Source organism: Micromonospora marincola (assembly GCF_056150385.1).
Genome location: NZ_JAXCFT010000007.1, coordinates 1 through 55,040 on the forward strand (window position 1 = coordinate 1; position 55,040 = coordinate 55,040).

The following is a 55,040-nucleotide window of genomic DNA, read 5'->3' on the forward strand; positions in this document are numbered from 1 at the left end:
GCGATCTCCTCGCGTTCGGCGAAGGACAGATAGCGGCCCGAAGGCTCGTCCAGGCTGATCGGCGGCATGCCGCCAGCGTGACGAAACCACCGCGCCCCAACCGGCCACGACACGCCAACGGCAAGCGCGGCCTCGACCGTCGTGATCCCCGTCGCGATCAGCCGCCAGAACTGCCGCTGCACAGCGCGCGAAGGCTCAGGCCGACCCGGCGACCGCATCGGCGCCCGCAGCGCCCGGTCCGCGGCCCACTGCCTCCGCGCCCCTTCCGGCACCTGCTCCAGCTTCGTGTTCCTGCCCATGCACACCTCCGCGATCAAGGTGTTGCGACGACCGGTTGAAACCGCCCTGGCATCCGCGGTCGGAGTGGAAGATCAACCCGGACGCCGGCCGTCGTCGCACGATCGCGTCGCTCAACGCGGCGTCGACCAGGTCGGTTTTCAGGTGGTCGGCGACGGCCCAGCCCACGACCCGGCGAGACGCCAGGTCGATGACGGTGGCCAGATACAGCCAGCCCTGCCAGGTGTTGATGTAGGTGATGTCGCCGCACCAGCGGGTGTCGACCCGGGTCGGGTCGGTGGTGAAGTCCCGGCGGATCAGGTCCGCGCGGTCGGCTGCCGCCGGGTCGGCGATGGTGGTCGTCTGCCACCGCCGTGGGCTCTTGCCGGCCACCCCGGCGCCGCGCATCAGCCGGGCGACGCGTTTGCGGCCGTGCCGCAGTCCGGCGTCGGCCAACTCGGCGTGCACCCGCGGGGCTCCGTAGGTGCCCTTCGACATTGCGTGTACCTCGATGATCTTGGCCGTCAGGGCCTCATCGGCCAGGTCTCGCCGGGAGGGCCGGGCGGCGGCGTGCTGGTAGTAGGCGGACCGGGAGACCTTCATCAGCTCGCACGCACGTGTGACGTTGTGCTTGCCGGTCTTCTCCGCCTCGATGAACGGATACACGTTCACCGGGTCTCCTTCGCGAAGAAAGCCGTCGCCCGCTTCAAGATGTCGACGTCCTCCCGCAACCGGCGGTTCTCCCGCCGCAGCTGCGCCAGTTCGGCTTTCTCGTCGCTGGTCAGTCCGTCCGAGCGGGTGCCGGTGTCGAGTTCGGCCTGCTTGACCCACTCCCGCACCGCCGTCTCGGTCAAGTCGAAATCGTCGCTGACCTGCCTGATCGTGCGGTCCCCCCGCTGACACAACTCGACGATCTCGGCCTTGAACTGCGCCGTGAACGACCGACGAGGCCGGGGCCGCTTCTTACCCATGCTCTCCATGATGCTGGACATCCTCCCGGAGCCCACCAGGCTCCTGATCTCGGATGTCCGTCAAACCGGGTCAGGCCCATGCAGCGAGGGTGAGGGCCAGCGACAGCTCGGGGTCAGACATCGTGCCTCCACATCAAGGGGCGATGACCGGCTGCGGCCCGTGCTGGCTTATGCCGCTGGTTAGAGCGACACCGAGACACGGCTACGCGTGCAGCAAGATCGCGATGCGCGCGAGCGGATCGAGTCCCGATGTACATGTCCGCACGGTGCGCACTGGACGCCGGCCGGCTCAGGATCGGAGCCGCCCCACTCACCTCGCTGCATGACCGGGCAGGGCCGCCTTCGAAGACGGCACGGCCCACGGGATCGAACGGCCGATCGTCGGCCGGAGCGAACCACTTCATCCGGCGCATCTCCAAGCCACCCTTCTCTCAGCTGCTCCGCACCTAAACGCCTACGGCTTATCGATGTTGCTGGCATCAGCCACGCGCTCCGGCAGCCCGCAGTCCAAGAAGAACCGCCTCGCCAGCATGGCGGCCAACACCGAGGGCGACCGACCGACGCCGGAGTGAATTGCCCTTTCAGGTAAGCCGAACGACCAGATCAAATCGATGCCCGGCGTGTTGTCTCGTGTTGTCTCTTCGCCGGAAGCGGACAGTTTTCGCAGATGAGAGCGCATCTTGTCGGCTGATTGGAACTAAAGTGACGGCGATGACCGGGGAGGCAGGATGACGCGGACGGCATCGCCACGGAGCCAACTCTTGGTGCACCCGCTGAGCTACGTTCGAGAACAGCGGAACTGGACGCAGCAGGACCTTGTCAACGTCATCGCGCGTCGCCTGAACACCGCCGCCCGGCGGGAAAAGGCGTGGCGCTGGGAGCGATGGGGCGTAGTGCCGGATGAAGATTCACAGCTCGCGCTGGCCGATGAGCTTGGCGTCGATCGACAGACAGTCAAGGCGGTCGGCTGGCCTCACTGGCTCCCGACCGGCCCAGCGATCAGCACCTCGACACCGTGGACGATGGACGGCGCAGTGGATCTACTCGACAGCACTGCGGGGCCAGCGATGCTAGATCGACGAGGTTTCCTGATCATGCAGGCTGGGCTGGCTGTTGCAATAGCTGAGCGGTGGCTTGCGACCGAGCCTCTCAAGATCACGGCAGCGCTTCAGGGAGGCCGCATCGACGCGGACCTCCTCGACTGCTTTGAGCAGCGGTTACCTGCGCTGCGCCGCATGGATGCAACCCTCGGCGGCGGAAGTGTTCGCTCACTGGTCGACGCTGAGCTCCGCCTGGTGACGGATCTTCTGCGGCATGGCAGCTACTCCGACGCGGCTGGAAGCCGCCTGTTCGCCATCGCCGCAGAGTTGGGTCGGATCGCTGGCTGGGGCAAGCTTCGACGCCGGCTTCCATGGCGCGGCCGAACGTTACTGGATCGCGGCCCTCCACGCCGCCCACTCCGCATCCGACCGAGCGGCCGGTGCCAACATCTTGAAGTGCATGAGCCTGCAGCGAGTGGATACAGAGCGGCCTGGTGAAGCGCTTCGGCTCGCTGATGCCGCGCGGGCCGGAGCAAAGAACGCACCGGCGCGGGTACGAGCGATGCTCACCACACGGCTGGCCCGTACCCACGCGGTGGTCGGCGAGTCGGTTGCCTGCGAGCGACGGCTCGTCGAAGCCGACACAGAGATGTCGCGTGCCGACGAGGAACCGAGCCCAGCATGGGCCAGCTACTTCGATCACGCGGAGTACTGTGCCCAGGTCGCGGCGTGCTACCTACTCCTGCAGCGCCACCAGGCAAGCGACCACTGGCTTCAACAGACACTCGCCCTCCAACCCGCCGAGCGCAGCCGAGACCGCGCTACTTACCTCATCTGGCGAGCCGACTCCGTTCTGAACCTCGGAGATGTCGACCATGCCTGCACCCTTGTGGCCCAGGCCGCCCCTGACGTAGCCGCAACCCGATCGGTGCGAAATCACCGACGCCTGCTGGACATCCACGGTCGCTTGATGGCGCATCGACACCCGGCGGTGCAAGCGCTCGACGAGCGCGTGCGTAGTCTGTTCGCATGAGCGAAGCGAAGCGGGTCGCTGTCGTTACCGGCTCGAACCGTGGGCTCGGGAAGGCCATCGCCCGGGGCATAGCTCAGACCGGCACCCACGTGGTCGTCACCGCCCGAACCGACGAAGCTGCCGCGCAAGCTGCTGACGAGCTCGGCACGGAAGGCCTGTCCGTATCCGCCCACCAACTGGACATCGCAGATCCTGCCAGCGTCGCTCGCGCCATGGCCGATGTGGGCTACCAGCACGGCCGGCTAGACATCCTCGTCAACAACGCCGGCATCGCCATCGACCGTGGCCAAGCAGCGGCCAGCGCCGACCTCGAGAAGGTGCGCGCCACCCTTGACACCAACATCATGGGGACCTGGCGATGCTGCACCGCAGCGATCCCCGAGATGAAAAGGAGCGGGTACGGCAGGATTGTCAACGTCACCAGCCACATGGGCACCTTCGGCGAGATGGGAACGGGCAGCGTCTCGTACCGGGTTTCCAAGGCTGGAGTTAACGCTCTGACCTGCATTCTTGCCGCTGAGCTCAAGGACGACGGCATCCTGGTGAACGCGGCGTCACCGGGCAAGGTTGACACCCGTCTGGCGTACGGGAAGGCAAATTCCACGCCGGATGAAGCCGCGGATACTTTCGTATGGCTTGCCACGCTGCCCTCAGACGGCCCCACCGGGAGACTATTCTTCCAGCGGCGGCCCCTCGACTGGTAGTTACGGCAGCGCCGCCTGTCGCCGTCTCACGCGAGGAGCTGCGGATTGGTGGAATCCGGGCACGGCCATGTCGGCCGTGCCCGGATGATGCGCGGGGTAGCGCCGAGACGGCCGGTCGACGGCCGGCGTTTCAGAGGATGAGCTGACGCGACGCGGCCGGCGGCATCGGTGCGGCGCCGAGCCTCAAGTGTTGGTGCTAGCTTCGCACGGAGTGCGCGACCTGGTCAGCCCGCAGTTCGGCGGCCAGGTCGGGAGAAATTCCTGCGTAGGGTTCAACGGCCAGGAGCACCTCGGCCGGGTCGAGAATCGTCTCGATCAGCCCCATCCGAACGGCGGCGGAAGAGCCGCGCCGCCCTTGGCAAGTCGCGGTCCCGACGCGGACGCGCCGGGAAGCGATGGTTGGACAACTGCCCAATTCGGCCAAGAGGTAGGTGGTCAGGCTTTCGGGTAGCGGGCGCGTTCCTCGGCCAGGTCGACAACCTTGTCGCGGCGAGCTGTGGGAAGGTCGGCGAGGACGTCGATGTACTGCTGTTCTTGTTCGTTGATTGGATCGGCAAATGCCGCCTTGTAGGCCAGCCGGGCCGCCTCGTGTTCGGCCTCGATTCCCGCGCAGCGGTCGTAGGTGAAGACAATCTCGCGGAGCTGCTGGGCTGCGACGAGGGGGTCTCGGGACAGCGTCAGGTCGTAGACTCGGAAGTTGGCTGGAAGGTCCGCCGCTTCGATCGCGGCGATTAGGCACAGGTTGGCCTGGATGTGGTGGGCGAATGCCTCAGTTCGGCCGGGCGTTTCACCGCGAGCGCGGACGGCGGCACGGCCCGCCTGCCAATCCATTCGGGCCTGTTCGGCACGCTTCGCGAGGACGAGCAGCATGCTACGTACGGAGTCCATTGTGGTTGCTCCTGTTCTGCGGCTCCCCCGGCGTCGGTGTCGAGGAAACGGCGGGTTGGTCGCGGCATGTCGCCGCGGGACTGCGGGGGTCGGCCTCGACGGCCCGTCACGGCCGCTCCGGGCCGGGGTCGTCGTTGTTTGGTAGCCGGCTTGGTGATGCGGGGACTGGCCGCGTTCCCGGTCGGTCTTCGTCTTCGGCCATTGCCTCCTCAAACACGGAGGGAGGCATTCCGGCTTGTAGTGCCTGCAGGAGCAGGCTGGCGAGCTGGTAGGAAGGGTCGACCTGCAGGGCCCGCTCTGCTGCCATGAGGGCCAGTGGCCCGTTGCCGCAGCGCCAAGCGACGAGCGCAAGCAGGGTCGCGGGTGCCGGCACGAGCAGTTGGTCGGCGCGGCGGGTCACGTCAACCCAGAGGGTGACGTGCTGCTCGTGTGGCTGGGTGAGATCGATGGCGAGGTCCCGCACTGCTGTGCGCGTGAGGAGCAGGGTGAGCCAGGCAATATCGCTGTCGGTGAGACGCTTGCCGCTGGCGTGCTGTCGCAGTGCATCGTGGAGTGCCTGGGCACCGGCCTCGTACACCGCGGTGCTGCCGGCGGTGGCCAATGCCTTGAGGCGGGTAGCGGCCTCGCTGGTGGTGCGGCGCATGCCTTCCTGAGCTGCGCCGGTGGCGGGTGCAATTCTGGCGGCCAGGGCTGCCCGGTTCGGCAACGCGACCTGCCCGGCGGCGGTTGCCTCCACGGCGATGAGGGAGGTGGTCGGGTCGAACGGGGTGCCCTGCGGTGGGCAGCAGACGGTGTTGTCACAGGTGAGGTTGAAGATCCGGGAGCCGGTGACGCGCAGCAGTTCCCGGACGGGGATACCGCTGGCCGTGAACGCTTGGTCGTACGTGCGCAGCGTCGGGTCGACCTGTCCGGGCTCGCCGTAGCCAATGATCATAAGGTCGGTGATGGGTTGCTGCCGCCGCACGATCGGCACCAGGTACTTGGCGCGGTCGATGACCTCACGTGCCGGGGCGCCGGGAGCGGGTAGATCTTCCCGAGTGGCGAACGTGATCCGGCTACCGCTACGTGCAAGCACGACGATGCTGCCGTGGCCGGGATGGAAACCGATCAGGTACGGCACGGCGGTCACGAGGTCGCCCTGGGACCGGACGGTGAGCTTGTTCTCTGAAAACGACATGTTGCTCTCCACAGCTTTGATGGATTGAGCAGCGGAAGTCGGGCGATGACGGAGTTCTACTCGCCCGCTGCTGGCGGTGGTCGACGCAGCGGATTGCGTACGTCGGTGGGGGCCACCTGGCCGGGTGGCCCCCACCCGGAACCGAGAGACCGGGCGGGTTGCCCCGCTGGTCGGCGCCCCGGAGGTTCAGTCGGTGTCGGGGTTGAGGTACACGTCGATGCCCACGCCCTCGACGCTGGTAGTCACCGTCACCAGGTCATGGTCAACCCCGGCAAGCGCCTGTAGCAGCTCCGCGCGGGCGAGGGCTTCGGCCGCCGTGGCCGCATCGCTTACGGTGGCGTGCCCGGGTAGCCACATCTCGTACTCGTGCCGCGATGGGACTCGCCAGCGGTCCCGGTTCGGAGTGGCGTACTCGGTGTTGGCCCAGCCGTAGGCGGTCCACCGCCGCGACTCGTCCGGACTGCTGGTCGTAAGCGCCCGCATTGTTGCCCATGCCTTGTCGCCCGCTTCCGAGGCGGTGGCCGCGGCGGCCAGCAGCATCACGTTGGCGGCCACCTTGACCTGATGTGCCCGAGGCAGCTGGGTCGACCAAGACGGGCCGTTGCTCGTGGGTGGCGGTGGACGCGAGCCCACCGCCACGCACGCTCGCTTAGCCGTTGTCGGTGTCCGGCTCCTTGCCGGTGCCTCGGCTGCCGAGTACGCGGACGGTGGTGCTCAGCTTGATCGGCAGGTTCTCATCGCCCTTGAGGAATGGCTGGATGTCGACTGGTCGGCGGAGGCTTCGGCCTGGGCCGTACGCCTGCTGTCGTTCGTGGCCTGAAACCCAGAATCGGTGGTCCGGCTTGGCCCGGTTGCGAGGACTCTCAGGCGGTTTCCGTTCCGGTGAAATTGAAGTTCCGCGCGGCTTGATCCGCACGATCCTGACCTCGGGGGCAGGTCGCCCGTTGCGCTGGTAGGCCCTGGTGGTGCCCTTGGGCAACTTCGCCGGTATGGCCTCGGCCATCTGCTGGTTGATCAGCAGCCAGGTCGTGATGAGGGGACCGAGCGGGTGGCGACCGTCGAGCGTGATGCCGCGGGCGACGTACTCGGTGTGGACCGGTACGAGCCAGCCGATCTCGTGTCGCAGACTGGGCATCAGGTCGTCGTCCAGCACGCTGCCGACGCTGCGGTATCCGACGACCTGCCACCCGTCCGCGTGGGGTGTCCAGGAGGCGGCGGCGAGTTGCCGGGAACGGCCGACCGGTTCAGGCCAGGTGATCAGCCCGGACGGTGAGGACGCGACTTCGTCGGTGACCGTCGCCGAGGGCTGGCTGGCGGTGACCTCGTTGACCAGATCGCTGAACTCCTGGTTGATCCAGTACAGGGGTGCGAGGTCGAGGTGGTTAGCCAGAGTCCGGCGCTGCCCGAGACCGTTGATGAGCTTGGGCAGGATCGCGGGGCCGCGAAGGAGCCTGGTGAACCGGTCGCGGATCTTCGGCAGCATCTCGGCGGTGATCCGCGCCGGTGGCCAGTCGGTGGTCGTGAGCAGGGTTCTGCTGCGGTCGCGGCCGATGATGATGCCGCGGTGCAGCGTGCGCAGGATTGTGTACTCGTCGCTGTGCGGCAGCCAGTGCATGAGAGCGGCGCAGTGAGCGGTGAGGCCATCGGAGTCGTCGGCCTCAATGAACTGGGCGCACCGGTAGCAGACGTGCCACTGGTCGTTGTAGGTCTCGACCGCGCCCGCTGCGAGGGCCGCGATCTGGATGAGGCCGGTGCGGTAGTTCCAGACCGGAGGTGCGCCGGTGCAGGTGTGGCAACGGTTGAAGACCTGCGGTAGTTGCCCGGCGTCGACGGGAACGGCGTCGTGCCGTGCTTCCGTCACGGGGTGCCGGTAGACGACGCTGTCCCCGTCCGGTTGCTCGGTCAGCGCTAGGCGGCAGGTTGCGCAGGCGGTGAGAGTCGCGAGGTTCACTCGGCGCCGCCACGCTGGTCACGACGCAGGTCGCGCAGGCGGGGCCCTCGGCGGCGCTCACGGTCAGGCATGGTCATCCCGGGCACGTAGAGGGCGTGTCGGTCGCCACCCTGGTGCTTGGCGTGGTACATGGCGGTGTCCGCGCGGTGCAGCGCGACATCCTCCAACTGGTCGGTGCTGGCCACGACCGCGATTCCGACGCTGGCCGTGACGGTGACCGCGACTGGACCGCTGTCGGCCTGGACCGTCACCGGCGTGGCGATCAGGGTTTTGAACCGGTCAGCGATATCGGCGATCGGGTGGTGGCGTACGGGCAGGACGGCGGCGAACTCGTCGCCGGACAGCCGGGCAACGATGCCGCCGCACGTGGTGGCGAGGTGCCCGAGCCGGTCGGAGACCTCCATGAGAAGGCCATCGCCAGCCTCATGGCTATTGGCGTCGTTGACCTCTTTGAACTTGTCGAGGTCAATCAACATGACGATGATCGGCTGCGGTTCGCCGGACGCGGCGATGGCGTTGTGGACGGTCCGCAGGCCGGTGCGGTTGAGCAGGCCGGTAAGCGGGTCGTGGGTCAGCTGCCAGGCAGCGTCGGCCAGCTCGGCGCGCAGCCGGTTGATGGTCGACCGGGCGGCCAGGTAGCCGACAGCGGCCCCGAGTGTGGCCGCCAAGATGGTGGCGATCACGAGGAGTGTGGTGAACACTGGGTTCCTCCATCTCGATGGAGGACCCGGGACGCGTACGTTGTCGAGGCGAGGCGTCCCGGGCCCATGAATGCGACACGGCCCGCCTTTGGCGGGCCGTTGTTTCGGTGTGCGTCGCCGCACGGCGGCGTTCTTGATGCGGCGCGTCGAGAGGTCAGTGGGTGGTAGCCCGCGCGACCGAGCCGTCAAGGCTCCAGGCCGCGCCGACGCGAGCTGGGTAGCGCCCAGCGCTGACCGAGCCGCCCGGGCGTGATTGGTAGGGCTCGTCGGTACGAGGCCGACGGTCGATGAGTAGGTCCGACTCGCGCGGCGTGCCTTTGGGCTGGTACTCGTACCGCTCGGAGCGCAGGGTGACGTAGTCGATGTGGGAGGCGTAGGGCACGTAGAGGCCGCACTGGATGGTGCCGCCGAGCCGATCGCAGCAGGCCACCGATACCGGGTACCAGCCGGTCAGGACGACGGTGACGAGGTGCCCGCAAGACAGAGCCAGCTCGAACATGCACAGCCGTTGCAGCTCGTGACCTCCCGGCGGGTTGGAGCGGGCCGGGTCCGGGCCGGTGCCGCCGCAGGGCTGGGTGCAGGGGTGGCAGATCGGACCGAGGTCGGGCTGGTATCCGCCGTCGCATGCTTCGCACACGATTCGCAGGCAGGACCGGCATTCTCCGGAGGCGGTGGTGTGCAGGCTGGTGCCGCAGAACCCACAGAGGCCGGTCAGGCAGGTGTCGGTGTGCCTGCCGGGGTGGTGCTGCTCGCAAGGGTGCTCACGCATGACGGCCTCGCGGAAGGTGCTGGTAGACCGCCTCGGCGGTGAGCGGTTGTCCGGTGATGGTGGTCGGCGGGTCGATGTGCCTCCAGCCGATGAACTCGCACGCGAGCCAGGTGGTGTGGCCGTCGGCGGTGACGGCGATGACGTCTCCGGTCGATTGGGAGCGCAGCCGCAGAAGCCGGTACGTGCAGGCGATGAGGAAGTCGGCCTCCCCGTTCGGCATCGCCCGTTCGGTCTCCAGGTGGTCGAGGTCGAGGTTGAACAGCCCGTAGATCCAGTCGGCGGTCTGCTCCGGGGTGGCGGTGGTGGGCAGGTGCCGCCAGTGGGAGATGACCTGGGTGAGCGTGTGGCCGGGCTCGTAGGGGAAGAACCGGCTGTCGGTGTTGTGGTAGACGGCGATGACGTGCAGGGTCATGGCAGAACTCCGTTCGGTCAGGTGTAGGAGTCGGGGTAGGTCGCGGTGTCCGGGCCGTGGTCGGCAGGGTTCTGCGGTACGGGCGGGCCGATCGGCCGGGCGCAGGATCCGCTCGGGCAGCACCATCGCGGCGGACTGACCGGTGAGCGGGTGGGTGGTACGGGTTGGCCGAGAGGCGCGTGTCCGTCACCGGATCACGCGCCTCTCGGTGGAGTTGGACTTACTTGGTCACGCTCCGCAGGGCCATGTGAGCCTCCTTGAGGTGGCCGGCGAACACCTCGCCGTTGGCGCCGGCGGTACTGAGGCTTTCGGTGAGGACTCGCACGGTTGCGGCCGGCGCCTCATCGAGGCCCACGAACTTGCGAGCGTTGACACGCTCGGCGATTCGGTGGACGGTTTGGGTCAGGTGGGCCTGAACGAGGTTGAGGCCGCACAGCAGCCGGGCCAACTCGGTCAGGTCGTGAGTCTGGACGCCGTAGGTCATGGTCTCGCCGAGGTGCTCCAGAGCCAGCAGCATCACGTGCGTCGCGGCGACGGTCATGGCCGGGTCGAGGTAAGACTCATCGTTGAAGAGCTGAGTGAGCTGGCCGATTACGGCTTGATCGTTGGAGTCGAGGCGAGGCGCGCCGGGCAGTTCGGCGAACCAGTCGACGTCAGCCAGGTACCAGGTGTTCTGGAGCATGTCGTCCTCCGCAGGACAGGAAGATGGCGGCCACCGGATGGTGACCGCCTGAGGGAATGCGGATAGTTCACCCCGATCGCGGGAGCGAGGGGCGTGGGATTTGTGGTGCCCGATCCGAAGCTGGCGGCGGCGGCCGACCGGAAGTGGTGGGCGCGATGCCGTCGCGCGGGGCGTCAGATCAGCGGCACATAAGGAGTAGGGAGAACCCTCAGGTTAGCCGCGCGGGATGTACCGTCGGCCCGGCTGTCAGGTACGGCCTCCTGGCAGAACCTGACAGCCCGGCCCGCCCGCGCTGCTGTCAGGTCTGCCCGTGGGAGCGGGACCCGGCGGGACCGCGTCCCGGCAGGCGAACTTCGGTAGTCGCCGAGTCCCGCTGCCCAGCAAGCGGCGGGATGCCGGGTGCGGGACTCATCTCTCCCGAGCGTCGCACCGGTCGGGACTCGCCCCACTGGTCAGCGGTTGCCCGCAGGTACCCCAGTGAGGCGCGACCGGCCAGCGGAACCGCCGGCCATCGTGTACCGCCGCCGAGGCGGACCGGACATGCCCGGTGCTTAAGATGGCCGGAGCCACCGCCTCGGCCGCCAAGCCGGCCGGCGGCGGGCACTTCGGACATGTTCGTTCAGGAATCCTGAACGTGCCGAGCGGTGTTCAGAGTCGGCGCAGGATCAGTACGTCCTCATGCGCCAAGAGGTGCACAGGTATGCCGTCGTCGCGGGCGCGGCGACTTGTTCCTGCTGGTCGTTGTAGGTGTCGGTCATCCCCGTCACTCCTTATGAACACATGTTCATGAACGTGTATTCATAATGTCGCCTTTCGTTGCCCGACGTCAACCCCGTCCCCCGGTTTCGGTTCCGGACAGCGGGGGTAGCTGTGGCCGTTGATGAAGCTGACCACGCACTCCACCAACCTGCGCCGCGCGGCGAAGAACCTGTTCGGTTGGACCGCGCTGCGGCCCAACCAACTGGCCGCCATGCGCGCCGTCATGAAGCGCCACGACGCCCTGGTGGTGCTGCCCACCGGCGCCGGCAAGTCGGCGATCTACCAGATCCCGGCCAGCCTGATCCCCGGCCCGACCGTGGTCATCTCCCCGCTGCTCGCGCTCCAGCAGGACCAGATCGCGGCGCTCAACGAGCGCCAGCGGCCCGAGCTGCGTGCGGTACGGATCAGCTCGGACGAGAGCGCCGCGCAACAGGCCGAGGCGATCGAGGAGATCCGGGCCGGCCGGGCGGAGTTCCTGTTCATCACGCCCGAGGCGCTGAGCAACCCGGACCGGCTCGCCGAGGTCCGCTCGCTCGGCCCGGCGCTCGTCGCGATCGACGAGGCCCACTGCATCTCGTCCTGGGGCCACGACTTCCGGCCGGACTACCTGGCGCTCGGCCACCTGATCGACGGCCTGGGCCGGCCCCCGGTGGTGGCGCTGACCGCCACCGCGTCCCCGCCGGTCCGCGACGACATCATCGCCCGGCTGCGACTGCGCGAGCCCGAGGTGGTCGTCTCCGGGCTCGACCGGCCCAACCTGTTCCTCGAGGTGGCCTACTGCCCGACCGACGACTACCGGTGGCGGCGGCTGATCGCGCTGCTGCGCGACGACGAGCGCCCCGGCATCATCTACGTGCCGACCCGGCGCGCGGCCGAGGAACTGGCCGGGCGGCTGACCGACGCCGGCTTCCCGGCCGAGTTCTACCACGGCGGCATGCCCACCGGCGCCCGCCACGAGCTGCACGAGGCGTTCCTCGCCGACCGGGTGCCGATCATGGTGGCCACCTCGGCGTTCGGCATGGGCATCGACAAGCCGAACATCGCCTGGGTGGTGCACATGGCGCTGCCCGACTCGCCGGACAGCTACTTCCAGGAGATCGGCCGGGCCGGCCGGGACGGCTCGCCGGCCCGGGTGCTGCTGCTCTGGCGGGCCGAGGACGTCGGCCTCCAGCGCTACTTCAGCGGCGGCCTGCCCGACGAAAAGGAGCTGGCCGACCTCGCCGCCGTGCTGCGGAGCAAGGCCCGCACCCGCAAGGACCTGCGCGAGCTGACCGGGCTGGGCCCGCGCAAGCTCGGCCAGTACCTCTCCCTGCTGGAGCAGATCGGCGCCGCCGAGCCCCGCGCCCGGCAGCGCGTCGGCGCGCCCCGGTACGCGCCGGACGCCGTCGAGTCCGGGCGGGCCGCGCGCGCCGAGGCCGAGCGGCAGCAGACCGTGACCCGGTCGCGGACCGACATGATGCGCGCCTTCGCCGAGACCACCGGCTGTCGCGGGCAGGTCCTGCTCGCCTACTTCGGCGAGCAGATGAAGGAGGTCTGCGGCCACTGCGACAACTGCCACGCCGGCACCAGCGTGGCAAACGACGGCGCGGTCGGTCCGTTCCCGGTGCACAGCCAGGTCCGCCACGGGGAGTGGGGATCCGGCCTGGTGCTCAACTACGAGGACGACCGGATGACGGTGCTCTTCGACGAGGTGGGCTACAAGACGCTGTCCGTGCGCGTGGTGTCCGAACAGGGCCTGCTGGAGCTGGACTAGCCTGACCTGACCCGGGCGCCGTGGCGGTGCCCGTCGACAACGACGACCATGGCGAAAGGGGCCTGATCGTGATCGAGCAGCCGGCGTACACCCGGTTCGGCGTCTCCGACGAGGAGTGGGGACTGCTTGTGGGTCTGCCGCAGGCGGTGCTCACCGCGGCGGCGGCGGCCGAGTCCGACGGCACCCGGCGCACCATGGCCGAGAACGCCGCCGGGCTGGAGACCATCGCCGCCGGCCGTGAGTCGGCCAGCCCGCTTGTGGCGGCCGTGGCCGGCGAGGTCGTCTCCCGGGTCGGCGACCCGGAGACCGGCGCGGAGCTGCCGGTGATCACGCCGGACGACCCGACGGCGATGATCGAGGACGTGCTCGCCCGCGCCGGCCAGGCCTCCGCCCTGCTCACCGGCAAGGTGGACGAGGGGCAGTCCGGTGCGTACCGGCACTGGCTGGTGGAGATCGCCGAGCAGGTGGTGGGCGCCGCCTCCACCGGCGGCATCCTGGGCATCGGCGGCGACGTGGTGAGCGACTCCGAGCGCCGCTTCCGGGACCGGCTGTCCCAGGTGCTCAACGACTGACCTGCCGTCTGTCTATGACGGACGTCACGCCCCACGGGCTGTCGCATTTCCGGCCCGTGGGGCGTCGTCTTTGTGAAAGGCAGACGAACCACGGGGGTCGTTCATGGACATCGCGATGCAACCGCAGGTCTTCGACACGGCGCAGGTGCCCGCCGCGGACCGCTTCGGGCTGTGGCTGGACATGCTCGCCCGCACGCCGACGCTGATGCGGGTGCGCACCGAGCACGCCGACAACTTCACCGCGCGGGCGGAGTTCCTCCAACTGGGGCCGATGCAGCTCATCCGGCACCGCTACCCGTCGCTTGACGGGATCCGCACCCGCAAGCTGATCCAGCGCTCCGACGCGCCCTGCTACGTCCTCGCGCTGCCCCTGACCGGCACCGGGGTCACCGACCAGGACGGGCAGCGCGGCGTCTGCCCACCCGGCCACTTCACCTTCTACGACTGCGCCCGCCCGCAGGAGCTCAGCCACCACGTCGACGGAATTCGGGACCGGGCCGCCAGCTCGGTGGTGGCCCTCATCCCGTACGACGCGCTGCCGCTGCCCCACCACCGGCTCACTCCCCTGTTCGCCTGCCGGATGTCCGGCAGCGAGGGCGTCGGCGCGCTGCTGGCCGACTACCTCATCCGGCTCACCGGCCACCCGGAGCAATACCAGGCGGCCGACGCCGAGCGGCTCGGCGCGGTCGCGCTCGACCTGACCGCCACGCTGCTCGGCCGCCACCTGGCCGCCGAGGACGCCGCCCCCACCGAGGCCCGGCGCCGCGCCCTGCTGGCCGAGGTGCGCGCGTACGTCCGCCAGCACCTCGGGGACGGCACGCTGGACCCGGCCACGATCGCCGACGCGCACCACATCTCGGTGCGCTCCCTGCACCGGCTCTTCGAGTCCGAGGAGACCACGATCGCGGCGTACATCCGCGACGAACGGTTGGCCAGATGTCGCCGGGACCTCGCCGACCCGGCGTTGGGCGGCCGGTCGATCCAGGTGATCGCCGGCCGCTGGGGCTTCCGGGACAAGGCCCACTTCAGCCGGGCCTTCCGGGCGGCGCAGGCGGAGACGCCGCAGGCATACCGGGCGCGTCACCTGGAACGGGCACGGATCGTCAACAACGCGGCATCCGAAGTCAACCCGAACGGGAGAGGCTGGACCCGGGCCGGCGCCGGGAAGCCGGCGACGGCCCACAGGTAACGGGGGGCCGCGGCGTGGCGCCCGCGGCGACCCAGCCGCGGGCGGCCCCGCCCCGGCAGTGGCCTCCCACGCCAGCCGTACGCCCCGGTCTCCGGCCCCGTCGCTTCCCCCCAGGACCGGCGGGGCCGGTCGGTCAGCCGCCCTCCTCCTCCAGCAGCGTCAACACGGACTTCTCCACCGCCTCGCGCGGCATCTCCGGCTCCACCGGCGCCAGCACCCCGTCGTGGTAGAGGTCCACCACACGCGGGTCCACGTAGGACGTCCGTGCCACAGTCGGTGTGTTGCCGAGCAGTTCGGCGACCGAACGCATCACCGCCGCCACGGCCCGTCGCCGACCGGTGACGGACCGCTGCGCGCCTGCCGTGGCCAGCTCGGTGGCGGCCAACACGGTGGCGTGCCAGGTGCGGAAGTCCTTCGCGGTCATCTCCCCGCCGCTGGCGTCGCGCAGGTAGTCGTTCACCTCGTCGCTGCGCACGTCGCGCCAGGCCCGCCCGTCCCAGTAGCCGAAGAGCCGCTCCTGCGCACGCCGCCTCCGGCGCAGGTTGAGCAGCACCTGGCACAGCTCCGCGTCCTCCACCCGGCGGACCTGTTCGATGCCGCCCTTGGCCGGGAACGCGAAGACCACGCACCCGCCGCGGCGACGGGCGTGCTCCGGGCGCAGCGTGGACACGCCGAACGTGGGGTCCTCGCCGGTGGCGTACTGGTCGCTGCCGACCCGGAACGCCCCCATGTCGAGCAGCCGGGCGACGGTGGCCAGCACCCGCTCCCGCCGCAGCCCGCGCAGCACCAGGTCGTGCGCGACCCGGTCACGCAGCGCCGGCAGCCGGTGGGCCACCTCCAACACGTGGTCGAACTTGGCCTCGTCCCGCTTCTGACGCCACCCGGGGTGGTAGAGGTACTGCTTGCGGCCGGCCGCGTCGATGCCGGTGGCCTGGATGTGCCCGTTCGGGTACGGCGAGATCCACACGTCCCGCCACGCTGGCGGGATGACCAGCTCACCCAGGCGCGCCAGCTCACCGGCGTCGCGTACCGGCCCGCCCGCCGGGTCGAGGAAGAGCCAGCCCTTGCCGCGCCGCCGTCGACCGTAGCCGGGCCGGCCCGGATCGCTACGCCGTAACCGCACCGGAGACCCGTTCCACCTCGGCCGCCGCCGCCACCACCTCGGCGACCCCGATGGCATCCAGTATCGGGTGCGGTCCCACCCCGCCCGGCGGATCCCGCTCGATTCCGGCCGGCTCGGTCACGCCGAGCACGCGGTGCCGGGGCCGGTCGGCCGGCGGGCCCCAGTGCGCCGCCGGCACCGGCCCGAACAGCACCACCGAGGCGGTGCCGTAGCCGGTGGCGAGGTGCGCCACCCCGGTGTCGCCGCTGACCACCAGGCGGGCGTCGGCCACAAGCGCGGCCACCTCGGCCAGGCCGGTGCGGCCGGCAAGCACCGCCGTCGGCGGCAGCCCGGCGTCGCGGGCCACCCGGTCGGCGAGAGCCCGCTCGTCGGCCGAGCCGGTGAGCACCACCCGGTGCCCCCGCGCGGTGAGCGCCCGGGCCAGCCCGGCGAAGCGGTCCGCCGGCCAGCGCTTCGCCGGCACCTTGCCGCCCGGGTGCAGCACCGTCACCCCGGCGGGTACGCCGGCCGCGGCCGGACGCCGCAGCGCCAGGTCGCCCGGGTCGGCCGGCAGGCCGTACGCGTGCAGCAACCGGCACCAGCGGTGGACCTCGTGTTCGTCGTCCGCCCAGGCCGGGCCGTCCAGGTGGCCGGCCGACGGGTTCCGGTGGGCGAGCAGCCGGACCGGCCGGGTGGCGGCAAGCGCCAGGTGCGACTCGGGTCCCCGGCCGTGCAGGTTCACCGCCGCCTCCGGCGGCGGCCCGGTCCAGGCGATCCGATCCGGCCCCTCGGTGGGCAGCACCCGGTCCACCGCGCCGGTCAGCTCCGCCAGCGGCGCCAGCCAGGCCGGCGCGGCGAGCACCAGTTCCCGGCCGGGCAGCCCGGCGCGCAGGCCACGCAGGGCCGGGACGGCGGTGGCCAGGTCGCCGACCCCGAGCGCACGCAGCACGAGGATCACGGGTACGACGACTCCCGCTCGGCGCACACCACCATCTCGCGGACCGCGCAACCGGCCGGTTGGGAGAGCGCGAACATCACCGCGGCAGCGGTGTCGGCCGCCTCGTTGAGCACCGCGTCGGGGCCGGGACGGTACTGGGTGTCCCGCTCGTCGAAGAAGGCGGTGCGCATGCCGCCGGGGACCAGCAGGGTCACCCCGACCGCGCCGGCCAGCTCGGCGGCGAGCGCCCGGGTGAAGCCGACCACCCCGAACTTGGCCGCGCAGTAGGCGGTGGCGTCGCCGACCGCCTTGACACCGAGCGTGGAGGCGACGGTGACGATGCTGCCCCGGGACGCCGTCAGGAAGGGCAGCGCGGCCCGGATCACCGCGGCGGTGGCGAGCAGGTCCACCGTGACGATCCGCTCCCAGGTCTCCGCCGGCACGTCGGCAAGCTTCCCGGGCACGTCCACGCCGGCGGCGGTGACCACCGCGTCCAGCCCGCCGGAGCGTTCCGCGAGGTCCCGGGTGGCGGCCTCGGCGGCGCGGGTGTCGGCCAGGTCGCACTCGGCCCAGGGCACCCCGTCGGCGGGGGGCTGCCGGTCCAGCACGAGGGGCCGGCCGCCGGAGTGGGCGACCGCGGCGACCACCGCCGCGCCGAGGCCGCTCGACCCGCCGGTGACCAGGACGGCGGGACCGGCGCCGGGCGGGCCGGCGCTCATGCCGCCTCCCTCGGGCCGGTGGGCGTGACCAGACCGGGCCGGATACGTGGTGCGTTCATCGTGCCTCCTTCGCCGTGGACCGGACGGCCGTCTCGGGCCCGGTCGCCGCCGTCGCCGCCCAGCCGGCCCGGCCACGTCCGGCGCGGGCCGCCGCGATCATGTCGGTGGTGGACCGCCCGTCCAGGTACGGCACGACCACCGTGTGCCCGCCCCAGCGGGCCAGGATCTCCGACTCGGGCAGCGTCTGGGCGCCGCCGCCGCTGGCGTAGTCGCCGCCCTTGACCCAGATGTCCGGGCGCAGCCAGGACAGCGCCGCGTGCGGAGTCGGCTCGTCGAAGATCAGCACCGCGTCGACGCAGCCCAACGCGGCGAGCAGCCGGCCCCGGTCGCCCTGCGCCACGACCGGGCGCTCCGGCCCCTTCAACCCGGTCACGCTCGCGTCGGAGTTGAGGCAGACCACCAGGCAGTCGCCGAGCTGCCGGGCCGCCTGGAGGGTCGCCACGTGCCCGGCGTGCAGCAGGTCGAAACAACCACCGGTGGCCACCACCGTGCCGCCGGCCGCGCGTACCCGGGCCACCACCTCCCCGGCGGCCACCGCGCCGATCCGGTTCCCGCCCGCGGTGACCACCGCCGGGGGCACGGCCCGGACCGGCGCCGGCAGCGCGGTCGCCACACCCCCGCCGGCCACGTACGCGGACGCCTCGGTGACCGCCTCCTGCACCGCCTCGGACACCAGCGCGCCCCGGGCCAGCGCCACCGTGGCGGTCGCGGCGAACCGGTCACCCGCGCCGCAGGTGTCCCCCTCGGCGGCCGGCGCCGGCACCACCAGCGGGGTGGAACCGGCGTGGCAGAGCAACGCGCCGTCCCCGCCGAGCGTCACCGCTACCGCGCCGGCCTGCCAGCGCCGGCGCAGCGCCTGCGCGCTGCGGGACGCCGCGCGCAGACGGGATCCGCCCGGCGGCGTCTTCGCCAGTTCCCGCGCCTCCGGCTCGTTCGGGGTGGCCAGATGGACCCCGGGCACGGCCGCCGGGCCGCGCGGGTGCGGGTCCCACACCACGGGCGCCCGGGTGGCGGCCAGCGCGGCGCGCAGCGCGGGCTGACCGGCGACGCCCCGGCCGTAGTCGCTCACCAGCACGGCGGACGCGGAGGCGAGCAGCCGCAGCACGGCCTCGCTCGGTTCGCCTGGCACCCCGGTGGCGCCGCCCCGGTCGTGCCGCAGCAGCACCCGCCCGCGGACCCGCAGCCGGATTTTCTCCGGCGTCGCGCCGGCGAGCGGAAGCGCGTACAGCTGCACTCCGGCGGCGGCGAGCAGGGTGCCGAGCCGGGCCCCGCCGGCGTCGTCGGCCACGGCGGTGACGAGCGCGACCTCGGCGCCCTCCGCGGCGGCGAAGACGGCCGCCAGGCCGGCCCCGCCGGGCCGGTCGACGGACGTGGTCTCGTCGAGCACGGGCACCGGGGAGTCCGGGCAGAGCCTGTTCACCAGCCCCTCCACGTCCCGGTCCAGCAGCGTGTCACCGAGCACCACCACGGGTCCCGTCATGCTCGACCTCCTCATCGGGCCTGCACCTCCGGATCCGGGTCGCCGAGCACCACCTCGACGCCGCTTCGCACGTCGCCGGCCGGCGGCCGGGCGGCGAGCGCCGCCGGCAACGCCCGGTCCACGTACTCGCAGAGCACGTGCACGGCGACCAGGTGCAGTTCCTGCACCACCTGGCTGTCGGGCGAATCCACCGCGAAGCGCTCGTGACAGAGGTCGGCGAGGGGGTTGGGGGCGGGGCCGGTGAAGGCCCAGCAGCGCAGGCCGGTGTGGTGGGCGGCGTGGGCGGCGGTGAGGAGGTTGGTGCTGGTGCCGCTCGTGGAGAGCAGGAGGAGGAGGTCGTCGGGGCGGCCGTGGGCGCGGACCTGGCGGGCGAAGATCTCGTCGTAGCCGTAGTCGTTGCCGATGGCGGTGAGGGCGCTGGTTTCGGCGTGCAGGGCGATGGCGGACAGGGGTTGGCGGTCGTGGCGGAGTTTGCCGACGAGTTCGGCGGTGAGGTGTTGGGCTTCGGCGGCGCTGCCGCCGTTTCCGGCCACCAGCAACCGGCCGCCCGCGGCGAGCCGGTGCGCCAGCTCACCACCCCAGCGGGCGAGCAGGTCCTCCGCCTCGCGCAACGGCAGCAGCGCGGCGGCCAGCCGGGTCAGGTGCTCCTCCAGCACCGTCTGACCGGCGGTCGGCGTGGCCGCCATCAGGCGACCACCCGGGTGGGCCGGCGCACGGTGGCGACCTCCTCGTACAGCTCACCGAGCCGGTCGGCGGCGGTGGCCCAGGAGTAGCGGGTACGGGCGCGTTCAAGCGCCGCGGTGGCGTAGGCGAACCGGCGGATCCGGTCACCGAGCAGCGCCCGGATCGCCGCGCCGAGGGCCGCCGGATCACGGGCCGGCACCAGGTCACCTGTGCGTCCCGGCACCACCGTGTCGGTGAGCCCGCCGACCGCCGTCCCGATCACCGGCACGCCGCACGCCATGGCCTCCAGCGGGGTGAGGCCGAACGGCTCGTACCAGGGCGCGGCGACAAGCACGTCCGCCGAGCGGTACCAGCGGGCCATCTCCTCGCGCGGCACGGCGCCGACGAGGCGTACCCGGTCGCCGATGCCGAGCGAGTCGGCGAGCGCGCGCAGCCGCACCGCGTACGGGTCGGTCTCCAGCAACCCGGCCGGCGGCCCGCCGACCACCACGCACTCGGCGTCCGGCACGTCGGCGACGGCCCGGACGACGTCCTGGAAGCCCTTGCGTTCCACAAGCCGCCCGACGGTGAGGACGCGGGCCCGTCCGCCTGCCGGTTCGGCGATCGGGCCCAGCGGGCCGAAGGTCGACAGGTTCACCCCCGACGGCACCACGGTCACCCGGGACCGCGGCACCCCCAACCGGACCAGCTCGGCGACTTCGTCCTGGCACTGGGCGACGACCCGGTCCACCGAGCGGCCCAGGTCCCGCTCGTGGTCGACACGTCCCGCCGGACTGGTGTCCTGGGCGCCCTGATGGCGACGCTTGACGGTGCCGAGCGCGTGGTACGTCTGCACCACGGGCACCCCGACACGCCGGGCCGCGGGAAGCCCGGCCAGCCCGCTCATCCAGAAGTGCGCGTGCACCACCTCCGGCTGCCAGTCGCCGGTGCGCCACCTGTCGACGAGCCAGTCGGAGAACGCCGGCATGTACGGCAGCAGGTCGTCCTTGGCCACCGGCTCGGCCGGACCGGCGGGGACGTGCACGACCTCGTACCCGTCCGGGGTGTGGACGGTGACCGGAAGGTCCACCGCGTCGAGTCGGGTGTGGACCCGGACGTCGTGACCGGCGGCGGCGAGCGCGGCGGAGAGCTCGGCGACATGCGTGTTCTGGCCCCCGGCGTCCTCCCCGCCGAGGACGGCGAGCGGGCTGGCGTGTTCCGAGATCATCGCGATGCGCATACTTCCTCCTCCAGCAGCCGGTCCCAGTCGGTGAGGAAACGCTCCAGGCCGTAGCGGTCGCGGGCGGCGGCCCGGGCGGCGGCGCCCGCCCGACGGGCGGCGGCCGGATCGTCGAGCAGCCCCCGGGCGGCGTCGACGAGCACGTCGACCCGGGTGGAGAGCGCGCCGGCGTCGGGTGGCACGGCCTGCACCGCTTCGGTGGTGGCCAGGGCGATCACCGGCATGCCGATGGTCATGGCCTCGATGAGGCTGAGTCCGAGCGAGGTCCAGCGGCACAGGTGCAGGTAGGCGCGGCGTTTGCCGAGTTCGGCGTGCATGGCGTGCTGCGGTACGTCGTCGTGGCTGGTGAGGCGGTCCTCGGGCAGGCCGAGGTGGGCGGCGAGCCCGGCCACCTTCATGCCGTAGACGTCGAGCGGCGCCAGCTCGGCGAAGCGGGTGAGCAGGTCGGTGCCGGTGACCCGCCAGCGACGTACCGGCTCGTTGATCACCACGGCGAGGCGGTCGAGTTCGCCGGTCCACTGTGCGGCGGGGGTGACGACGCCGTGTTCGACGACTGTGGTGCGGGTGGCGCCGGTGTCCCAGAACAGGTCGTTGAAGTGCGTGACGTGGGTCAGCAGCAGGTCGTCGCGGTCGGCCATCGGGTGGCGGGTGTTCGGGACGTCGCCCTTGGGGGTGTTGTGCTCGACGTAGATCGCGGGTGGGCGGCGTCCCAGCCACTGTGTGGCGAGGTCGAGTTCCTCGGGGCGTTGCAGGATGACCACGTCCACGTCGGCGGTGCGCAGATCCTGCGGGGTGACCTCGACGGCCGTGTCGGGCCAGGGGTAGGTGCGGGCGCGGCCCAGTCCGTAGGCGTCGCGCTGCGGGTTGACCGGGATGAGGTAGCGGTGTTTGCCGTGCACGAACGACGTGGTCCAGGAGCCGTGCACGTGCCAGAGCAGGATGTTCATCCGACCACCCCGAGCAACCGCAGCGCCTCCAGCACCCGGCCCGGTTCGACCGCGGAGAGGCAGGGATGTCCGGGGACCGGGCAGACGGTGGCGCGGGTGTCCCGGCAGGCCGCCGCGGCGTCGCCGAGCCGGACCGTCGGCACCCGGTACGGTCCCCACTGGCCGAACGGGACGGTCGGGGCGAACAGGCTGACCACCGGCACGCCAAGCGCCGCGGCCAGGTGCGCCGGACCGGTGTTGCCGACCACGAGCGCGCCGGCCCGGCCGACCACGGCGGCCAGCTCGCCCAGCCGGGTGCACCCGCCCAGGTCCACGCCGCCCGCCGCGGCCACCCGGGCGGTCAGCTCCCGCTCGTCCGCTCCACCCGTCACCACCACCCGGTAACCGGCGGCGCCGAGCACCCGGACCATCCGGGTGGCCAGCTCGACCGGGCAGGCGCGGGTCTCCACCGAGGACCCCGGGTGCAGCACCACGTAGCCGGGCGGTCCGGCGGCGGCCGGGACCGGCGGCAACCGGTCGGCGCGCAGCCGCAGTCGGGGTTCGTCGTGGTCGGGCAGGGCGAAGCCGGCGGCGGCGGCGAGGGACAGGGCGCGTTCGGGTTCGGGTACGCCGACCGGGACGCGGTGGCGCACGTCGAGCAGGGCGCCCGGGTAGTCGTCGCTTATCGCGCTGATCCGGGGCACGCCGGCGATCCGCAGCAGCAGGGCCAGGGGCAGGGGTGACTGGTGGAAGGAGGTGAAGACGACCGCCTCGTCGGCGTCGACGGCGGCGAGCCGGTCGGTGAGCGCGCGCATCGCGTGCGGGTCGACGGGCGGGGCGGGGGCGTCGATCCAGGGCAGCGGCCACTCGATGGTCTCGTCGATGCCGGGGAGCAGGTCGGCGGCGGCGCGTCCGCGTGGGCCGCAGAGCAGGACCACCCGGCGCGCGCCGGCCGCGACCGCCCGGATCCCGGGTCCGGTCACCAGCACGTCACCCGCCGCGTCGCTGCGCACCACGAGCACGGTGCCCCGGCTCGGGCCACCTGCCGGTTCCGGCGCGGCCACCAGCCGCATCCGGGCCAGCACGATGTCCACCGCGTCCGGCAGGTCGGCGGCGACGGTCGGCGCGGCGGCCACCTCGGCGTCGCGGGTCGCCGGCGTGGGCACCATGACCGCGGCGGCGCCGGCCGCCGCGGCGGCCCCCATGTCGGCGCCGATGTCCCCGATCAGCACGCACCGGCTCGGCGTGGTGCCGAGCGCCCGGGCGGCGGCGTGCACCAGGCCCGGCGCCGGCTTGCGGCAGGCGCACCGGTCCGGCTCCGCGTGCGGGCAGGTCTGCCAGGTGTCGAAGGGTCCGAGCAGTTCCTCCACCCGGGCGTTCACCCGGCGCAGGTCGTCCGCGGTGAACAGGCCCCGGGCCAGGCCGGACTGGTTGGTCACCACGGCCAGCCGCAACCCGGCCGCGCGCAGGCGGTCAAGCGCCTCGCGGGCGCCCGGCACCGGCCGGACCTTCTCCGGGTCGCCGTTGTACGGCACGTCCTCCACGAGCGTGCCGTCCCGGTCCAGCAGCACCGCGTCGTACAGGCCCCGCCGGGACCGGTCACCCGGTTCAACCCCGGCTGACCTGCACTGATCCCGCTCGTGGTCCGGCTGCACGGGCGGCGGGTTCCCGACCCCCCGAGGAGTAAACGTCGGCCCCGGTTACCCGCCGCCCCCGAGAAGCTAACCCGGCCGCCGTTAGCGGGCCCCGCGACGGGGGTACCGGCTTCTCCGTGGCGGTTGTGGAGAAAGTCATCGACGCGTCCCCGGACCGGGTCTTCGCGGTGCTGGCCGACGGATGGACGTACAGCGACTGGGTGGTGGGCACCACGCACGTGCGCGACGTGGACGACGCCTGGCCCCGGGTCGGCAGCCGGCTGCACCACCGGGCCGGGCCCTGGCCGTTCTCCCTCCAGGACAAGTCCACGGTGCTGGAGTGCCAGGAGCCGAACCGTCTCGTGCTGCGCGCCGGGCTCTGGCCGGCCGGCGAGGCGATCGTGGCGTTCGTCCTGGAGCCACTGGCGGACGGCCGGACCCGGGTGACCATCGGCGAGGACTTCGCCGCGGGCCCGCTGCGGTGGGTCCGGACCAAGCTCAACGACCTCGTGCTGCACCTGCGGAACAAGGAGACGCTGGCCCGGCTGTCGGACATCGCGACGCGGCAGAATCCGGATGGTTGAGCGAACGGATCGCGGGGCGTCTGTGCGGACGCCGCGAAACGGACTGGCTACCCTCTCAGGTGAACCTGTCGGCCGACCGAGGAAGTCCGTGATGATCGAACCCGTGCAGTTGCCCTCCCCGTGGGCGGACGCGCGCCTGACCGTCGTCGTTCCGACCTACAACGAGGCGGGCAACCTCCCGGTGCTGGTCGAGCGCATCCTCGCGCTGCCGCTGCCGGGGTTGAAGGTGCTCGTCGCGGACGACAACTCCCCCGACGGCACCGGCGAGGTCGCCGACAAGCTGGCCGTCGAGCACCCGGACCGGGTGCTCGTGGCGCACCGCCCGGGCAAGGAGGGCCTCGGCCGGGCGTACGTGGACGGCATCGGCCGTGCGATCGACGACGGCGCGGACTACGTCGCCCAGATGGACGCCGACCTGTCCCACCCGCCGGAGGCGCTGCCCGGCATGCTCGGCGCGCTGCTCTCCACCCAGGCGTCAGTGGTCATCGGCTCGCGTTACGTGCCCGGCGGCGAGCTGGACGAGAACTGGCCGCTCTACCGCCGCGCGCTCAGCGGCTGGGCCAACCTCTACGTACACACGCTGCTGCGGGTGCGGATCCGCGACCTGACCGCCGGCTTCAAGATCTGGCGGGCGGACGCGCTGCGCGACATCGGGCTGGACCGGGTCCAGTCCAACGGCTACAGCTTCCAGGTGGAGATGCACTACCTCGCCACCAAGCTCGGCCACACCATCCTGGAGGTGCCGATCCGCTTCGAGGAGCGCCGCGACGGCGACTCGAAGATGACCACCGCCACCAAGATCGAAAGCGCGTTGATGCCGTTCAAGCTGCGCACCCGTCACCGCAACATCGAACCCTGACCCCGCGCCCTCTCCGGGCCGCTGATTCACCGAAAGCGTGCCTGTCCGCGTGCGGATGGGCACGCTTTCCGTGCATCTGCGCGCGGCACGCACGGGGGTTACGGGGTGGGGTAGATGGCGCGGTGGGCGGCGGCGATCGTGCGGGCGTACAGCCCGCCGGTGAGGGCGCGGTCGCGGGCCAGGGCGGCGCGGGCGGCGTTCGCGCCCGGTGCGCCGTGCACCCCGCCGCCCGGGTGAGCCGATGCGCTGGCCAGGTAGAGCCGGTCCACAGGCGTGTCCGCGCGGCCGAGGCCGGGGATCGGCCGCAGGAAGAGCTGCTGGTACGCGGCTGCGGTGCCGCCGCCCAACGCGCCGCCGACCAGGCTCGGCTCGGCCGCCTCCAGGTCGGCGGGACCGGCCACGTGCCGCCCGACGACCGACGCCCGGAAGCCCGGCGCGGACGCCTCCAGCACCTCCTCCATCCGCTCCACGTGCCCGGCCACCTCCTCGGCCCGCCAGATCCGCCGGAACGGAAGGTGGGTGTAGGACCAGAGCGACTCGGTGCCCGGCGGCGAGTGGCTCGGATCGGCCACCGTCATCTGACCGACGAGCAGGAACGGGTCGCGCGGCACCTCACCTCGGGCCAGCGCCGCGGCGTAGGTGGTGAGCCCGTCCATGTCCGCGCCGAGGTGCACGGTGCCGGCCCCGGCCAGGGCCCGGTTCGTCCACGGCATCGGCGCCGACAGCGCCCAGTCGACCTTGAGCGTGGAGCCGTCCCACCTGAAGTGCGCCAGGTCCTCGACAAGTCGGGGCGGCAGCGCCGCGGCGCCGACCAGGTCCAGGTAGAGCGCCGGGGCGGGCACGTCGGCGAGCACGGCGCGGCGGGCCCGCCAGTCCGTCCCGCCGGCGGTCCGCACGCCCACGGCCCGCCCCCGGGCGGTGAGCACCCGCTCGACCCGGGAGTCGTAGGAGATCCGGCCGCCGTGCTCGATCAGGCGGGCCACGAGCGCGTCGGTGATCCGCTGCGCGCCGCCCACCGGCACCGGCCAGCCGACCTGCTGGCCGAGCATGGCCAGCAGCCAGCCGTACACCCCGGAGCCGGCCTCCTCCGGGGACAGGTCGGTGTGCAGGGCGCAGCCGGCAAGCAACGCCGGCCCGCCGGCCCCGTCGAAGAGTTCGTCGCCGAGCTTGCGCACCGGGAGCACCAGCCGGCGGGCCAGCCGCAGCGCGCCGGCGACCCGGACCCGACGCAGCAGGCCCAACCCGCCCCGGACCGGCGGGAACGGGCTGGTGATGGCGTCGAGCATCGGCTCGGCCACCCGGGTCCAGTCGGCGTACGCGTGCCGCCAGCGCTCCCCGTCGCCAGGCGCGAACGCCTCAAGCGACGCGGCGGTGGCGTCCAGGTCGCGGTTGACCACCGCGGCCCGCCCGTCCGGGAAAAGGTGCGCCAGCACATCGGGGGCGTTCGTCCAGGACAGTCCGTGACGTTCCAGGTCCAGCCCGCCCAGCACCGGGGAGGCGAAGCCGAGCGGATAGAAGGAGCTGTACAGGTCGCTGAGGTAGCCGGGGGCGGTGACGTGCGCCGACCGCACCGCGCCGCCCGGCGCTTCGGTCGCCTCCAGGACGAGGACGTCCCAGCCCGCGTCGGCAAGCAGGTTCGCCGCCACCAGGCCGTTGTGTCCCGCTCCGATGACGACGGCGTCGGCGGTGGAAGTCATCCGGACCGCCTACCCGGCCGGTCACCAGGCGAAACGCGTTTGCCTGGGCCGGACCGGGGCATGCACGGCCGCATGTACACGGTTGCGCAGCTCATTGGTGGGGTGTGGGGCGCCGGGGGTGACGGCGGCGAGTTTGTCGTCCACGATCCGGCCGATGGAACGCCTGTCACCCGGGCGCCGGTGGCCACCGCGGACGAGGTGGCAAAGGCGGTCGAGGCGGCCCGGGGCGCGGCGGCGGAGTGGGCGGCGACCGCACCGGCGGAGCGCGCCGCCGCGCTGCACCGGGCGGCGGACGCGGTCGAGGCGGCGGCCGACGAGCTGGCCGAGGCGACCACCGCGGAGATGGGCAAGCCGCTCGACGACGCGCGCGGTGGCGTGGCTGCGGGCATCGGCACGCTGCGACAGTACGCCGAGCTGGCCCCGCTGCGGGGCGGCCGGACGCTGCACGGCGGCCACGCCGCGCTCGACTTCATGGCGCCCGAACCGCGCGGGGTGGTCGCCGCGATCACTCCCTGGAACGACCCGGTGGCGGTCTCCTGCGGCCTGCTCGGCGCCGCGCTGGTGACCGGCAACGTGGTGCTGCACAAGCCGAGCGAACGCTCCCCGGCAACCGGTTGGCTGCTGGCCCGGGCGCTCGACTCGGCGTTGCCGGCCGGGGTGCTGTCGCTGCTCACCGGCGGTGGCGAGGTGGGCGCGGCGCTTGCCGGCCAGGAGGTGGACGTGGTGGCCCATGTGGGCTCGACCGCCACCGGCCGGTCGATCGCCGTGGCGGGCGCCCGCACCGGGGCCAAGGTGCTGCTGGAGAACGGCGGCAGCGACCCGCTCGTGGTGGACGCCGACGTCGACCCGGTCTGGGCGGCCGAGCAGGCGGCGATGGGCTGCTTCGCCAACGCCGGGCAGATCTGCGTCGCGGTGGAGCGGATCTACGTGCACCGGGACGTGGCCGAGGGCTTCGTCGACGCGCTCGTGGCCCGCGCCGAGGCGCTCACCGTCGGCGCCGGCCGTGACCCGGGCACCCAGCTCGGTCCCCTTGTCGACAGGCGGCACCGGGACCACGTCCACGGGCAGGTCACCGCCGCGGTGGCGCAGGGCGCACGGGTACGCGCCGGTGGCGCGCTGCCGGACGGGCCCGGCGCGTTCTACCCGGCCACCGTGGTGGAGCGCTGCCGCCACGAGATGACGCTGGTCCGGGCGGAGACGTTCGGCCCGGTCGCGCCGGTGGTGGTGGTCGACTCGTTCACCGAGGGGCTGCGCTGCGCGGCCGACTCCCCGTACGGGCTGGCCGCCACCGTGCTCACCGGTTCGATGAGCCACGCCCAGCGGGCCTGGCGGGAGCTGCCGGTGGGCACCGTCAAGGTCAACTCGGTGTTCGGCGGCGCGCCGGGCGGGGCCGCGCAGCCACGTCGGGGCAGCGGCCAGGGCTTCGGGTACGGCCCGGAACTGCTCGACGAGTTCAGCACCGTGAAGGCGGTGCACCTGGAGGCGCCGGGCGGCGGCCACTGGTGAGTCGTACCCGGCGAGCCCGGGACCACCGCGGTCCCGGGCCCGTGGTCGTACCGGTGCGGGTCAGCGCCCGCCGCGTGCCTTGCGGGTGGCGTTGTTGTTCGCCTTCTCGATCGCCTTCACCAGCTCCGGCTTGGTCATCCGGGAGCGTCCCCGCACGTCGAGTTTCCTCGCCACCTCCATGAGGTGGTCCTTGGTGGCGTTGGCGTCCACCCCGCCGGCCGTCGGGGCCCGCCGGGCCGGGCCGCCGCCGGCGGCCTGCTCGTCGCTCGGCCCCTTGCGGCCCTTGGCCTCCCAGTGGTCGCCCACCTTCTCGTACTCGTGCTTGACGGCGGCGAAGGCGACACGGTGCGCGCGCTCCCCCTCGCCGTACGTCTCGACCGCCGAGTCGTGCGTCTTCTCCCAGGTCCGCTGCGCCTTGGCCGGCGAGCGCTTCAACGTGCTGGGCAACACCTCGCGTCCGGGCATCTCGTCCACCTCCGTCTCGGTCGGGTGTCTGCTGTCGTTCCCGCCCGCTCCCGGCGCAAACCGGCTGACGGTTTGTCGATTTCCGCCGCGGGGTACCGCCCGGCCACGCCCCGGTGGCGCACCCGGCGCGTGGAGGAGGCGGTCATGACGGCGACGACACCAGCCGCGGTCGGCGGCCAGGCCCGGTCCCGCCTTCCCCGGCGGATGCGCCAACTCAACTGGCGCACCTGGCGGGGTGTGCTGGTGCGCAGCGGCAAGGGCTTCGTCAAGGACAACTGCGCGGACTGGGCCGCCGCGCTCACCTACTACGGGGTGCTGGCGCTCTTCCCGTCCACGATCGTGGTGGTCGCCCTGGTCGGTCTCGTCTCCGACGGCCCGCGCACGGTGGACACGGTGATCGATCTGGCCCGGGAGATCGGCGCCGGCTCGGTGGTCGGCAACGACGCGTTCGTCGGCGTGGTGCGCACCGTGGTCGAGCAGCAGGGCCCGGCGAAGGCGCTGCTGAGCTTCGGTCTGCTCGGCGCGCTCTGGTCGGCCTCCGGGTTCATCGGCGCGTTCACCCGGGCCTCCAACGCGATCTACGGGGTCGAGGAGGGCCGGCCGTTCTACCGTCTCCGCCCGCTGCAGATCGGCATGGCCGCGGTGACCCTGCTGCTGCTGGCGGTGGTCGCCACCGGGCTGATCGTCAGCGGCCCGGTCACCGACGCGGTGGGCGACCGGCTGCACGCCGGCGGCCTGGCCCGGACCGCCTGGTCGGTGACGAAGTGGCCGGTGCTCGCACTGGTCGCGATGACGTTGTTGTCGTTGCTGTTCTGGATCGCGCCGAACGTGCGGCAGCCCCGGTTCCGCTGGCTTACGCCCGGTGGCGCGCTGGCGCTTGTGGCCTGGGTGGCCGCGTCCTTCGGCTTCGGCCTCTACGTGGCCAACTTCGGCTCCTACGACGTGACCTACGGCAGTCTCGGCGCGGTGATCGCGTTCCTGGTATGGCTCTACCTGTCCAACTGCGCGCTGATGCTCGGCGTGCAGGTCAACGCGGAGTTGCAGCGGGGCCGGGCGATGCAGGCGGGCGTCGAGGAGCCGACCGAGCCGGTGCTGCCACCACGCGCCCCGGCCGACTCCTGAGCCGCCGTCCCGTTCCGGCCCGGATGACGGGCTCCGGCGGGCGGCCCCGGTTTACCTGCGGTCACCCGGGGCATCTGGAATGGCATGGAACGTGGCAGCAGCAAGCACTCGCCCAGGGTCGACGAGCAGATGAGCAGCGAGGTCAGCGGTCTGGTCCAGGGTCCGGGCGCGGGCGGCGCGCGGGTGGACGAGTTCCGCCAGCCCGAGCCGTCCGGCGAGGACCAGCCCGAGGCCACCACGGCTCCGGCCGGTGAGTTGCGCACCGGCTCCCCGCAGGGGATGAGCTCGGAGGACGTGGAGGCACGCAGCCGCCTGGGCCGGTTCATCGGCATGGCGGCGTTGCCCGGCGACCGCGACGCGCTTGTGGCGAACGCGCGGGAGAACGAGGCGCCGGCGGACATCGTCGCCGCCCTCGAGGGCCTGCCGGAGGGCACCCGTTACCAGACGGTTTCCGAGGTGTGGGCCGCACTCGGGCACCGGAACGAGACGACGCGCTGGTGAGCGGACCGGCCCACGGTTCGCGACACGACACCGGCGGAACAGGAGGAACCCCGACATGAGCGGCGTAATGGAACACGTAGATGTGGACGTCCCGATCCGGACCGCGTACGACCAGTGGACCCAGTTCGAGGAGTTTCCGCACTTCATGGAGGGGGTGCAGGAGGTTCGGCAGCTCTCCGAGAAGATGACCCACTGGACCGTGGAGATCGCCGGCGTGAAGCGTGAGTTCGACGCCGAGATCACCGAGCAGCTTCCCGACGAGCGGGTGGCCTGGACCTCCACCGGGGGCACCCAGCAGGCCGGCGTGGTGACCTTCCACCGCCTCGACGAGGGGCGCACCCGGGTCACCCTGCAACTGGAGTTCGAGCCGCACGGCGTGGTCGAGCAGGCCGGCGACAAGCTGGGCGTGGTCGACCGCCGGGCCAAGGGCGACCTGGAGCGGTTCAAGCAGTTCATCGAGCGGCGCGGTCAGGAGACCGGCGCCTGGCGCGGCTCGGTCGACCGGCCGACCCCCTGAGCCTCCCCATCCCGTACCGCACGCCGATGGCCGCCGGATCGCCGGCGGCCATCGGCGTGTCCGGGCGGCCGTTTGCGATCATCCGCGCCGGGTACCGCAGGGGAATGACCGACAACGACAGCCACGTGTGGCGCGACGAGGACCGCACTCCCCTGCACGAGCTGGACCAGGCGATCGCCAGGTCGACGCTTGACGGGCAGGCCGACGACGCGACAGGCAACGACGCCGGCGAGGAGGCCGCGTTCGGCCACGGCCCGGAGGCGGTGGACCGGGGTGCCGGCGCGGAGGCCGAACGGCGGGAGATGACCGACGCGGACCGGGCGTACCGGCCGTCGACCACCGGCCGGACCGGACCGGACACGCTCTGACCAGTCAGCTCCGGGCGCCGGACCGGCCCCGGAGCTGTTCCGGTCACGCTCGACCGAAACGACAAGAAGTACGGTACGGACGGTCGGGGAAACGGACAGCCCATCCAGAATCGGCCGAACGGCTGACGGCGCTCCCCTGGTCCCGCGTAAGAATTTCGGGATGGATCAGGGTTCCTCTTTCCTCTCCAACCGTCAGCGCCGCCTCGCCTGGCTGGGCTTCCTGCTCGCCGCCGTCCAGGCTCCGGTAGCGGCGAAGTTCAGCGACGACAGCTCCTGGCTGTTCAGCGTGGTGGTCGCGCTGATGGTGGCGACCGTGATCATCGCCGACGACGGCGCCCGTCGCCGTCCCGCCCAGGCCCGCTCCTCCGACTGATCGATCGTGCCGTTCCGCCCGCCGTGGGCGGCTCGGCCCCACCGTCGCAGGTCGCGAGGCCGGCCGGATGATCCCGGTATCGGCCGGTCGGCGGAGACCACCCCGGCCCACCCGGGACTACCCTCGGTTACCATGCGCGTGCCGAACAACCGGGTCGCCACCCCGTCCGCGGCGGTGGCCGCGAGGTCGACCCTCACCACGCTGACCACAGTCGTCGGCACCGCCGGCCTCGCCGCGGCCCGCGCCATTCCCGGGCTGCTCGCCGAGGTCGACCAGCACGCCGCCGGGGTCCGCGACAGCCTGCGCGGCGACCGCCGGCCGCTGACCGTGGCGGCGCTCGCCGGCTACGCCGAGGGGCTGCGGGACGCGGCCACCGAGCACGGCTGGACGCCGCCGGCCGAGCCGGTCGACTGGTCCGCGCCCGACTGGCTGCTCACCCGGCTGCTCGCGGTCTGCCTGCTGGCCCGCGCGCTGGACCCGCGCCAGCTCGCCTAGCCACACCGGCGCGGGGTGCCCGCGATCGCCCCGCGGACACCCCGTCACCCGTCCGTCGCCGTCAGCCGCCCGGCCGGCGGAACTGCTCTGTCTGGTCGCCCATCTCGCTGGAGCGGTAGGTGCCCGCCCCCGACATCGACTGCGGTCCGGCCGAGGTCGGCTGTCCGCCCCGGTCGGCCATCCGCCGCTCGTAGTCGCTGCGACCGACCTGCTGCCCCTGCCGCTGCTCCCGGAACGCCCGGGACTCCTCCGCGGCCCGGTCCAGCCAGCCGTCCCAGCGGTTCTGCATCGGCCGGATCAGGCCACCGCCGACACCGACGATCAGGATCCCGGCCACGGTGGCGAGGAACGCGATGAGCACCGGCGTGGTCACCGTGGTGGCGATGCCCACCTGGTTCAGCGCGGCGATGATGCCGAGCGCCAGGATGAAGACCGCCGCCACGTCGGCAAGCAACCGGCCGTACGAGAGCCCGCCGAGCGCACCGGAGACCAGGTCCCGGACGGCGTTGGCGATGGCCGCCGCGATCACCACGATGACGATCGCCACGAAGGCCCGTGGCAGCCAGGACACCACCCCGCGGATCAGGTCGCTGATCGCGTTGGGTCCCCACACCCCGAAGGCGAACTGCAGGGTGAACAGCAGGACCGCGTAGTAGGCCAACCTGGCCAGGATGTCGCTGGCGTCGTACTTGGTGCGTTCGAGGGCCCGTTTGATCCCGCCGCGTTCCACGGCGCGGTCGAACCCGACCCGTTCCAGTGCCGCGTCCACGATTTTGAGGACGGCTCGGGCGATGAGCCAACCCACCACGAGGATCGCGATGAACGCGATGGCCCTCGGTACGAAGAGCAGCACCGACCTCCAGAAGTCGGTCCAGGCCGCACTGATGTCGACCTGGCCGACCGCGAGGGTTTTCGGCATGATGTCCCTCCTGTCGCGTGAACTGCGCCGCCCGCATACCCGGTGCTCTCGGCAGCACGCCGGGCCGGACCGGGGCAATTTCCCGACAAGACCCACCGAACGGGCTCTGACCTGCCCTAACGTCCGCAGCTCCGGGGTCCGCAGCCCGTACCGGACGCATGATCGGAACCACTCCGCCACGCTCCGGTTAGGCTGCGGGCATGCCAGGCACCGTCGGTCGGATTCCCACGCCGTCCGCCCCCACTCCGGGGGCGAGCGCCCACCCGTGGGCGGGTACGCCGCTTGGCGTCCCGGAGAGCTGGGACCCGGCGGTCCGGGCCGTGGCGGACGTGGTGCTCTCCTCCCCCGTACCGATGGCCCTGCTCCTCGGCGACGACCTGGTCCTGCTCTACAACGACGGCTACGCCGAGTTGATCGGCGACCGGCACCCGGCCGCGCTGGGGCGACCGGCGGCGGAGGTGTTCGCCGAGGTGTGGCGGGAGCCCAACGCCGGCGAGGCGCTGGAGCGGGTATACCGGCACGGCGAGCCGTTCCTGGAACGGGAGGCGCTGCTGCCGGCGGACCGGCAGGGCGCCGTCCCGGGCGAGCCCGCGGTCTTCACCCGCGGCCACTCACCGGTCCGCGACTCCACCTCCCGCATCGTCGGCGTGCTCACCGTCTCGGCGCAGACCACCCAGCTGACCCGGCAGTTGCAGAGCCTGAGCGACTTCGCCGCGGCGCTCTCGGGCACGCTCACGCTCGACGACGTCGCCCGGGTGACGCTGCGTTACTGCCTGCACTCGTTCGACGCCGACCGGGTCTCCTTCGTGGTGGACGAGGGCGCCACGTGGCGGCTGGTCCGCCGGATCCGCGGGGAGCTGCTGGACGAGGCCGACGAGCGGCTGCCACCGCTGTGGCGCCGGATGAGCACCGACACGGCGATGCCGGCGGTGGTGACCGCGCGCAGCGGCGTACCCTCGTTCGTCGCCGACGGCCGGCCGCTGCGCGAGGTCGCGGTGGACCGGCACGACGAGAAGATCCGGGCGATCGCCGCGCTGCCGCTGCGCTCGACCGTGGTCCGGGGCGCCCTCACCGTGGGCTACCACACACCGCGCCCCTGGTCACCTGCGGAACGGGCGTTGCTCGCCGCGTCCGCGGAGCTGATCGGCCAGGCCGCCGAGCGGGCCCGCCGGTTCGAGACCCAGCACGGCACCGCCCAGTTGCTGCAACGCAGCATGCTGCCGGAGCAACTACCCGACCTGCCCCGGTTGCGCATCGCCGCCCGCTACGACCCGGGCGTCGACGGCAACGCCGCCGGCGGCGACTTCTACGACGCGTTCCTGCTGCCGACCGGCGCGCTCGGCGTGGTGCTCGGCGACGTGGCCGGCCACGACGTGCAGGCCGCCGCCCGGATGGGGCAGGTACGCGCGGCCCTGCGCGCGCTCGCCCTGTCCGACCCCCGGCCGGACGCGGTGCTCGGCGGCCTGGACCGGCTGGTGGCGAGCCTCGGCACCGAGGGCGGCACGCACGAGCTCTTCGTCACCGTGGTCTTCGGCGTGGTCGACGCCGACCGGGAGCTGGTCACGCTCGCCAGCGCCGGCCATCCCGCGCCGCTGATCCGGCGCGGCCGGTCCGACACCGGCCCGGCCGCGGAGTTCGTCGAGGTGCCGCCCGGCCCGCCACTGGGCCTCGGCGGACGGAGCCGGACGGTCACCGTGCCCTTCCGCCCCGGCGACACGCTGCTGCTCTACAGCGACGGCGTGGTCGAGCGGCGCTGGCAGGACCTGGCCGCCGGGCTCGCCGGGCTGGGCGCGGCGGTAAGCGCCGCGGGCGGCGGCGACCCCCGGGCGCTGTGCGCGGTGGCGACCGCCGCCGTGCCCGGCGCCACCGAGGATGACGTGGCGGTGCTGGCGGTGGAACACGCCGTGCGGCCCAGCCGGTCGGCGGGCATGGAGGTGCCGGCCGAGCCGACCGCGCCGAGCCGGGTCCGGCACTGGTTGACCGCCCAGCTCACCGAGTGGCAGGTGCCCGAGGCGGTGGTCGGCGCGGCGGTGCTCTGCACCAGCGAGTTGACCACGAACGCCCTGCTGCACGCCGGCACCGCCGCCCGGGTCGAGATCGACCTGAGCGCGGAGCGACTGCTGGTCTCGGTCGCCGATTCGGGCACCCGGGGGCAGGTCACCCGCGCCCAGACGGACACGCTGAGCAGTCGTGGCCGCGGGCTGGGCCTGATCGAGGAGCTGAGCGACGCCTGGGGCACCGACCCGACCGTACGCGGCTCGACTGTCTGGTTCGAGATTCTCATTCCGGCCGGGTGAGCGCGCGTCGGCCGCACCCGCTCCGGGTAGGAGGCAGCCATGGCCGACGACAACCGCCACGGCGTCCTCTTCGACGTCGACGGCACCCTGATCGACTCGACGTACCTGCACACCGTGAGCTGGTGGGAGGCGCTGCGCCAGGGCGAGCACCGGGTGCCGATGGCGCGGATCCACCGCTCCATCGGCATGGGGTCGGACAAGCTCCTCGACCATCTGCTCGGCGCCGAGCGGGACCGGGACGCCGACGGGCCCCTGCGCGACGCGCACGACGCGCTCTACGCGGAGTACTGGGAGCGGCTGGGGCCGCTGCCCGGGGCGCGGGAGCTGCTGCGTGCCTGCGCGGACCGGGGCCTGCGGGTGGTGCTGGCCACCTCGGCGGCCGAGCACGAGGCCGCCGTCCTGCGGGCGGCGCTCGGCGTCGACGACGTGATCGACACGGTCACGTCGCCGCCGGCAAGCTGGACATCCCCTGCATCGGGTTGACCTGCGGCGGCACCGGCCGGGCGGAGCTGGCGGGAGCGGGCGCGGTGGCGGTGTACGAGGACCCGGCCGAGCTGCTCGACGCCCTGCCGCAGAGTGCGATCGGTTCCCTCGGCTGAGCCGCCGGTCACCCGGCTGCGTCGAAAGGCTTAGCCGGCGCCGGTTCGGGGCACTGCTGGTCACCACTGCCCGGCGGCCGGGCGGTGGTGAAGGGTGGGATCGTGGAACCGGTCGATGTCGCGTTCGCTCTGCTGGGCGTGGGTGCGTTGCTGGCGGGCATCCTGCCCCGGGTGCTGGAGAAGCGGCCACTGTCGATGCCGATCGCGTTCCTCGGCCTGGGGATGCTCGTCTTCGCGCTGCCGACCGGGCTGCCGACGCCGGATCCGCTGCGCTCGCCGGAGCTGACCACCCACCTCACCGAGATCGGGGTGATCGTCGCCCTGATGGGCGCCGGCCTGAAGATCGACCGGCCGTTGAGCTGGGCTCGCTGGTCGTCGACCTGGCGGCTGCTGGCCATCGCCATGCCGCTGTGCATCGCCGCGGTGGCGCTGCTGGGTTGGTGGTGGGCCGGGCTGGTGCCGGCGGCGGCACTGCTGCTCGGCGCCGCGCTCGCCCCCACCGACCCGGTGCTCGCCTCCGACGTGCAGGTAGGTGAGCCGACCGACGTGGAGGACTCCGAGGACGAGGTGCGCTTCGCGTTGACCTCGGAGGCGGGCCTGAACGACGGACTGGCCTTCCCGTTCGTCTACGCCGCCATCGCGATCGCCAGCACCAGCCTCGCCCCGTCCGACTGGTTCGGCGAGTGGCTGGCCATCGACGTGGTCTACAAGCTCGCCGTCGGCGTGGGCGGCGGCCTGCTCGTCGGCTGGCTGCTCGGCAAGCTGTTCTTCCGGGCCCCGAGCGCGCTGCGGCTGGCCAGGCACTCCGAGGGCTTCCTCGCCCTGGCCGCGACGTTCCTCGCGTACGGGCTGGTGGAGGTGATCGGCGGGTACGGCTTCCTGGCCGTGTTCGTGGCCGCCCGGGCGATCCGGGCCGCCGAGCGCACCCACGAGTTCCACTCCGTGCTGCACGACTTCGCCGAGCAGGTGGAACGCCTGCTCACCGTGCTGTTGCTGCTGTTGTTCGGCGGCGCGGTGATCGGCGGCCTGCTCGCGCCGCTCACCTGGCCGGCGGCGCTCGTCGGCCTGGCCCTGGTGCTGGTGATCCGGCCGCTTGTCGGCTGGCTGTCGCTGCGGGGCGCGCCGGGCCGCGCGTCCGAGCACTGGGTGATCTCCCTGTTCGGCATCCGCGGCGTCGGCTCGTTCTACTACCTGGCGTACGCCACCACCAAGACGGAGTTCCCGCAGGCGGAGCTGCTGTGGGCCACCGTCGGCCTGGTGGTGGTGGTCTCGGTGGTGGCGCACGGGATCGCCGCGACCCCGATCATGCAGCTACTGGACCGGGCCGGTGACCGCACCCGGGACAGCGCGGAGGTGGATCGGGCCGAGCAGCCCGTGCCGGCCGGCTGAGCGCCCGCCGGGTCAGCCGGCCAACCTGGCGACGAGCGCGCGACCAAGGTCGTGACCGGAACGCCAGGCGCCCTGCACCCGGGGCCGGCCGAACGCGTCGCCGGCCAGTCCGATCCCGTCCTCGTCGAGGTGGAACGTGCCGCCCTCGCCGACCTTCGCCGGGCGGGCGTAGGTCCAGCGGTGCACGTGGGTCGACTCGGCCGGCTCGGGCAGCCCGAGCAGGTCCCGGACGGCATGCTCGATCTCCGGCCGGGCGGCGGTGGGCTGGAGCAGGTGCCCGGCGGCGAACTCCGGCGTGGTGTGCGCGACGAGCACCGGGGCGCCGTCCCCGCGCCGGTCGCCGTCGTCGCAGACGAGGCTCAGCACCGGGTGGTCGTTGACGAACGCGCCGCGGAAGTCGGGCCAGCGGCGGGACGGGAAGTGCAGCACCCCGGACAGCGTGGACGACCAGCGTTGCGCCGCCACCGCCCGGGTGGCGTCGGCAAGCACCGGGTCGAGCAGCAGGGCGGCCTGCGGGCCCGGCATGGCGAGCGCCACCGCCTCGGCCGCCCGCCCGTCCACCCGTGGCCCCGGCTCGACGGTCATGACCAGCCGGTTGTGGGTCACCGGAAGGCCGGTGGCCAGGTGCTCGACGAGCGAGCGCAGCCCGCGCGGGGCGGCCCAGCGCATCGGGCCGGTCACCTGCTCCCGCCCGCGCGGCCCGTACGCGACAAGGGTGTCGGTCCATTCCCGGACCAGACCGGCGGCGTGCCAGTCCGCCACCACGGCGGCGAAGTCCGGGTCGTTGACGGTGAAGTAGGCGGCGCCGAGGTCGGCGGGCCGGCCGTCGAAGCGCTTGCTCGCCATCCGCCCGCCGGTGACCCGGGCGCGTTCCCGCACCTCGACCGGGATCCCGGCCCGGGCCAGCTCGGTCGCGCACGCCACCCCGGCGATCCCCGCGCCGACCACCACCACACCCGCCCGGTCCGCCGTCATCGGTCGATCGTAGGCGGCGGCCGGCATGAACCCACCGGCACGGGGGTAGGGGTACACCTGTTCGAGGGAAGGGTGATCGACATGGCCGACCGCGCCAACGACAGCACCAACGTGAATCCGGACGCCGCCGTCAAGGATCCGGACGACTGGGTCACCGGGGACGAGCCGCCGACCGCGGCCCAGGAGTCCTACCTGCACACACTGGCCCAGGAGGCGGGCAAGACGGTGCCGGACGGGCTGACCAAGGCCGAGGCGTCCCGCCGGATCGACGAACTCCAGGCGGAGACCGGCCGGGGGCGCTGAGGTCGGGGCCCCTCAGGTCAACGCGGGGGCAGGCGGTGCAGCTCGACCCGGTCGAGTTGCCCCGCCGCCACCCGGGCGGTCAGGTACGTCGCGTACGGCTGGGCCCGCCGGTCGGTCGGCGAACCGGGGTTGAGCAGCCGCAGCCCGCCCGGCGCGACGCTGTCCCACGGAATGTGCGAGTGCCCGAAGACCAGCAGGTCGCAGTCGCCGTACGCGGCGGCGCAGCGTTCCTCGCGGCGGGTCTTCGGGCCGGTCTCGTGCACCACGGCGACCCGCAGCCCGGCCAGCTCGACCCGGGCCACCTCGGGCAGCCGGGCGCGCAGTGCCAGCCCGTCATTGTTGCCATGGACCCCGACGAGTCGGCGTGACCGGGCCGCAAGCGCGTCCAGCAGCGCCACGTCCACCCAGTCGCCGGCGTGCAGCACCACGTCGGCGGCCTCCACCGCCGCCCACAGCGCCTCCGGCAGATCCCGCGCCCGCTTGGGCACGTGCGTATCCGCCATGATCACCAACTCCACCGCCCCATCCTCCCACCCCACCCCGACCCGACCCGACCCGCCGATCATGAAGTTGGCGGCACTCAAGGAGATCCACTCCGCCGCCAACTTCATGATCGGCGCGGTAAGGGCACGGTGGGGGTGGGGTGCGAGAGGGGTGCGGTCAGGCGCCCTGGCCCTGGTTCTGCATCAGGCCGCCGTCCATGAAGTAGGTCGAGCCGGTCACGTAGTCGGCGTCGTCACTGGCCAGGAAGACGGCCAGCTTGGCGATCTCGGACGGCTCGGCGGCCCGCTTCCACGGGATGCTCTGCACCTGCTCGTGGAGGTACTTCGGGTCGTCGATCGCCTCCTGGTTGAACGGGGTGAGCACCATCCCGGGCCCGATGTTGTTCACGTTCATCCGCATCGGGGCGACCTCCAGGGCCAGGCTCTTGGCCAGTTCCAGCATGCCGCCCTTGCTGGAGTCGTAGTCCGCGCCGCCGGCCCGGGCCACCTCCTGGTGGATCGAGGTGATGTTGATGATCTTGCCGCCGCCACCGGCGTCCCGGCGGTGCCTGACGAACCGCCGGCAGCAGAAGAACATGCCGTAGAGGTTGGTGCGGATGCACCGGTCCCAGGTCTCGGTGTCCAGGTCGACGACCGGGATGCCGGAGGCGTCCACGCCGGCGTCGTTCATCAGCACGTCCAGCCGGTCGAACTCGGCAAGCGCCTCGTCGAACATCGCCTCGACCTGGTGCTCGACGCTGATGTCGCCCTGCACCACCACGGCCCGCCGGCCGGCTTTCTCGATCTCCGCCCGGGTGTGGTTCGCGCCGGCGTGGTCGTGCAGGTAGTGCACCACCACGTCGGCCCCCTCGCGGCCGAACTCGATCGCGGTGGCCTGCCCGATACCCGAGTCCGAGCCGGTGATCAGGGCGGTCTTCCCCGCCAGCCGTCCGGTCATCCGGTTGCTCCCTCCGTGCGGGCCGCGCCGGTCGGCACGGCCGGTCGGTCGTGCGCGAACCGTGCCGCCGCCTCGGTGATCCGGCCCGCGGCGTTGATCAGGCCGATGTGCGAGAACGCCTGGGGAAAGTTGCCCAGTTGCTCGCCGGTGGCCTGGTCGATCTGCTCGGCATAGAGGCCGAGGTCGTTGGTGCGGGAGGCGAGCTGCTCGAACAGCCGCCGGGCCCGATCCACCTCACCCGCCTCGGCCAGGCAACCGACAAGCCAGAACGAGCAGATCACGAAGCCGGCCGGGTCGCCGTCCCAGCGGCGCAGCAGCCCGTCGCGGGACAGCCGGCGCTCGATCACGTCCACCGTGGCGCGCATCCGCGGGTCGTCGGCGGGCAGGAAGCCGACAAGTGGCATGGCCAGCACCGAGGCGTCCAGGTCGTCGGAGTCGAACGCGCCGGTGTACGCGCCGACGCGCTCGTTCCAGCCCCGGGTGAGCACCGCCGCGCGGATCTCGTCGCGGGCCGCCGCCCAGCGGGCCACGTCGGCCGGCTCGCCGATCCGTGGACCGAAGCGGACCGCCCGGTCCAGCGCGGTCCAGCACTGCACCTTCGACGAGACGTAGTGCCGCTCGGCGTCGCGCGCCTCCCACATCCCGGAGTCGGGCCGGCGCCAGTCTCGCATCGCCTGGTCGGCGAGCGTACGCAGCAGGTGGCGCACGTCGGGCGACATCGGATCCAGGTAGTGCCGCATCAGCCACGCCGCGTCGAGCACCTCGCCCAGCACGTCGTTCTGCCGCTGCCGCCAGGCGTCGTTGCCGACAAGCACCGGCCGGCTGCCGTCGTAGCCGGCAAGGTGGTCGAGGTCGTGCTCGGTCAGGTCCCGCTCCCCCTCGACGCCGTACATGATCGGCGCGGGGGCGTCGCCGAGCCGCCCCATGGCCCGGGCCACCCAGGTGAACTGCCGGTCCGCCTCGTCGGGGCAGGCGGCCCGCCACAGCGCCTGGAGGGTGAGGCTGAAGTCGCGGAGCCATACGAAACGGTAGTCGTAGTTGCGGTCCCCGCCGGGCTCCTCCGGCAGCGCGGTGGTGGCCGCCGCGACCACCGCGCCGCTCGGCCCGTAGGTCATGCCCTGCACCACGAGCGCGCTACGCCGGACCAGGTCGCGGTATTCACCCCGGTATTCGTGCAGGTCCGCCCAGGAACGCCAGCCGGCGACCGTTCCGGTGACCACCTCGGCGGCCTCGGGCAGCGCCGGCGTCCCGCCCGCGTACGTCGGGGCGTACCCGAGGGTGAAGTGGTGGGCGCTGCCGGCGCGGGCGGTGAACCGCCCGACGGCGGCGCCGTCGGCGAACGTCAGGCCGACGCCGGCCCGCAGCTCCAGCCGGCACGCGCCGGCGGTGGCGACGATCACCCCGTCGCGTTCGGTGAGGTAGGCCCCGACCCGCCCGTACTCGAAGCGCGGCGCGAAGTCGACGCGCATCGGCACCTCGCCGTCGATCCCCTCGACCACCCGGGCGAACACCCGCGGCGACCGCAGCCCAATGTCGTGGCCGCGCGCGCCGGGCTCCAGCGCCAGGGCGTCGGTGACGGCCACCGTCCCGGTCGGCGTGGCGAAGACGGTACGCAGCACGAGCGCGTCGTCCAGATAGGACCGGGTGCTGGTGAACCCGCCCTCCGGGTGGATGGCCCAGTGCCCCGCGTCGTCGTCGAGCAGCCGCCCGAAGACCGACGGCCCGTCGAACCGCGCCGGGCACCACCAGTTCACCGAGCCGGCGGTGTCCACCAGGGCGGCGCTGCGCCCGTCGGCGAGGAAGCCGTGCTCACTGATCCGTCCGGTCCGCACGGTGGTGGCTACCCGAGCGGGCCACCGTCATGCCTGGCCGGATGCGTTCGGGTCGCCGCGTTACCGCTGGCCGGTGACGGGAACGCGGCGGGTTGACGAAGGAGGATGCTCATGACCAGACCCTCGACTCCGACCGCGGCCTGGCGTCCCGGAATGCCGGGCGGCGACAACCTCCCGTCCGGTCCGGGCGGTCGCCCGACACCGCCGAGCGGGGACGGACGCGGGCCGCAGGACGGCCCGCCGACCGTGACGCTCGGCTCGTATCCGGACTATCCGTCCGCCCAGCGCGTGGTGGACTATCTGGCCGACAACCGGTTCCCGGTGGAACGGACCGCGATCGTCGGCACCGACCTGACCCTTGTCGAAACCGTGATGGGACGGCTGACCACCGGCCGGGCCGCTCTTCTGGGCGCCGGCACGGGCGCCTGGTTCGGCTTGTTCATCGGGTTGCTCTTCGGCATCTTCACCGCGGGCAACTGGCTGGCGGTGATCCTGGTCGGCCTGGTGATCGGCGCGATCTGGGGCGCCGTGTTCGGCGCCGTCGCGCACGCCATGAGCGGCGGGCAGCGCGACTTCACCTCGGCCAGTTCCCTGCGGGCCGGCCAGTACGCGGTCACCGTGGACGCGGAGCTGGCGGAGCAGGCCCGGCAGGCGCTCGGCCGGATGCACCTGACGCCCACCGGCGCCACCGCCCGCTGAGGCGCGTACGTCACCACGAGGGAGGGTCCCGCCGGGGCCCTCCCTCGCCGCGTCAGTCGTGCCAGGCGCGCTCGCCGGCGCGCAGCGGCACGTCGACCCGGTTCTCCGGCGGGGCGAGCGGGCAGGCCCACCTGTCGTCGTACGCGCAGCTCGGGTTGTAGAGATAGTTGGCGTCCAGTCGCACCCGGTCGCCGGGCAGCACGGTCAGGCCCCGCCCGAACGTGCCCTTCACCGTGTCGGTGAGATAGCGCCCCCCGCCGTACGAGCCGTCGCCGCAGCTCGCGTCGCGCAGCGGCACGAACAGCCCACCCCCGTACGCGTCGATCCACCAGAGCGTGAGCGGCCCCCAGGGTGTGTCGGCGACCGCCACCCGGCGGTAGGCGACCACGCCGTCCGGGCCGCCGGTGTCGATGCTCAGCTCGCCCGATGCGGGCCGCAGCGGCGCCTCGACCACGGCGGCCGGGTCGGGCGGATACCAGCGCAGCCCGGTGAAGCCGGGCCGGTCGGCGGGCGGCACCGGGCTGCTCGGGTGGGTGCCGAAGAGTTCGTCCCGGGCGGCGCGGAACCCGCCCAGGTCGAGGTCGGACAGGTAGAGCCCGGCCACCCGCTCCCGCCAGTCGAGCACGTCGAGGTCATCCATCCCCCGACCCTAGCCGGGCCCTCGATTCAAATTTCAAACTATCTCCGCCACGCGCTCGTCCGCGTGAGCGCGGTCACCTGTCAGCACGTTGTTTAAATTTTAAACAGTGCTACTCTTCGGGGCATGACGGAGAGCCTGGACGCGGAGCGGAGGGCGTGCTGGCGCGCCTACATCGAGTCCAGCCAGCGGCTGTTCACCCACCTGGAGGACGACCTGCGCGCCGACAGCGAGCTGAGCTTCGCCGACTACCACGTGCTGGTGCTGCTCTCCGAGGCGCCCGGGCAACGGCTGCGCATGGGCGAGCTGGCCGACCGGCTGGTGTTCTCGCCGAGCCGGCTGACCTACCAGGTCACCACCATGCAGAAGCGCGGCCTGGTGGCCAGGGAGTCCTGCCCGGCCGACCGGCGCGGCAGCGAGGCCGTGCTCACCGCGGCCGGCCTGCTGACCCTGCGCGAGGCCGCGCCGCACCACCTGCGCTCCGTGCGCGCCCACCTGATGGACGACCTCGACGACGCCGAGGTCGCCTGCCTCACCCGGGTCTTCGAGCGGCTCGGCCGGCGCCTGCGCGCCGACCGCACCGCGTCGTCCACCCCGGCCGACAACTAGGGAGCCCCGCGATGCCCGCGATCACCGTCGACGACGTTCTCATCCTGCCGCGCCTGCCGAAGCTGGCCGAGACCACCACCTACCGCCCGGTCCGCCGGGTCACCACCGCGCCGAGCGGATACGAGGGCGAGGGCTTCCCGGTCCGCCGGGCCTTCGCCGGGGTCTCCATGACCGACCTCGACCCGTTCATCCACCTCGACCAGATGGGCGAGGTCGACTACGCGCCGGGCGAGCCGAAGGGCACCTCGTGGCACCCGCACCGGGGCTTCGAGACGGTGACCTACATGATCGACGGAATCATGGACCACCAGGACTCCACGGGTGGCGGCGGCACCATCACCGACGGCGACACCCAGTGGATGACCGCCGGCAGCGGCCTGCTGCACATCGAGGCCCCGCCGGAGCACCTGGTGACCAGCGGCGGCCTGTTCCACGGCCTCCAGCTCTGGGTCAACCTGCCCCGGGTGGCCAAGATGAGCCCACCGCGTTACCAGGACATCCGCGGCCGGGAGTCGGCGCTGCTGACCACCCCGGACGGGGGCGGCCTAATCCGGGTGATCGCCGGTGAGATCGCCGGGCACCGGGGCCCGGGCTCCACCCACACCCCGATCACCATCGCGCACGTCACGCTCCAGCCCGGCGCCGAGCTGAGCCTGCCCTGGCGGGCCGACTTCAACGCGCTCGTCTACGCGCTGGCCGGCCGGGGCACGGTGGGCACCGACCGGCAGCCGATCCGCGTCGGCCAACTCGCCGTGCACGGGTCGGGCGACGCGCTGCGGATCACCGCCGACCGGACGCAGGACGGCAACACCCCGGCGCTGGAGCTCTACCTGATGGGTGGGCAGCCGATCCGCGAGCCGGTGGCGCACTACGGCCCGTTCGTGATGAACACCCGGGCCGAGCTGATCCAGGCGGTCGAGGACTTCCAGGCCGGCCGGCTCGGGGTGGTCCCGACCGGGCCGGTGCCGCACAGCGACGGCCAGGGCGACCGACCCTGACCTGGTGCGGGCGCTCGGGCGCTCCGGTTCGCCGGGGCGCCCGGGCGGCGGCTCAGGAGACGGCGAAGATCCCGGCCACCCCGAGGATCACCATCAACAGGACCGCCACCAGCGCACCCCGCTCCCCCTCCACCGCCTGGTCGCGGTCGGTCACGGTGTTCGTCGTCTCGGCGGGCATGTCGGTGCCTCCTCGGCTTCGCGATCCAGGGGTCCGGCGCACCCCTGGCGTACGCATCGCCGCCGACCTGCTGCTTCGACGTGCGGGGCGGTGCCGGGGGTCCTACCGTGGTGAGGACGTCGTCGACCTCGGGAGGCTGGAACGTGACCCTGCGGGACTGGTTCCTCACCGCACAGGAACGCGCCAACCCGGGGTCTGAGTTACCCGTCTGGACCGATGGAAACCTCGCCGAGCCGCTCATTCACGGTGCCGCGTACTTTGACCGGCTGGTCAGCGAGGTGGAGGCGCTGCGCGCCGGTGACCACCTGTTCTTCACCGACTGGCGGGGCGACCCGGACGAGCGGATGCGCCCGGACGGGCCGACCGTGGTGCAGATGTTCGCCCAGGCCGCTCAGCGCGGGGTGGTCGTCAAGGGGTTGATCTGGCGCTCCCACCTCGACACCCTCTCCTACAGCGAGGCGGAGAACCGCGACCTCAGCGAGACCGTCCGCGCGGCCGGCGGTGAGGTGCTGCTCGACCAGCGGGTCCGGCGTGGCGGCTCGCACCACCAGAAGCTCGTGGTGCTGCGCCACCCCGACGACCCGAGCCGTGACGTCGCGTTCGCCGGCGGCATCGACCTGTGCCACAGCCGCCGCGACGACGCCACGCACGCCGGCGACCCGCAGGCGGTCGGCATGTCCCCCCGGTACGGCCCGAACCCGCCCTGGCACGACGTGCAGCTCGCGCTGCGCGGCCCGGTGGTCGGCGCGCTCGACAGCACGTTCCGCGAGCGGTGGACCGACCCGATGCCGCTGGACTCGGAGAACCCGCTCGCCTACCTGCGGGACCGGCTGCGCGGCACCGACCTCACCCCGGACCCGCTGCCCGACCAGCCGGCCGACCCGCCCCCGTGCGGCCCGCACCACATCCAGGTGCTGCGCACCTACCCGGCGGTACGCCCGCGCTACTCCTTCGCCCCGGACGGCGAACGCACCGTGGCCCGCGGCTACACCAAGGCGGTACGCCGGGCCCGCCGGCTGATCTACCTGGAGGACCAGTACCTCTGGTCCACCGAGGTGGCCGAACTGTTCGCCCAGGCGCTGCGCGAGCACCCGGAACTGCACCTGGTGGCGGTCGTGCCCCGCCACCCGGACGTGGACGGCCGGCTGGCGCTGCCACCGAACATGGTGGGCCGGGAGCAGGCGCTCTCGCTGTGCCACCGGGCCGCGCCGGAACGGGTGCACGTCTTCGACGTGGAGAACCACGAGGGCACCCCGGTCTACGTGCACGCCAAGGTCTGCGTGGTGGACGACGTCTGGGTCAGCGTGGGCAGCGACAACTTCAACCGCCGGTCCTGGACCCACGACAGCGAGCTGTCCTGCGCCGTGCTCGACGACACCCGCGACGAACGGGCGCCCACCGACCCGGCCGGGCTTGGCGACGGGGCCCGCGTCTTCGCCCGGGACCTGCGGCTGCGGCTGTGGCGCGAGCACCTGGACCGCGATCCCGACGGGGCGCAGGACGACGACCTGCTGGACCCGGCGGACGCGGTGGCGACGATCACCGCGGCGGCGGAGGCGCTCGATCGCTGGCACGCCGACGGGCGGGTCGGCCCCCGCCCGCCGGGCCGGTTGCGCCCGCACCGCGCCGAACGGCTGCCCTGGCGTACGCGGGTCTGGGCGCTGCCGGCGTACCGGCTGGTCTACGACCCGGACGGCAGGCCGCTGCGGGCTCGACGCGCCGGCACCTGGTGAACCGGCGCCGCCTCGTCCCGCAGGCCCGGGCAGGCCGGGTAGGCGAAGGACACCCGGGGCGAGTAGAACCCCCAGCAGACGTGCAGCGGGTTGGCCGGGCGTAGCGCGTGGACCGGGTGTTCGGGGGCGAGGAACTCCACCGACTCGACCTCGAACGGCGACACCGGCTCGGCCACGTACGGATAGTCGGTGACGTGCAGTTCGCCGTCGCGGCGGGTGAGGTAGCGGTGGTGGCCGCTGTGCGCCTCGGTGCCGGTGTGCCCGACCGCGGCGACGACCCGGATCAGCGGCCGGCCGTCGGCCCACGTCTCGGCGGTGAGTCGCCCGCCCCGCAGCTCGATCTGGGTCACTCCCTCCGCCGCCGGTGCGCCACGCGCGACGGCGTACTGCCGCACCCGGCTGCTCGAGGCGAGATAGTGCGTCCACCAACCACCCGGGGTCGCCCCGTCCGGCGGCTCCATGCCCGACAGGGAGACGCCGAGGTAGGTGAGCGAGTAGGCGCCGAAGCCGGAGGTCTGCGTCCCGTCGTCGACGACGTACTGGCTGAGGAAGACCTGCCGCTCCGGGTGCGGCCGGAGGCCGGCCGGGACCAGCGCCTCGGCCGCGCCGGGATCGGCCGGAAGCCAGCTGAACAGCAGCGTCCGGGCGTTGATGACGAGTTGCGGCGCGGCGGGATCGAGCACGGTGCCTCCGTAGACGTGTTCCCTACGGACGCTACGGGCGGTCCCGTTGGCGGGACAACGACGGAAAGTCGACAGTGTGCTCCGACTGTCGGGTTCTTCCTTGACCGATCAGTCGACGACCCTGGTCGACTATGCCCCGATCCGGACCCTTCCTACCCATCTGCGCCATAAGTACATCGTACTTTCGGCTGGATTTCTGTTAGCCGATCAGGTTACGGTTACTCCCGAACGGACCACTTAAACCTAAAACTCAGCGTCTCCTCTTTTCTCTCCGCGGACGAGGTGCAGGGAGGACCACCATGACCGCCCAGACGATCAATGCCCCCGCGAAGCTCGACCCCCGCCCGCTCACCGACAGCGCCGCCAACCTGCTCGACGCGATGGCCGCGCTGCCCACCGACCACCCGTCCCGGGCCGCCCTGCGCGACCGCGCCATCGAAGCCTGGCTTCCGCTGGCGAACCACCTGGCCCACCGTTACAGCGGCCGGGGCGAGCCCAACGACGACCTGGCGCAGACCGCCGCGATCGGCCTGATCAAGGCGATCGACAAGTTCGACCCGTCCCGCGGCGTCGACTTCGCCGGCTACGCCATCCCGACCATCATCGGCGAGCTCAAGCGCCACTTCCGCGACCGCACCTGGGACATCCGGGTGCCGCGCCGGCTCCAGGAACTGCGCCTGGCGATCTCCGACGCCAACAGCACGCTGCTCCAGAGCCTCGGCCGGTCGCCGACGGTCGCCGACATCGCCGCCCACCTCAAGCTCACCGAGGAAGAGGTGCTGGAGGGCCTAGAGGGCGCCCGCGCCTACAACGCGGTGTCGCTGTCCACCCCGACCGGCGACGGCGAGCGCGCCACCGAGCTGGGCGACATGCTCGGCGGCGAGGACGGCGAGTTCGAACTGGCCGAGATGCGGGTCGCGCTCGGCCCGGCGCTTGCCACGCTCGACAAGCGCGAGCAGAAGATCCTCACGCTCCGCTTCTACGGCAACCTGACCCAGTCGCAGATCGCCGAGCAGATCGGCGTCTCGCAGATGCACGTGTCCCGGCTGCTGGCCCGGGCCCTGACGAAGCTGCGCGGCCACCTGGACGGCACCTACTGAGCATGTAAGTGCAAGGAAGGGGCCCCTATTAACGCCTGCGGTAGAGGCGGGGCCCCCTATTAACATCCCGCATCCGGCGCGGACTTCCTCGTCGGAGTCGCGGGCGATCGTCGCGGTTCACGGAGGTGTTAAGAAGGGGCCCCGCCTATACCGGAGGCGTTAAAAGGGGGCCCCTCCTTACATCGCGGGGTGGGTGCGAGAGTGGGGGCGTGCTCGCCGATGTCTCCCTCGACCTGCCGGTCCGGCCGGTGCTGCCGGCACTCGTCGCGGCCCTGCGTGAGCGGGGAGCCGGGGTGCTGGTGGCCCCGCCGGGCACCGGCAAGACCACCACCGCGCCGCTCGCGGTCGCCGACGCGGTCGCCGGGCGCGTGGTGATCGCCCAACCTCGCCGGGTCGCCGCCCGGGCCGCCGCGCACCGGATGGCCGCACTGCTCGGCGAGCGGGTCGGCGACCGGATCGGCTACGCGGTACGCGGTGAGCGCCGGGGCGGACCGCGTACCCGGGTCGAGGTGGTCACCACCGGCCTGCTCGTTCGCCGGCTGCACCACGACCCGGACCTGCCCGGGGTCGACGCGGTCCTGCTCGACGAGTGCCACGAACGGCAGCTCGACGCCGACCTGGCCCTGGCGTTCAGCGTGGAGGCCCGAGCCACCCTGCGCCCGGACCTCTGGCTGCTCGCGATGTCGGCTACCCCGCAGGCGGACCGGTTCGCCGCGCTGCTCGGCGGGGACACGCCCGCGCCAGTCGTGCGGGCCGAGGCCGCCCTGCATCCGGTCGAGCGGGTGTGGGCGCCGCCGCCGCGTCCGGTCGTCCCGCCGGGCGCCGGCCGGGTGGACCCGGCGCTGCTGGACCACGTGGCCGCCACGATCCGCCGGGCGCTGCGTGAACGCGCCGGTGACGTGCTCGTTTTCCTGCCCGGGGCGGGCGAGATCGGCTCCGTCGCCGCACGGCTGGCCGACCTGCGCGGCACGGTCGCCGTGCTGCCCCTGCACGGTCGGCTGCCCGGCCCCGCCCAGGACGCGGTGCTGAACCCGGCCGCCCGGACGAGAGCCGCCCACGCGAGAGCCGCCGACGCCGACCCGGCCGCCGCGGGCGCTGCCCACGCGAGAGCCGCCGCCACGGGCCTCGCCCACGTGAGCGACGTCGGCGCGGGCGGCGCGGACGGCGCGGACGGCGCGGACGGCGCGGACGGCGCAGGCGGCGCAGGCGCGGGCGGCGCGGGTGGCGCAGGCGCGGGCGGCGCGGGTGGCGCAGGCGCGGGCGCGGGCGGCGCCCCGACGGGCGCCGGCGGACGGCGGGTCGTGCTGGCCACGGCGGTGGCGGAGAGCAGCCTGACCGTGCCCGGGGTACGGGTGGTGGTGGACGCCGGGCTGAGCCGGGTGCCACGCACCGACCTGGCCCGTGGCCTGGGCGCGCTTGTCACCGTGCCGGTGTCCCGGGCGGCGGCCACGCAGCGGGCCGGCCGGGCCGGGCGGGAGGCGCCGGGCACGGTCTACCGCTGCTGGTCGGAGGCGGCGCACGCCCGGCTCGCCCCGCAGCCCGAACCGGAGATCGCCACCGCCGACCTGACCGGGTTCGCGCTGGAGCTGGCCGCCTGGGGCGCGCCGGACGGCACCGGCCTGGCGCTGCCCGACCCGCCGCCGCCGGCCGCGCTCACCGTCGCCCGGGAGACCCTCGCCACGCTCGGCGCGGTCGACCCGGACGGCCGGATCACCGCCCGGGGACGGGCGATCGCGTCGGTCGGCGCCCATCCCCGGCTGGCCCGGGCGCTGCTCGACGGCGCACCGAGGGTGGGCGCCGACCGGGCCGCCGAGGTGGTGGCGGTGCTGGCCGAGGAGACGCTTGGCGGCGCCGGGGACGACCTGCCGGCCCGGTGGCGCCGACTACGCGCCGCCGCCGACCCGGCCGCCACCGCCCGCTGGCGGACCGAGGTACGCCGCCTGCGGTCCGCCCTGCCCGCCGACAACCGGTCGCAGCCGCCCACCGGGAGAACCGGCCACCGACCGGAGCCATCCGCCGGGGGAACCGGCCACCGACCGGAGCCACCCGCCATGGGAACCGGCAATCGGCCGGGGCGACGTGCGGAGGAGGCCGGCGGCCGACCGGAACGCCTGCCCGACGATCTGGCCGCGGGGCTCCTGGCCGGGCTGGCGTACCCGGAGCGGTTGGCCCGGGTGCGGCGGGCCGGCGGTTCCGCGTACCTGATGGCCGGCGGGACGGCCGCGGAGCTGGCGGCCGGGTCGGGGCTGGCCGGGTCGACGTGGCTGGCCGTCGCGGCGGCCGACCGCTCCCCCGGCGCGCCGGCCGCCCGGGTGCGGCTGGCCGCGCCGATCGACGAGGTGACCGCGCGGGAGGCCGGTACGGCGTTGCTGCGCGCCGGGCGGGAGGTCGCCTGGTCCGGCGGGGACGTGGTGGCCCGGGAGGTGGTCCGCCTCGGCGCGATCGAGCTTGTCGACCGGCCGCTCGCCGCGCCCGACCCGGAGCTGGTCGCCGCGGCGGTGCTGGACGGGTTGCGGCAGGAGGGGCCGGGGTTGCTCCGCTGGACGCCGGAGGCGACCGCGCTGCGACGCCGGCTGGCCTTCTGCCGGCAGGCGCTCGGCGACGACTGGCCGGACGTGTCCGACGCCGCGCTGCTCGCCGCCGCGCCCGCCTGGCTCGGGCCGGAGCTGGGCCGGGCGCGCCGCCGTGGCGACCTGGCCCGGGTCGATGTCGCCTCGGCGTTGCGCCGGCTGCTCGACTGGCGACAGGCGGCCCGGCTCGACGAGCTGGCGCCGGAGCGGCTGGCGGTGCCGAGTGGCTCGCGGGTACGTGTGGACTATGCCGATCCGGCGGCACCGGTGCTCGCCGTGAAACTGCAGGAGACGTTCGGCTGGCGGGACGTGCCGCGCGTCGCCGACGGGCGGGTGCCGGTGCTGCTGCACCTGCTGTCCCCCGCCGGGCGGCCGGTGGCGGTCACCGCGGATCTGGAGTCGTTCTGGCGCAGCGGCTATCCGCAGGTGCGGGCGGAGCTGCGGGGGCGATACCCGCGTCACCCCTGGCCGGAGGATCCGACCACGGCCGAGCCGACCCGGCGGGCCAGCCCACGCCGGCGTTGAGCCGGCGTCACTCCTCGACGACGTCCGCGATCACCACGGTGACGTTGTCCGGGCCGCCGGCCCGCAACGCGAGGTCGATGAGCCGGGCCGCGCAGGCGTCCCGCTCCAGATGCTCGCCCAGCACCTCGGTGAGGGTGTCGGCGCGGACCACGTTGGAGAGGCCGTCGCTGCACAGCAGCCAGCGGTCACCGGGCCGGGGCACCATGGTCGCGTACGCCGGGGAGACCTGGTCGCCCTGCAACGCCTGGGTGACGACGGCGCGGCGGGGGTGGCTGCTCGCCTGGTCGGGGGTGATCAGACCCTGGTCGACGAGCATCTGCACGAAGGTGTCGTCGCGGGTGACCTGCTTGAGCACGCCCTCGCGGAACAGGTAGGCCCGGGAGTCGCCCACGTGTGCCAGCGCCAGGCAACTGCCGGTGCGGGCGAACAGCAGCGCGGTGAGCGTGGTGCCCATGCCCTGGCGCTCGGGGTCCTCCTCGACGGCCTGGCGGATTCCCACGGTGGCCCGTTCGATGGCGCCCTGGAGCGCGGCGACGAGCGCGTCCTCCGGCGTCTCCACGTCCAGCGGGGCGATCGCGTCGATCGCGATGCGGCTGGCCAGGTCGCCGGCCGCCATGCCGCCCATGCCGTCGGCGACCGCGACCAGCCAGGGGCCCGCGTGCTGCGCGTCCTGGTTGCCGCTGCGGATGAGCCCACGGTCGCTCGCTCCGGCGGAACGAAGCTTCAGGGTCATGGGACGCAGCCTGCCAGGTTGAGGGCTCGGTTGTCTCTAGGAGATCACCATCATCGTACGTGGCGCGCGGAATCCCCCCGCGCACGGGCGCACGGCCCGCCATCGGGACGGATCGATTGACAGCGCGGGAACGCGATGGAAACATCGGCCTGATATTGGGAGCGCTCCCAGCTTCCGTTCTCCCCCACCACCCCCGAGCACGGAAGGAACCTCCGTGACCCGATCCCGTCGTCGGCTGGTCGCGCTCGCCGCGACCACCACCCTGGCGCTCACCGGCCTCACCGCCGGCCCGGCCCTGGCCGAAGTGCCACCGGACGCCCCCGAACAACTGCGCAACGGCGACTTCAGCGCCGGCGTCTCCCCCTGGTTCTCCTACAGCACCGGCGAGTTGGCGGTCACCGACGGCCGGCTCTGCACCACCGTCGCCGCCGGCACGGCGAACCCCTGGGACGCCGGCATCGGCCAGGACGCGGTGCCGCTGATCCAGGGCGCCGAATACGAACTGTCCTTCGACGTCTCCGCCACCCCCGGCGCGGCCCTCAAGGCGGTGCTCCAGCTCGGCAGCGCCCCCTACACCTCGTACGCCAGCGTGGACGCCACCGCCACCACCACCGCGACGCACGTCACCACCACCTTCACCGCGCCCGCCGACAACGCCGGCGCCCAACTGATCTTCCAGATCGGCGGCAGCGCCCAGGCGCAGACGTTCTGCCTCGACAACGTGTCGCTGCGCGGCGGCGAGGCGGCCCCGCCGTACGAGCCGGACACCGGGCCCCGGGTCCGCGTCAACCAGGTCGGCTACCTGCCCGGCGGGCCGAAGCACGCCACAGTCGTCACCGACGCCACCGACCCGCTGCCCTGGCAGCTCACGTCGGCCGCCGGGGCCGTGGTCGCCAGCGGCAAGACCAGCCCGCGCGGGGAGGACGAGGCGTCCGCGCAGAACGTGCAGACCGTCGACTTCTCCGCGTACCGCAAGCCCGGCACCGGCTACACGCTCACCGTGGACGGCGAGACCAGCCACCCGTTCGACATCTCCGGCACCCTCTACGACCGGCTGCGCGCCGACTCGATGCAGTTCTTCTACGCCCAGCGCAGCGGCATCGCGATCGACGGCGACCTGATCGGCGACGAGTACGCCCGCCCCGCCGGGCACCTCGACGTCGACCCCAACAAGGGCGACACCAACGTGCCCTGCCAGCCCGGCGTCTGCGACTACAAGCTGGACGTGCGCGGCGGCTGGTACGACGCCGGCGACCACGGCAAGTACGTGGTCAACGGCGGCATCGCCACCTACCAGCTGCTGAACTCGTTCGAGCGGACCAAGACCGCGGAGACCGCCGACGGCGGCGCGGCGCTCGGCGACAGCACGCTGCGGGTGCCCGAGCGCGGCAACGACGTGCCGGACGTCCTCGACGAGGCCCGCTGGGAGCTGGACTTCCTGCTGCGCATGCAGGTGCCGGCCGGCAAGCCGCTGGCCGGGATGGTCCACCACAAGATCCATGACAAGAACTGGACCGGCCTGCCGCTGGCCCCGCAGGACGACCCGGAACTGCGCGAGCTGCACCCGCCGTCCACCGCCGCCACGCTCAACCTGGCCGCCGTCGCCGCCCAGTGCGCCCGGCTCTTCGCCCCGTACGACGCCGCCTTCGCCGCCCGCTGCGGCGAGGCCGCGAAGACCGCGTACGCGGCGGCGAAGGCGCACCCGGCGATCTACGCCTCGGCCAGCGACGGCACCGGCGGTGGCGCGTACGAGGACAACAACGTCACCGACGAGTTCTACTGGGCTGCCGCCGAGCTGTGGCTGACCACCGGCGACAAGACCTACCTGGCCGACGTCACCGGCTCGCCGCTGCACACCGCGGACGTGTTCACGCCCAACGGCGCGTTCGGCTGGCAGAGCGTGGCCGCGCTGGGCCGGCTCGACCTGGCCACCGTGCCGAACACGCTGCCGGCGGCGGAGAAGACCCGGATCCGCGCCTCGGTCACCGCCGCCGCGGACCACTACCTGGCCGCGGCCCGCGACCAGGCGTACGGGCTGCCGATGCCCGGCACCGCCGACGCGTACGTCTGGGGCAGCAACAGCAACATGGTGAACAACACGATCGTGCTTGCCACCGCGTTCGACCTGAGCCGGAACGCGAAGTACCGGGACGGGGCGGTGCAGGCCGCCGACTACCTGTTCGGCCGCAACGCCCTGAACATGTCCTACGTGACCGGTTGGGGCGAGCAGAACGCCCACAACCAGCACAGCCGCATCTTCGGCAACCAGTTGAACCCGGACCTGCCGAACCCGCCGGACGGCTCGCTCGCCGGTGGCCCGAACGCCGCCCTCCAGGACCCGTACGCGGCGAACCTGCTCGCCGGTTGCGCGCCGATGTTCTGCTACGTCGACAACATCAACTCGTACGCGACGAACGAGGTGGCGATCAACTGGAACTCGGCGCTGGCCTGGCTCGCCTCGTTCCTGGCCGACCAGGGTGACGCGGCGGCGGTGCCGGCGCCCACCTGTGCGGTCACCTACAGCACCCACGGGAGCTGGCCGGCCGGCTTCACCACCCAGGTGACGCTGCGCAACACCGGTAAGAAGGCGATCGACGGGTGGAGCCTGCGGTGGGCCTTCCTCGGCGACCAGAAGGTCAGCCACGCCTGGTCGGCGCAGGTCGACCAGGCCGGCGCCACGGTGACGGCGAAGAACC

The 55,040-nt window shown here is 72.9% G+C and carries 53 protein-coding genes and 3 pseudogenes (1 of these 56 running past the window's edge); 26 read left to right on the forward strand and 30 right to left on the reverse strand.

The genetic code is table 11. The features are described from left to right. The 3 genes and pseudogenes from SM450_RS17355 to SM450_RS17365 form a co-directional block, all read right to left on the reverse strand. Positions 1-218: pseudogene (locus SM450_RS17355) on the reverse strand (IS30 family transposase); the annotation flags it as partial. Further along, positions 196-948, reverse strand: coding sequence for an IS3 family transposase (locus SM450_RS17360; protein WP_474620767.1), 753 nt, complete (start codon positions 946-948; stop codon positions 196-198). The gene SM450_RS17360 and the pseudogene SM450_RS17355, both read right to left, overlap by 23 nt. Continuing rightward, positions 945-1,268: a transposase gene (locus SM450_RS17365; RefSeq protein WP_474620768.1), complete on the reverse strand. Its 324-nt coding sequence runs from the start codon at positions 1,266-1,268 to the stop codon at positions 945-947. Before SM450_RS17365 ends, SM450_RS17360 begins: the two co-directional genes overlap by 4 nt. A 1,293-nt stretch (positions 1,269-2,561) precedes the next feature. On the opposite strand from SM450_RS17365, the gene SM450_RS17370 reads away from it, so the two are divergent. Beyond that, entirely contained in the window at positions 2,562-3,320 is a 759-nt protein-coding gene (locus SM450_RS17370) for a hypothetical protein (protein ID WP_474620769.1), read from the forward strand. Further along, entirely contained in the window at positions 3,317-4,024 is a 708-nt protein-coding gene (locus tag SM450_RS17375; RefSeq protein WP_474620770.1) for an SDR family oxidoreductase, read from the forward strand. Before SM450_RS17370 ends, SM450_RS17375 begins: the two co-directional genes overlap by 4 nt. Positions 4,025-4,459: 435 nt before the next feature. On the opposite strand, the gene SM450_RS17380 is transcribed toward SM450_RS17375, so the two are convergent. The 8 genes from SM450_RS17380 to SM450_RS17415 form a co-directional block, all read right to left on the reverse strand. Next, positions 4,460-4,912 carry a hypothetical protein gene (locus tag SM450_RS17380; RefSeq protein ID WP_474620771.1) on the reverse strand — a complete coding sequence of 151 codons (453 nt, stop codon included), beginning with the start codon at positions 4,910-4,912 and terminating at the stop codon, positions 4,460-4,462. A gap of 106 nt (positions 4,913-5,018) precedes the next feature. Next, positions 5,019-6,089 (reverse strand): DUF4192 domain-containing protein, encoded by a 1,071-nt coding sequence (locus SM450_RS17385; protein ID WP_474620772.1) that lies wholly within the window; start codon positions 6,087-6,089, stop codon positions 5,019-5,021. Between the two features lie 186 nt (positions 6,090-6,275). After that, positions 6,276-6,632 (reverse strand): hypothetical protein, encoded by a 357-nt coding sequence (locus SM450_RS17390; RefSeq protein ID WP_474620773.1) that lies wholly within the window; start codon positions 6,630-6,632, stop codon positions 6,276-6,278. Between the two features lie 106 nt (positions 6,633-6,738). Beyond that, the gene (locus tag SM450_RS17395) at positions 6,739-8,040 is read right to left on the reverse strand and encodes a hypothetical protein (RefSeq protein ID WP_474620774.1); all 1,302 of its coding nucleotides are present in this window, start codon (positions 8,038-8,040) and stop codon (positions 6,739-6,741) included. Beyond that, a complete protein-coding gene (locus tag SM450_RS17400) occupies positions 8,037-8,741 on the reverse strand; it encodes a GGDEF domain-containing protein (RefSeq protein ID WP_474620775.1) in 705 nt (234 codons plus the stop codon). The genes SM450_RS17395 and SM450_RS17400 overlap by 4 nt, the downstream gene beginning before the upstream one ends. A 154-nt stretch (positions 8,742-8,895) precedes the next feature. After that, positions 8,896-9,510: a hypothetical protein gene (locus SM450_RS17405; RefSeq protein ID WP_474620776.1), complete on the reverse strand. Its 615-nt coding sequence runs from the start codon at positions 9,508-9,510 to the stop codon at positions 8,896-8,898. Beyond that, a complete protein-coding gene (locus tag SM450_RS17410; RefSeq protein WP_474620777.1) occupies positions 9,503-9,922 on the reverse strand; it encodes a hypothetical protein in 420 nt (139 codons plus the stop codon). Before SM450_RS17410 ends, SM450_RS17405 begins: the two co-directional genes overlap by 8 nt. A gap of 220 nt (positions 9,923-10,142) precedes the next feature. Then, the gene (locus tag SM450_RS17415; RefSeq protein WP_474620778.1) at positions 10,143-10,604 is read right to left on the reverse strand and encodes a hypothetical protein; all 462 of its coding nucleotides are present in this window, start codon (positions 10,602-10,604) and stop codon (positions 10,143-10,145) included. Between the two features lie 880 nt (positions 10,605-11,484). Between SM450_RS17415 and SM450_RS17420 the strand changes: the two genes are divergently transcribed. From SM450_RS17420 to SM450_RS17430, 3 genes are all read left to right on the forward strand, one after another. After that, complete coding sequence (locus SM450_RS17420; protein WP_474620779.1) at positions 11,485-13,116, forward strand: RecQ family ATP-dependent DNA helicase; 1,632 nt, start codon at positions 11,485-11,487, stop codon at positions 13,114-13,116. 68 nt (positions 13,117-13,184) lie between these two features. Then, positions 13,185-13,688 (forward strand): hypothetical protein, encoded by a 504-nt coding sequence (locus tag SM450_RS17425; protein ID WP_474620780.1) that lies wholly within the window; start codon positions 13,185-13,187, stop codon positions 13,686-13,688. Between the two features lie 103 nt (positions 13,689-13,791). After that, positions 13,792-14,877 carry an AraC-like ligand-binding domain-containing protein gene (locus SM450_RS17430; protein ID WP_474620781.1) on the forward strand — a complete coding sequence of 362 codons (1,086 nt, stop codon included), beginning with the start codon at positions 13,792-13,794 and terminating at the stop codon, positions 14,875-14,877. Between the two features lie 133 nt (positions 14,878-15,010). On the opposite strand, the gene SM450_RS17435 is transcribed toward SM450_RS17430, so the two are convergent. Genes SM450_RS17435 through SM450_RS17470 form a run of 8 tightly spaced genes read right to left on the reverse strand, consistent with a single transcriptional unit; the run spans position 15,011 to position 23,659 of the window. Beyond that, positions 15,011-16,000, reverse strand: coding sequence for a DNA topoisomerase IB (locus SM450_RS17435; RefSeq protein WP_474620782.1), 990 nt, complete (start codon positions 15,998-16,000; stop codon positions 15,011-15,013). Further along, the gene (locus tag SM450_RS17440; RefSeq protein WP_474620783.1) at positions 15,984-16,937 is read right to left on the reverse strand and encodes a glycosyltransferase family 9 protein; all 954 of its coding nucleotides are present in this window, start codon (positions 16,935-16,937) and stop codon (positions 15,984-15,986) included. The genes SM450_RS17435 and SM450_RS17440 overlap by 17 nt, the downstream gene beginning before the upstream one ends. Next, positions 16,934-17,635, reverse strand: coding sequence for an SDR family oxidoreductase (locus SM450_RS17445; protein ID WP_474620784.1), 702 nt, complete (start codon positions 17,633-17,635; stop codon positions 16,934-16,936). The genes SM450_RS17440 and SM450_RS17445 overlap by 4 nt, the downstream gene beginning before the upstream one ends. A gap of 55 nt (positions 17,636-17,690) precedes the next feature. Next, positions 17,691-19,175: a PfkB family carbohydrate kinase gene (locus SM450_RS17450; RefSeq protein WP_474620785.1), complete on the reverse strand. Its 1,485-nt coding sequence runs from the start codon at positions 19,173-19,175 to the stop codon at positions 17,691-17,693. 11 nt (positions 19,176-19,186) lie between these two features. After that, the gene (locus SM450_RS17455) at positions 19,187-19,861 is read right to left on the reverse strand and encodes a D-sedoheptulose-7-phosphate isomerase (RefSeq protein WP_474620786.1); all 675 of its coding nucleotides are present in this window, start codon (positions 19,859-19,861) and stop codon (positions 19,187-19,189) included. Further along, complete coding sequence (locus SM450_RS17460) at positions 19,861-21,078, reverse strand: glycosyltransferase (protein ID WP_474620787.1); 1,218 nt, start codon at positions 21,076-21,078, stop codon at positions 19,861-19,863. The genes SM450_RS17455 and SM450_RS17460 overlap by 1 nt, the downstream gene beginning before the upstream one ends. Further along, complete coding sequence (locus SM450_RS17465; protein ID WP_474620788.1) at positions 21,063-22,025, reverse strand: glycosyltransferase; 963 nt, start codon at positions 22,023-22,025, stop codon at positions 21,063-21,065. Before SM450_RS17465 ends, SM450_RS17460 begins: the two co-directional genes overlap by 16 nt. Beyond that, a complete protein-coding gene (locus SM450_RS17470; RefSeq protein WP_474620789.1) occupies positions 22,022-23,659 on the reverse strand; it encodes an HAD-IIIA family hydrolase in 1,638 nt (545 codons plus the stop codon). The genes SM450_RS17465 and SM450_RS17470 overlap by 4 nt, the downstream gene beginning before the upstream one ends. 116 nt (positions 23,660-23,775) lie before the next feature. Between SM450_RS17470 and SM450_RS17475 the strand changes: the two genes are divergently transcribed. After that, on the forward strand, positions 23,776-24,222 hold the full coding sequence (locus SM450_RS17475) for an SRPBCC family protein (protein WP_474620790.1): 447 nt from the start codon (positions 23,776-23,778) through the stop codon (positions 24,220-24,222). Between the two features lie 91 nt (positions 24,223-24,313). Beyond that, positions 24,314-25,081 carry a polyprenol monophosphomannose synthase gene (locus SM450_RS17480; protein WP_474620791.1) on the forward strand — a complete coding sequence of 256 codons (768 nt, stop codon included), beginning with the start codon at positions 24,314-24,316 and terminating at the stop codon, positions 25,079-25,081. 98 nt (positions 25,082-25,179) lie between these two features. Here the strand turns inward: SM450_RS17480 and SM450_RS17485 are convergent, their stop codons facing one another. Further along, positions 25,180-26,778: a phytoene desaturase family protein gene (locus SM450_RS17485; protein WP_474620792.1), complete on the reverse strand. Its 1,599-nt coding sequence runs from the start codon at positions 26,776-26,778 to the stop codon at positions 25,180-25,182. A gap of 72 nt (positions 26,779-26,850) precedes the next feature. Here SM450_RS17485 and SM450_RS17490 point away from each other — a divergent pair, with 72 nt between their 5' ends. Further along, complete coding sequence (locus tag SM450_RS17490) at positions 26,851-28,284, forward strand: aldehyde dehydrogenase family protein (protein WP_474620793.1); 1,434 nt, start codon at positions 26,851-26,853, stop codon at positions 28,282-28,284. A 60-nt stretch (positions 28,285-28,344) separates the two neighbouring features. Here SM450_RS17490 and SM450_RS17495 read toward each other — a convergent pair whose 3' ends face one another. Further along, positions 28,345-28,749: a ChaB family protein gene (locus SM450_RS17495; protein WP_474620794.1), complete on the reverse strand. Its 405-nt coding sequence runs from the start codon at positions 28,747-28,749 to the stop codon at positions 28,345-28,347. Between the two features lie 144 nt (positions 28,750-28,893). Here SM450_RS17495 and SM450_RS17500 point away from each other — a divergent pair, with 144 nt between their 5' ends. The 6 genes from SM450_RS17500 to SM450_RS17525 all read left to right on the forward strand — a co-directional run bounded on the left by SM450_RS17500 (position 28,894) and on the right by SM450_RS17525 (position 32,125). Continuing rightward, positions 28,894-29,871, forward strand: a complete 978-nt coding sequence (locus tag SM450_RS17500; RefSeq protein ID WP_474620795.1) for a YihY/virulence factor BrkB family protein — start codon at positions 28,894-28,896, stop codon at positions 29,869-29,871. Between the two features lie 84 nt (positions 29,872-29,955). Continuing rightward, a complete protein-coding gene (locus SM450_RS17505; protein ID WP_474620796.1) occupies positions 29,956-30,372 on the forward strand; it encodes a DUF2795 domain-containing protein in 417 nt (138 codons plus the stop codon). Between the two features lie 55 nt (positions 30,373-30,427). Beyond that, positions 30,428-30,889 carry an SRPBCC family protein gene (locus SM450_RS17510; protein WP_474620797.1) on the forward strand — a complete coding sequence of 154 codons (462 nt, stop codon included), beginning with the start codon at positions 30,428-30,430 and terminating at the stop codon, positions 30,887-30,889. 104 nt (positions 30,890-30,993) lie between these two features. Continuing rightward, positions 30,994-31,257 carry a hypothetical protein gene (locus SM450_RS17515; RefSeq protein ID WP_474620798.1) on the forward strand — a complete coding sequence of 88 codons (264 nt, stop codon included), beginning with the start codon at positions 30,994-30,996 and terminating at the stop codon, positions 31,255-31,257. 160 nt (positions 31,258-31,417) lie between these two features. Beyond that, positions 31,418-31,630: a hypothetical protein gene (locus tag SM450_RS17520; RefSeq protein ID WP_474620799.1), complete on the forward strand. Its 213-nt coding sequence runs from the start codon at positions 31,418-31,420 to the stop codon at positions 31,628-31,630. A 132-nt stretch (positions 31,631-31,762) separates the two neighbouring features. Next, positions 31,763-32,125 (forward strand): DUF6401 family natural product biosynthesis protein, encoded by a 363-nt coding sequence (locus SM450_RS17525; RefSeq protein WP_474620800.1) that lies wholly within the window; start codon positions 31,763-31,765, stop codon positions 32,123-32,125. Between the two features lie 61 nt (positions 32,126-32,186). On the opposite strand, the gene SM450_RS17530 is transcribed toward SM450_RS17525, so the two are convergent. After that, positions 32,187-33,044 carry a membrane protein gene (locus SM450_RS17530; RefSeq protein ID WP_474620801.1) on the reverse strand — a complete coding sequence of 286 codons (858 nt, stop codon included), beginning with the start codon at positions 33,042-33,044 and terminating at the stop codon, positions 32,187-32,189. A gap of 200 nt (positions 33,045-33,244) precedes the next feature. Here SM450_RS17530 and SM450_RS17535 point away from each other — a divergent pair, with 200 nt between their 5' ends. From SM450_RS17535 to SM450_RS17545, 3 genes are all read left to right on the forward strand, one after another. Further along, a complete protein-coding gene (locus tag SM450_RS17535) occupies positions 33,245-35,341 on the forward strand; it encodes an ATP-binding SpoIIE family protein phosphatase (protein WP_474620802.1) in 2,097 nt (698 codons plus the stop codon). 39 nt (positions 35,342-35,380) lie between these two features. Further along, positions 35,381-35,824: an HAD family hydrolase gene (locus SM450_RS17540; protein ID WP_474620803.1), complete on the forward strand. Its 444-nt coding sequence runs from the start codon at positions 35,381-35,383 to the stop codon at positions 35,822-35,824. Positions 35,825-36,042: 218 nt separating this feature from the next. Beyond that, positions 36,043-37,329, forward strand: a complete 1,287-nt coding sequence (locus SM450_RS17545; RefSeq protein WP_474620804.1) for a cation:proton antiporter — start codon at positions 36,043-36,045, stop codon at positions 37,327-37,329. A 12-nt stretch (positions 37,330-37,341) separates the two neighbouring features. Here the strand turns inward: SM450_RS17545 and SM450_RS17550 are convergent, their stop codons facing one another. Further along, on the reverse strand, positions 37,342-38,304 hold the full coding sequence (locus tag SM450_RS17550) for an NAD(P)/FAD-dependent oxidoreductase (RefSeq protein WP_474620805.1): 963 nt from the start codon (positions 38,302-38,304) through the stop codon (positions 37,342-37,344). An 81-nt stretch (positions 38,305-38,385) separates the two neighbouring features. Between SM450_RS17550 and SM450_RS17555 the strand changes: the two genes are divergently transcribed. Further along, positions 38,386-38,607, forward strand: a complete 222-nt coding sequence (locus SM450_RS17555; protein WP_474620806.1) for a DUF3072 domain-containing protein — start codon at positions 38,386-38,388, stop codon at positions 38,605-38,607. A gap of 17 nt (positions 38,608-38,624) precedes the next feature. Here SM450_RS17555 and SM450_RS17560 read toward each other — a convergent pair whose 3' ends face one another. The 3 genes from SM450_RS17560 to SM450_RS17570 all read right to left on the reverse strand — a co-directional run bounded on the left by SM450_RS17560 (position 38,625) and on the right by SM450_RS17570 (position 41,879). Continuing rightward, positions 38,625-39,125, reverse strand: a complete 501-nt coding sequence (locus SM450_RS17560; RefSeq protein ID WP_474620975.1) for a metallophosphoesterase family protein — start codon at positions 39,123-39,125, stop codon at positions 38,625-38,627. Between the two features lie 142 nt (positions 39,126-39,267). Next, positions 39,268-40,047 (reverse strand): SDR family oxidoreductase, encoded by a 780-nt coding sequence (locus tag SM450_RS17565; RefSeq protein ID WP_474620807.1) that lies wholly within the window; start codon positions 40,045-40,047, stop codon positions 39,268-39,270. Then, positions 40,044-41,879, reverse strand: coding sequence for a glycoside hydrolase family 15 protein (locus tag SM450_RS17570; RefSeq protein WP_474620808.1), 1,836 nt, complete (start codon positions 41,877-41,879; stop codon positions 40,044-40,046). Before SM450_RS17570 ends, SM450_RS17565 begins: the two co-directional genes overlap by 4 nt. A gap of 111 nt (positions 41,880-41,990) precedes the next feature. Between SM450_RS17570 and SM450_RS17575 the strand changes: the two genes are divergently transcribed. Beyond that, entirely contained in the window at positions 41,991-42,578 is a 588-nt protein-coding gene (locus SM450_RS17575) for a YflT domain-containing protein (RefSeq protein ID WP_474620809.1), read from the forward strand. 52 nt (positions 42,579-42,630) lie between these two features. Here the strand turns inward: SM450_RS17575 and SM450_RS17580 are convergent, their stop codons facing one another. Further along, positions 42,631-43,218 carry a DUF1684 domain-containing protein gene (locus SM450_RS17580; protein WP_474620810.1) on the reverse strand — a complete coding sequence of 196 codons (588 nt, stop codon included), beginning with the start codon at positions 43,216-43,218 and terminating at the stop codon, positions 42,631-42,633. 123 nt (positions 43,219-43,341) lie between these two features. Between SM450_RS17580 and SM450_RS17585 the strand changes: the two genes are divergently transcribed. Then, complete coding sequence (locus SM450_RS17585) at positions 43,342-43,824, forward strand: MarR family winged helix-turn-helix transcriptional regulator (protein ID WP_474620811.1); 483 nt, start codon at positions 43,342-43,344, stop codon at positions 43,822-43,824. 11 nt (positions 43,825-43,835) lie between these two features. Next, positions 43,836-44,822: a pirin family protein gene (locus tag SM450_RS17590; protein WP_474620812.1), complete on the forward strand. Its 987-nt coding sequence runs from the start codon at positions 43,836-43,838 to the stop codon at positions 44,820-44,822. A 52-nt stretch (positions 44,823-44,874) separates the two neighbouring features. Here SM450_RS17590 and SM450_RS17595 read toward each other — a convergent pair whose 3' ends face one another. Beyond that, on the reverse strand, positions 44,875-45,000 hold the full coding sequence (locus SM450_RS17595; protein ID WP_013285371.1) for a hypothetical protein: 126 nt from the start codon (positions 44,998-45,000) through the stop codon (positions 44,875-44,877). Positions 45,001-45,143: 143 nt separating this feature from the next. Between SM450_RS17595 and SM450_RS17600 the strand changes: the two genes are divergently transcribed. After that, a complete protein-coding gene (locus tag SM450_RS17600) occupies positions 45,144-46,733 on the forward strand; it encodes a phospholipase D family protein (RefSeq protein ID WP_474620813.1) in 1,590 nt (529 codons plus the stop codon). Here SM450_RS17600 and SM450_RS17605 read toward each other — a convergent pair. After that, positions 46,682-47,416 carry a hypothetical protein gene (locus tag SM450_RS17605; RefSeq protein WP_474620814.1) on the reverse strand — a complete coding sequence of 245 codons (735 nt, stop codon included), beginning with the start codon at positions 47,414-47,416 and terminating at the stop codon, positions 46,682-46,684. The two genes, SM450_RS17600 and SM450_RS17605, sit on opposite strands and share 52 nt — an antisense overlap. Positions 47,417-47,715: 299 nt before the next feature. Here SM450_RS17605 and SM450_RS17610 point away from each other — a divergent pair, with 299 nt between their 5' ends. The 3 genes and pseudogenes from SM450_RS17610 to SM450_RS17620 all read left to right on the forward strand — a co-directional run. After that, positions 47,716-48,516: a SigB/SigF/SigG family RNA polymerase sigma factor gene (locus tag SM450_RS17610; protein WP_474620815.1), complete on the forward strand. Its 801-nt coding sequence runs from the start codon at positions 47,716-47,718 to the stop codon at positions 48,514-48,516. 209 nt (positions 48,517-48,725) lie between these two features. Continuing rightward, positions 48,726-49,598, forward strand: a pseudogene (locus tag SM450_RS17615) (DEAD/DEAH box helicase); the annotation flags it as partial. 210 nt (positions 49,599-49,808) lie between these two features. Continuing rightward, positions 49,809-51,611: pseudogene (locus tag SM450_RS17620) on the forward strand (ATP-dependent helicase C-terminal domain-containing protein); the annotation flags it as partial. A 7-nt stretch (positions 51,612-51,618) separates the two neighbouring features. Here SM450_RS17620 and SM450_RS17625 read toward each other — a convergent pair. Further along, positions 51,619-52,344: a PP2C family protein-serine/threonine phosphatase gene (locus SM450_RS17625; protein WP_474620816.1), complete on the reverse strand. Its 726-nt coding sequence runs from the start codon at positions 52,342-52,344 to the stop codon at positions 51,619-51,621. A gap of 214 nt (positions 52,345-52,558) precedes the next feature. Between SM450_RS17625 and SM450_RS17630 the strand changes: the two genes are divergently transcribed. After that, a protein-coding gene (locus SM450_RS17630) for a glycoside hydrolase family 9 protein (RefSeq protein ID WP_474620817.1) crosses the window boundary here: on the forward strand, positions 52,559-55,040 show its 5' portion. It continues 128 nt past the right edge of the window; the window shows 2,482 of its 2,610 coding nt (coding positions 1-2,482); its start codon is at positions 52,559-52,561; its stop codon lies off the right edge, out of view.

What these genes read in the sequence shown, in the direction of transcription:
- SM450_RS17365 (WP_474620768.1), bottom strand. Translation starts at nt 1,268, where the DNA reads ATGTCCAGCATCATGGAGAGCATGGGTAAGAAGCGGCCCCGGCCTCGT.
- SM450_RS17370 (WP_474620769.1), top strand. Translation starts at nt 2,562, where the DNA reads ATGGCAGCTACTCCGACGCGGCTGGAAGCCGCCTGTTCGCCATCGCCG.
- SM450_RS17375 (WP_474620770.1), top strand. Translation starts at nt 3,317, where the DNA reads ATGAGCGAAGCGAAGCGGGTCGCTGTCGTTACCGGCTCGAACCGTGGG.
- SM450_RS17380 (WP_474620771.1), bottom strand. Translation starts at nt 4,912, where the DNA reads ATGGACTCCGTACGTAGCATGCTGCTCGTCCTCGCGAAGCGTGCCGAA.
- SM450_RS17385 (WP_474620772.1), bottom strand. Translation starts at nt 6,089, where the DNA reads ATGTCGTTTTCAGAGAACAAGCTCACCGTCCGGTCCCAGGGCGACCTC.
- SM450_RS17405 (WP_474620776.1), bottom strand. Translation starts at nt 9,510, where the DNA reads ATGCGTGAGCACCCTTGCGAGCAGCACCACCCCGGCAGGCACACCGAC.
- SM450_RS17410 (WP_474620777.1), bottom strand. Translation starts at nt 9,922, where the DNA reads ATGACCCTGCACGTCATCGCCGTCTACCACAACACCGACAGCCGGTTC.
- SM450_RS17415 (WP_474620778.1), bottom strand. Translation starts at nt 10,604, where the DNA reads ATGCTCCAGAACACCTGGTACCTGGCTGACGTCGACTGGTTCGCCGAA.
- SM450_RS17420 (WP_474620779.1), top strand. Translation starts at nt 11,485, where the DNA reads ATGAAGCTGACCACGCACTCCACCAACCTGCGCCGCGCGGCGAAGAAC.
- SM450_RS17430 (WP_474620781.1), top strand. Translation starts at nt 13,792, where the DNA reads ATGGACATCGCGATGCAACCGCAGGTCTTCGACACGGCGCAGGTGCCC.
- SM450_RS17445 (WP_474620784.1), bottom strand. Translation starts at nt 17,635, where the DNA reads ATGAGCGCCGGCCCGCCCGGCGCCGGTCCCGCCGTCCTGGTCACCGGC.
- SM450_RS17450 (WP_474620785.1), bottom strand. Translation starts at nt 19,175, where the DNA reads ATGACGGGACCCGTGGTGGTGCTCGGTGACACGCTGCTGGACCGGGAC.
- SM450_RS17455 (WP_474620786.1), bottom strand. Translation starts at nt 19,861, where the DNA reads ATGGCGGCCACGCCGACCGCCGGTCAGACGGTGCTGGAGGAGCACCTG.
- SM450_RS17460 (WP_474620787.1), bottom strand. Translation starts at nt 21,078, where the DNA reads ATGCGCATCGCGATGATCTCGGAACACGCCAGCCCGCTCGCCGTCCTC.
- SM450_RS17465 (WP_474620788.1), bottom strand. Translation starts at nt 22,025, where the DNA reads ATGAACATCCTGCTCTGGCACGTGCACGGCTCCTGGACCACGTCGTTC.
- SM450_RS17480 (WP_474620791.1), top strand. Translation starts at nt 24,314, where the DNA reads ATGATCGAACCCGTGCAGTTGCCCTCCCCGTGGGCGGACGCGCGCCTG.
- SM450_RS17485 (WP_474620792.1), bottom strand. Translation starts at nt 26,778, where the DNA reads ATGACTTCCACCGCCGACGCCGTCGTCATCGGAGCGGGACACAACGGC.
- SM450_RS17490 (WP_474620793.1), top strand. Translation starts at nt 26,851, where the DNA reads ATGTACACGGTTGCGCAGCTCATTGGTGGGGTGTGGGGCGCCGGGGGT.
- SM450_RS17495 (WP_474620794.1), bottom strand. Translation starts at nt 28,749, where the DNA reads ATGCCCGGACGCGAGGTGTTGCCCAGCACGTTGAAGCGCTCGCCGGCC.
- SM450_RS17500 (WP_474620795.1), top strand. Translation starts at nt 28,894, where the DNA reads ATGACGGCGACGACACCAGCCGCGGTCGGCGGCCAGGCCCGGTCCCGC.
- SM450_RS17505 (WP_474620796.1), top strand. Translation starts at nt 29,956, where the DNA reads ATGGAACGTGGCAGCAGCAAGCACTCGCCCAGGGTCGACGAGCAGATG.
- SM450_RS17510 (WP_474620797.1), top strand. Translation starts at nt 30,428, where the DNA reads ATGAGCGGCGTAATGGAACACGTAGATGTGGACGTCCCGATCCGGACC.
- SM450_RS17515 (WP_474620798.1), top strand. Translation starts at nt 30,994, where the DNA reads ATGACCGACAACGACAGCCACGTGTGGCGCGACGAGGACCGCACTCCC.
- SM450_RS17520 (WP_474620799.1), top strand. Translation starts at nt 31,418, where the DNA reads ATGGATCAGGGTTCCTCTTTCCTCTCCAACCGTCAGCGCCGCCTCGCC.
- SM450_RS17525 (WP_474620800.1), top strand. Translation starts at nt 31,763, where the DNA reads ATGCGCGTGCCGAACAACCGGGTCGCCACCCCGTCCGCGGCGGTGGCC.
- SM450_RS17530 (WP_474620801.1), bottom strand. Translation starts at nt 33,044, where the DNA reads ATGCCGAAAACCCTCGCGGTCGGCCAGGTCGACATCAGTGCGGCCTGG.
- SM450_RS17535 (WP_474620802.1), top strand. Translation starts at nt 33,245, where the DNA reads ATGCCAGGCACCGTCGGTCGGATTCCCACGCCGTCCGCCCCCACTCCG.
- SM450_RS17540 (WP_474620803.1), top strand. Translation starts at nt 35,381, where the DNA reads ATGGCCGACGACAACCGCCACGGCGTCCTCTTCGACGTCGACGGCACC.
- SM450_RS17550 (WP_474620805.1), bottom strand. Translation starts at nt 38,304, where the DNA reads ATGACGGCGGACCGGGCGGGTGTGGTGGTGGTCGGCGCGGGGATCGCC.
- SM450_RS17555 (WP_474620806.1), top strand. Translation starts at nt 38,386, where the DNA reads ATGGCCGACCGCGCCAACGACAGCACCAACGTGAATCCGGACGCCGCC.
- SM450_RS17565 (WP_474620807.1), bottom strand. Translation starts at nt 40,047, where the DNA reads ATGACCGGACGGCTGGCGGGGAAGACCGCCCTGATCACCGGCTCGGAC.
- SM450_RS17575 (WP_474620809.1), top strand. Translation starts at nt 41,991, where the DNA reads ATGACCAGACCCTCGACTCCGACCGCGGCCTGGCGTCCCGGAATGCCG.
- SM450_RS17580 (WP_474620810.1), bottom strand. Translation starts at nt 43,218, where the DNA reads ATGGATGACCTCGACGTGCTCGACTGGCGGGAGCGGGTGGCCGGGCTC.
- SM450_RS17585 (WP_474620811.1), top strand. Translation starts at nt 43,342, where the DNA reads ATGACGGAGAGCCTGGACGCGGAGCGGAGGGCGTGCTGGCGCGCCTAC.
- SM450_RS17590 (WP_474620812.1), top strand. Translation starts at nt 43,836, where the DNA reads ATGCCCGCGATCACCGTCGACGACGTTCTCATCCTGCCGCGCCTGCCG.
- SM450_RS17595 (WP_013285371.1), bottom strand. Translation starts at nt 45,000, where the DNA reads ATGCCCGCCGAGACGACGAACACCGTGACCGACCGCGACCAGGCGGTG.
- SM450_RS17610 (WP_474620815.1), top strand. Translation starts at nt 47,716, where the DNA reads ATGACCGCCCAGACGATCAATGCCCCCGCGAAGCTCGACCCCCGCCCG.
- SM450_RS17625 (WP_474620816.1), bottom strand. Translation starts at nt 52,344, where the DNA reads ATGACCCTGAAGCTTCGTTCCGCCGGAGCGAGCGACCGTGGGCTCATC.